At 71.5% G+C, this 42,145-nt stretch carries 37 protein-coding genes and 6 pseudogenes; 22 read left to right on the plus strand and 21 right to left on the minus strand.

Going from position 1 to position 42,145, the window contains the following annotated elements:
- Nucleotides 1-375: 375 nt before the first annotated feature.
- Nucleotides 376-807: pseudogene (locus AB0P07_RS34850) on the plus strand (pyridoxamine 5'-phosphate oxidase family protein); the annotation flags it as partial.
- A gap of 280 nt (nt 808-1,087) precedes the next feature.
- On the opposite strand, the gene hypE reads toward AB0P07_RS34850, so the two are convergent.
- The 10 genes from hypE to AB0P07_RS34900 form a co-directional block, all read right to left on the minus strand.
- Complete coding sequence (hypE, locus tag AB0P07_RS34855) at nt 1,088-2,149, minus strand: hydrogenase expression/formation protein HypE (RefSeq protein ID WP_365557977.1); 1,062 nt, start codon at nt 2,147-2,149, stop codon at nt 1,088-1,090.
- Nucleotides 2,142-3,263: a hydrogenase formation protein HypD gene (gene hypD / locus AB0P07_RS34860; RefSeq protein ID WP_365557980.1), complete on the minus strand. Its 1,122-nt coding sequence runs from the start codon at nt 3,261-3,263 to the stop codon at nt 2,142-2,144. The genes hypE and hypD overlap by 8 nt, the downstream gene beginning before the upstream one ends.
- The gene (locus tag AB0P07_RS34865; protein ID WP_365557983.1) at nt 3,260-3,559 is read right to left on the minus strand and encodes a HypC/HybG/HupF family hydrogenase formation chaperone; all 300 of its coding nucleotides are present in this window, start codon (nt 3,557-3,559) and stop codon (nt 3,260-3,262) included. The genes hypD and AB0P07_RS34865 overlap by 4 nt, the downstream gene beginning before the upstream one ends.
- 19 nt (nt 3,560-3,578) lie before the next feature.
- Nucleotides 3,579-5,855 (minus strand): carbamoyltransferase HypF, encoded by a 2,277-nt coding sequence (gene hypF / locus AB0P07_RS34870; RefSeq protein ID WP_365557986.1) that lies wholly within the window; start codon nt 5,853-5,855, stop codon nt 3,579-3,581.
- A gap of 286 nt (nt 5,856-6,141) precedes the next feature.
- Entirely contained in the window at nt 6,142-6,645 is a 504-nt protein-coding gene (locus AB0P07_RS34875) for a hydrogenase maturation protease (RefSeq protein WP_365557987.1), read from the minus strand.
- The gene (locus AB0P07_RS34880; protein WP_365557990.1) at nt 6,642-8,003 is read right to left on the minus strand and encodes a nickel-dependent hydrogenase large subunit; all 1,362 of its coding nucleotides are present in this window, start codon (nt 8,001-8,003) and stop codon (nt 6,642-6,644) included. The genes AB0P07_RS34875 and AB0P07_RS34880 overlap by 4 nt, the downstream gene beginning before the upstream one ends.
- Nucleotides 7,993-8,880, minus strand: coding sequence for an oxidoreductase (locus AB0P07_RS34885; protein WP_365557992.1), 888 nt, complete (start codon nt 8,878-8,880; stop codon nt 7,993-7,995). The genes AB0P07_RS34880 and AB0P07_RS34885 overlap by 11 nt, the downstream gene beginning before the upstream one ends.
- Nucleotide 8,881: 1 nt before the next feature.
- The gene (locus AB0P07_RS34890) at nt 8,882-9,691 is read right to left on the minus strand and encodes an FAD/NAD(P)-binding protein (RefSeq protein WP_365557995.1); all 810 of its coding nucleotides are present in this window, start codon (nt 9,689-9,691) and stop codon (nt 8,882-8,884) included.
- Nucleotides 9,688-10,143, minus strand: a complete 456-nt coding sequence (locus AB0P07_RS34895; RefSeq protein ID WP_365557997.1) for a cyclic nucleotide-binding domain-containing protein — start codon at nt 10,141-10,143, stop codon at nt 9,688-9,690. The genes AB0P07_RS34890 and AB0P07_RS34895 overlap by 4 nt, the downstream gene beginning before the upstream one ends.
- Nucleotides 10,140-11,294 (minus strand): 4Fe-4S dicluster domain-containing protein, encoded by a 1,155-nt coding sequence (locus AB0P07_RS34900; protein ID WP_365557999.1) that lies wholly within the window; start codon nt 11,292-11,294, stop codon nt 10,140-10,142. The genes AB0P07_RS34895 and AB0P07_RS34900 overlap by 4 nt, the downstream gene beginning before the upstream one ends.
- 462 nt (nt 11,295-11,756) lie before the next feature.
- Here AB0P07_RS34900 and AB0P07_RS34905 point away from each other — a divergent pair, with 462 nt between their 5' ends.
- On the plus strand, nt 11,757-12,446 hold the full coding sequence (locus AB0P07_RS34905; protein ID WP_365558002.1) for a hypothetical protein: 690 nt from the start codon (nt 11,757-11,759) through the stop codon (nt 12,444-12,446).
- Here AB0P07_RS34905 and AB0P07_RS34910 read toward each other — a convergent pair.
- Nucleotides 12,400-12,759, minus strand: a complete 360-nt coding sequence (locus tag AB0P07_RS34910; protein WP_365558005.1) for an MFS transporter — start codon at nt 12,757-12,759, stop codon at nt 12,400-12,402. The two genes, AB0P07_RS34905 and AB0P07_RS34910, sit on opposite strands and share 47 nt — an antisense overlap.
- A 39-nt stretch (nt 12,760-12,798) precedes the next feature.
- Between AB0P07_RS34910 and AB0P07_RS34915 the strand changes: the two are divergent.
- The 5 genes and pseudogenes from AB0P07_RS34915 to AB0P07_RS34935 form a co-directional block, all read left to right on the plus strand.
- Nucleotides 12,799-13,080, plus strand: a pseudogene (locus AB0P07_RS34915) (transposase); the annotation flags it as partial.
- A 32-nt stretch (nt 13,081-13,112) separates the two neighbouring features.
- The gene (locus AB0P07_RS34920) at nt 13,113-14,498 is read left to right on the plus strand and encodes an alpha/beta fold hydrolase (RefSeq protein ID WP_365558007.1); all 1,386 of its coding nucleotides are present in this window, start codon (nt 13,113-13,115) and stop codon (nt 14,496-14,498) included.
- 43 nt (nt 14,499-14,541) lie between these two features.
- Nucleotides 14,542-15,177: an MBL fold metallo-hydrolase gene (locus AB0P07_RS34925; protein WP_365558010.1), complete on the plus strand. Its 636-nt coding sequence runs from the start codon at nt 14,542-14,544 to the stop codon at nt 15,175-15,177.
- A gap of 54 nt (nt 15,178-15,231) precedes the next feature.
- Entirely contained in the window at nt 15,232-16,011 is a 780-nt protein-coding gene (locus AB0P07_RS34930) for an exodeoxyribonuclease III (protein ID WP_365558012.1), read from the plus strand.
- Nucleotides 16,012-16,084: 73 nt separating this feature from the next.
- Nucleotides 16,085-16,492: a DUF6278 family protein gene (locus AB0P07_RS34935; protein ID WP_365558015.1), complete on the plus strand. Its 408-nt coding sequence runs from the start codon at nt 16,085-16,087 to the stop codon at nt 16,490-16,492.
- 273 nt (nt 16,493-16,765) lie between these two features.
- Here AB0P07_RS34935 and AB0P07_RS34940 read toward each other — a convergent pair whose 3' ends face one another.
- The gene (locus AB0P07_RS34940; RefSeq protein WP_365558018.1) at nt 16,766-18,373 is read right to left on the minus strand and encodes an amidase family protein; all 1,608 of its coding nucleotides are present in this window, start codon (nt 18,371-18,373) and stop codon (nt 16,766-16,768) included.
- Nucleotides 18,374-18,592: 219 nt separating this feature from the next.
- Between AB0P07_RS34940 and AB0P07_RS34945 the strand changes: the two genes are divergently transcribed.
- The 5 genes and pseudogenes from AB0P07_RS34945 to AB0P07_RS34965 all read left to right on the plus strand — a co-directional run bounded on the left by AB0P07_RS34945 (nt 18,593) and on the right by AB0P07_RS34965 (nt 22,495).
- Nucleotides 18,593-19,315, plus strand: a complete 723-nt coding sequence (locus tag AB0P07_RS34945; RefSeq protein ID WP_365558021.1) for a lytic polysaccharide monooxygenase — start codon at nt 18,593-18,595, stop codon at nt 19,313-19,315.
- A gap of 78 nt (nt 19,316-19,393) precedes the next feature.
- A pseudogene (locus AB0P07_RS34950) lies at nt 19,394-19,653 on the plus strand (transposase family protein); the annotation flags it as partial.
- A gap of 708 nt (nt 19,654-20,361) precedes the next feature.
- Nucleotides 20,362-20,817, plus strand: coding sequence for a hypothetical protein (locus AB0P07_RS34955; RefSeq protein WP_365558023.1), 456 nt, complete (start codon nt 20,362-20,364; stop codon nt 20,815-20,817).
- 269 nt (nt 20,818-21,086) lie between these two features.
- Nucleotides 21,087-21,374: a cytochrome P450 gene (locus tag AB0P07_RS34960; RefSeq protein WP_365558026.1), complete on the plus strand. Its 288-nt coding sequence runs from the start codon at nt 21,087-21,089 to the stop codon at nt 21,372-21,374.
- Between the two features lie 176 nt (nt 21,375-21,550).
- Nucleotides 21,551-22,495: a helix-turn-helix transcriptional regulator gene (locus AB0P07_RS34965; protein ID WP_365558028.1), complete on the plus strand. Its 945-nt coding sequence runs from the start codon at nt 21,551-21,553 to the stop codon at nt 22,493-22,495.
- A 60-nt stretch (nt 22,496-22,555) separates the two neighbouring features.
- Here AB0P07_RS34965 and AB0P07_RS34970 read toward each other — a convergent pair.
- A pseudogene (locus AB0P07_RS34970) lies at nt 22,556-22,942 on the minus strand (DDE-type integrase/transposase/recombinase); the annotation flags it as partial.
- Complete coding sequence (locus AB0P07_RS34975) at nt 22,942-23,391, minus strand: IS3 family transposase (RefSeq protein ID WP_365558031.1); 450 nt, start codon at nt 23,389-23,391, stop codon at nt 22,942-22,944. The pseudogene AB0P07_RS34970 and the gene AB0P07_RS34975, both read right to left, overlap by 1 nt.
- Nucleotides 23,392-23,452: 61 nt before the next feature.
- Between AB0P07_RS34975 and AB0P07_RS34980 the strand changes: the two genes are divergently transcribed.
- Entirely contained in the window at nt 23,453-23,710 is a 258-nt protein-coding gene (locus AB0P07_RS34980; RefSeq protein ID WP_365558068.1) for a hypothetical protein, read from the plus strand.
- 52 nt (nt 23,711-23,762) lie between these two features.
- Here the strand turns inward: AB0P07_RS34980 and AB0P07_RS34985 are convergent.
- Nucleotides 23,763-24,107 (minus strand): annotated as a pseudogene (locus AB0P07_RS34985) (hypothetical protein); the annotation flags it as partial.
- A gap of 141 nt (nt 24,108-24,248) precedes the next feature.
- On the opposite strand from AB0P07_RS34985, the gene ggt reads away from it, so the two are divergent.
- On the plus strand, nt 24,249-26,057 hold the full coding sequence (gene ggt, locus AB0P07_RS34990) for a gamma-glutamyltransferase (RefSeq protein WP_365558033.1): 1,809 nt from the start codon (nt 24,249-24,251) through the stop codon (nt 26,055-26,057).
- Here the strand turns inward: ggt and AB0P07_RS34995 are convergent, their stop codons facing one another.
- Nucleotides 26,058-28,586: an ATP-dependent Clp protease ATP-binding subunit gene (locus AB0P07_RS34995; RefSeq protein WP_365558036.1), complete on the minus strand. Its 2,529-nt coding sequence runs from the start codon at nt 28,584-28,586 to the stop codon at nt 26,058-26,060.
- Nucleotides 28,587-28,805: 219 nt separating this feature from the next.
- Entirely contained in the window at nt 28,806-29,582 is a 777-nt protein-coding gene (map, locus tag AB0P07_RS35000) for a type I methionyl aminopeptidase (RefSeq protein WP_365558038.1), read from the minus strand.
- Nucleotides 29,583-29,645: 63 nt separating this feature from the next.
- Here map and AB0P07_RS35005 point away from each other — a divergent pair, with 63 nt between their 5' ends.
- The 8 genes from AB0P07_RS35005 (at nt 29,646) to AB0P07_RS35040 (ending at nt 38,925) form a co-directional block, all read left to right on the plus strand.
- A complete protein-coding gene (locus AB0P07_RS35005) occupies nt 29,646-29,897 on the plus strand; it encodes a helix-turn-helix transcriptional regulator (protein ID WP_365558041.1) in 252 nt (83 codons plus the stop codon).
- 156 nt (nt 29,898-30,053) lie between these two features.
- Nucleotides 30,054-30,896, plus strand: a complete 843-nt coding sequence (locus tag AB0P07_RS35010; protein ID WP_365558043.1) for a nitrilase-related carbon-nitrogen hydrolase — start codon at nt 30,054-30,056, stop codon at nt 30,894-30,896.
- Nucleotides 30,893-32,176 carry an aspartate aminotransferase family protein gene (locus AB0P07_RS35015; RefSeq protein ID WP_365558044.1) on the plus strand — a complete coding sequence of 428 codons (1,284 nt, stop codon included), beginning with the start codon at nt 30,893-30,895 and terminating at the stop codon, nt 32,174-32,176. The genes AB0P07_RS35010 and AB0P07_RS35015 overlap by 4 nt, the downstream gene beginning before the upstream one ends.
- Nucleotides 32,177-32,209: 33 nt before the next feature.
- The gene (locus AB0P07_RS35020) at nt 32,210-33,835 is read left to right on the plus strand and encodes a PucR family transcriptional regulator (protein ID WP_365558047.1); all 1,626 of its coding nucleotides are present in this window, start codon (nt 32,210-32,212) and stop codon (nt 33,833-33,835) included.
- A gap of 102 nt (nt 33,836-33,937) precedes the next feature.
- Nucleotides 33,938-34,780, plus strand: coding sequence for a nitrilase-related carbon-nitrogen hydrolase (locus AB0P07_RS35025; RefSeq protein ID WP_365558050.1), 843 nt, complete (start codon nt 33,938-33,940; stop codon nt 34,778-34,780).
- Between the two features lie 34 nt (nt 34,781-34,814).
- A complete protein-coding gene (gene hydA, locus AB0P07_RS35030; RefSeq protein WP_365558052.1) occupies nt 34,815-36,218 on the plus strand; it encodes a dihydropyrimidinase in 1,404 nt (467 codons plus the stop codon).
- Nucleotides 36,219-36,229: 11 nt separating this feature from the next.
- Nucleotides 36,230-37,252, plus strand: coding sequence for a TIGR03842 family LLM class F420-dependent oxidoreductase (locus AB0P07_RS35035; protein ID WP_365558055.1), 1,023 nt, complete (start codon nt 36,230-36,232; stop codon nt 37,250-37,252).
- Nucleotides 37,253-37,362: 110 nt separating this feature from the next.
- Complete coding sequence (locus AB0P07_RS35040; RefSeq protein ID WP_365558058.1) at nt 37,363-38,925, plus strand: NCS1 family nucleobase:cation symporter-1; 1,563 nt, start codon at nt 37,363-37,365, stop codon at nt 38,923-38,925.
- Here the strand turns inward: AB0P07_RS35040 and AB0P07_RS35045 are convergent.
- From AB0P07_RS35045 to AB0P07_RS35060, 4 genes and pseudogenes are all read right to left on the minus strand, one after another.
- Nucleotides 38,922-39,581: a hypothetical protein gene (locus AB0P07_RS35045; RefSeq protein ID WP_365558060.1), complete on the minus strand. Its 660-nt coding sequence runs from the start codon at nt 39,579-39,581 to the stop codon at nt 38,922-38,924. The two genes, AB0P07_RS35040 and AB0P07_RS35045, sit on opposite strands and share 4 nt — an antisense overlap.
- A gap of 157 nt (nt 39,582-39,738) precedes the next feature.
- Nucleotides 39,739-39,866 (minus strand): annotated as a pseudogene (locus AB0P07_RS35050) (DNA-binding protein); the annotation flags it as partial.
- Between the two features lie 14 nt (nt 39,867-39,880).
- Nucleotides 39,881-40,945, minus strand: coding sequence for a biotin/lipoate A/B protein ligase family protein (locus tag AB0P07_RS35055; RefSeq protein ID WP_365558063.1), 1,065 nt, complete (start codon nt 40,943-40,945; stop codon nt 39,881-39,883).
- An 87-nt stretch (nt 40,946-41,032) separates the two neighbouring features.
- Entirely contained in the window at nt 41,033-42,001 is a 969-nt protein-coding gene (locus AB0P07_RS35060) for a HAMP domain-containing sensor histidine kinase (protein WP_365558066.1), read from the minus strand.
- Nucleotides 42,002-42,145 lie beyond the last annotated feature (144 nt).

A 42,145-nucleotide genomic window follows, 5' to 3' on the forward strand; every position in this document is an offset into this window, starting at 1 on the left:
CACCGTCCGCCGGTCGAGTTGGAGCTGAACCATGGTGCCCTCCCAGTGACCCCACCGGCGGTCCGGCTCCTGAGCCGGATGCCCGGGTGCCGAGGTTGTCTGCCGTGGGCCTGCGTTCTGTGCTCGCGGCGCCGCAGGACTGTGTCGCGGTCGTCTCGGCGCGACTCCGTCCGCCACCTCCAGTGTCCATCGAGCGCGCCGTTCGCGGGGAAGGCCGTACAGGCCGCTTATCGGTCCGTTCGGCCCAGACCCGCGGGACCTTCGACAGCCCCGAGCCGAGCCCGGAACGGACCCGGCCGGACGCTGTGCGGTGGGCTTGCGCGGTTCACCGCGCTGGCGGACGGACGGTGCGTCCGCTCCCCTGGAGGAAGACGGATGGAATGGAGTGGACAGTCGTGCACGGCGATCCAGCACGGTCGGGTCACGGGGCTGAGCCCTCTGCCGAGGCCGGCCGTATGGCCGACCGGATGGCGGTGCGGCGCCGGCGGCCGGGCATCGGGAGCCGGGCGAGCGCCCCGGGACCGAAGTCGCCGGCCCGGCTCTCGACTTCCCGCGAGCGACGCACCGCCGGGTCGGGGAGGGCGGGGCGCGCATCCGGTCCCGGTGCGGCTGTCCGAGCAGGAGTGCCGGCAGCGGCTGGGAACGCACGGCGTCGGCCGCATCTCCTACACGGTCGGCCCGGGCAGGGAGGCTCCGATGGTGGTGCCGGTCAACTTCCTCGTGGAAGGGCGGAGCGTCGTCCACCGGACGGATCCGGTCGGCGCGGCGGATGTCCGTGTCGGAGAGGCGGTCGCCTTCGAGGCCGACCACGTCGACGAGCAGACCGGCCCGGGCTGGAGCGTCCTGCCGGTGGGCACCGCCGAACCCGGCCGATCACGAGGCGCTGGAGGCCCTGGCTCGAAGGCGTGGGACCGGCCCCTGGGCGGGGGGAAAGCGCGACTTGTGGGTCCGAGTCCTGCCGGACCGGGGCAGCGGCCGCGTCATCCAGCCACTGCGGGCGACGTAGGCGTCGCGCGGGTTCGCCGCCCCACCACCGGCCCGCCACGTCCGACGCGGGTTTCCGGGCCTCGCGCACCGACAGCCCGGTTCAGCAGATGCGCGGCAGTTGTTCACCGAGCGGCAGGTCGACGATCCGGCTTGCGCCCAACGCGGTCCTGGCCACGACCACGGACGGATGCTCCGCCACGCACGCGCCGACGACGACGGCGTCGCGGCCCAGGACGTGCGCGCGCATCGCCTCCAGTACCGCGTCCGCGTCCTCTCGGGCGACGAATGCCACGAGCCGCCCCTCGTTGGCCACGTACAGGGGATCCAGGCCGAGGAAGGCACAGGCGGCGGCCACCGGCTCGGGTACCGGCACCGCTCTCTCGTCCAGCACCACTCCGGTGCCGGACGCCCGTGCGACCTCGTTGAGTGAGGCTGCCAGACCGCCTCTGGTCGGATCGCGCAGGACGTGGATGTCGCGCGTGACGCGGAGCATCTCCCGCACCAGGCCGTGCAGCGGCGCGGTGTCGCTGACGATCTCCGTACCGAACGAGAGGCCCTCACGCACACTGAGCACTGCGATGCCGTGCTGGCCGACGGGACCGCTGAGGATCACCACGTCTCCCGGCCGGGCCCGCCCGGGCCGGATGTCGACCCCGTCGGGGATGAGCCCGATGCCGGAGGTGTTCACGTACACGCCGTCGCCGTGCCCCGAGTCGACGACCTTCGTGTCACCGGTGACCACCTGGACCTCCGCCGCCCGCGCCGCCGCGCCGATCTGGTCCGCGACCCGGCCGACCGTACTCATGGGCGTGCCCTCCTCCAGGAGGAAGGCACAGGACAGGTACGCCGGTACCGCCCCGCTCATGGCCAGGTCGTTGACCGTGCCGTTGACCGCCAGATCCCCGATGCCGCCACCGGGAAAGGCGAGCGGCCGGACGACGTACGTGTCGGTGGCGAAGGCGAGCCGTGCGGTGCCCAGGGTCACGGCGGCCGAGTCGGCGAGACCGGCCAGGACCTCACCGCCGTAGGCCGGGAGGAAGAGGTGCTCGGTCAGCTCCGCCGAGAGGGCTCCTCCGCCGCCATGGCCCATCACCACGACCGGATGGTCGCGCAGCGGGGCCGGGCAGGACCAGTCGGCGAGGTCCGTGGTGCCGTCAGTCATGGGCGACCGTCTCCTTGGCATCGGGCGTGGTGACTCGTCGGTACAGGTAGTAGGCGGCGCAGGCGCCCTCACTGGAGACCATGGTCGCGCCGAGGGGAGTCCGAGGGGTGCAGGTGGTACCGAAGGCCCGGCACTCGTGCGGCTTCAGCCGTCCCTGCAGCACCTCTCCGCTGCGGCACTGCGGTGACTCCTCGACGGTCAGGTCCTCGACGTCGAACCTGTGCTCCGCGTCGAGGTCACGGTAGGCCTCCCGCAGACGCCAACCACTGCGGGGAATCACGCCGATGCCGCGCCAGGAGCGGTCCGTCGTGCAGAACACTTCGCGCAGCGTTCGAAGCGCCGCCGGGTTGCCCTGCGCGGGCACGGCCCGCGGGTAGGCGTTCTCCACCCGGTGCTCGCCGCGTTCCAGTTGACGTACCGTTCGGCGGATACCCTCCAGGATGTCCAGCGGTTCGAAGCCGGTGACCACGATCGGTACCCCGTACGCGTCGGCGAGGGCCGGGTATTCAGCCGTCCCCATCACGCTGCACACGTGTCCGGCCGCGAGGAACGCCTGCACCCGGCACCCCGGTGACCGCATGACCGCCTCGATGGCCGGGGGCACCCTGACGTGCGAGACCAGAAGGCTGAAGTTGCTCAGGCCCAGCCTCCGGGCCTGGCGGGCCGCCATGGCGATGGCCGGGGCGGTCGTCTCGAACCCGACCGCGAAGAACACCACCTGTCGGTTCGGCTCCCGCCGTGCGACATCCAGCGCGTCCAGCGGTGAGTAGACGACGCGGACGTCCGCGCCCTCGCTCTTCACGCGGAACAGGTCGCGATGGCTGCCGGGGACCCGCAACATGTCACCGAATGAGCAGAAGACCACGTCGGAGCGGGCGGCGATGTCCAGGGCCTTGTCGATCACGTTGAGCGGTGTGACGCAGACGGGGCAGCCCGGACCGTGAATCAGCTCGATCCCGTCCGGCAGCATCTGGTCGATGCCGTGTCGGATGATCGAGTGGGTCTGGCCGCCGCAGACCTCCATCAGGGACCAGGGCCGGGTGAGGGACCGGGTGATGTCGTCGAGGAGCCGCCGGGCCAGCCCGGAGTCCCGGAACTCGTCGATGTATCTCACTGGTCGGGCTCCTCAGGTGCTTGACCCGCCTCCGCCGCTGCTCGGGCCCACGGATCTCCGAACTCCTCGTCCAGCGCGTCGATCTCCCTGAAGAGACCGAGGGTCGCGAGAGCCGATTCCTCGTCGAGCCGCTGGATCGCGAAGCCCACATGGACGATGGCGTACTCCCCGGTCGTGATGTCCGGCAGGTAGTCGAGGCACACCTCCTTGACGACCCCGCCGAAGTCGACGCTGGCCATGCGGATTCCGTCCTCTTGCCGGATGTCCACCACCTGCCCCGGCACCGCGAGACACATGTGCTTCTCCTTCGTTCGCTCAGTCGCTGCCGACTCGGGCTGCGATCACTGTCTGTCCCAGAGCGAGGCCGCCGTCGCCCGGTGGCACGACGCTGTGTCTCAGCACCGTGAAGCCCGCAGCGTGCAGAGCCGTGGCACACAGTTGGTCCAGCAACCCGTTGGCGAAGACCCCACCGGTGAGGACCACTGTGCCGATCCCCGTGTGCCGGCGGGCCGTGCGGCAGGCCGAGCACACGGCGTCCGCCACCGCCACGTGGAAGCGAGCGGCGATCAGCTGGGGCGGCGTGCCCGACCGCAGGTCCGCGACGACCGCGGTCAACAGACGTCCGGGCCGGTCGAGAGTGAACGGATAGCCCTCGCCGACCTCGCCTGCCGTGAGCGCAGCCGCCTCCAGCTCCACGGCGGCCTGGGCCTCGTGGTCCACCCGGTGACAGAGGCCGGCCAGGGACGAGACGGCGTCGAAGAGCCTGCCCATGCTGGAGGTCGGGACGCACTGCACACCGCGTTCCAACTGCTGCCGCAGCAGGGCGAGTTCACCATCGTCCGCGGCGGCTGCACACGGCAGGTCACCGGTCCACGCGATGCCCGCCGAGCGCAGGTGCGACAGTGCCATGCGGTACGGGTTGCGCACGGCCGCGTCGCCACCCGGGAGAGGCACGTACGCCAGATGGGCCAGCCGGCGGAAACCGGCGAGGTCGGCTTGGAGGATCTCGCCGCCCCAGACCGCTCCGTCATCGCCGTAGCCGGTGCCGTCGAAGGCAACGCCCAGCACCGGCTCCCGCACGCCGTGCTCGGCCATGGCGGAGACGACATGGGCGTGATGATGCTGGACCAGGCGGACGGGCGGCCCGTACCGGCGGGCCCACGCCGCGGACCGGTAGCCGGGATGCCGATCGGCCGCGACCAGGACGGGAGCCACGCCGGTAAGGGCGCGAAGGTGGCGCTCGGCACGCTCGAAGGCTTGTGTACCGGCCGGTGATCCCATGTCTCCGACATGGCCGGAGAGCCATGCGGACTCGCCTTCCGCGAGGCACAGGGTGTTCTTCAGGTCGCCGCCCGCTGCCAGGACGGGGCGCACGGGGACCGGAAGTCGGATGCGGGCCGGTACGTAGCCGCGTGAGCGGCGCAGGGGCAGCACGGAGCCGTCCGGCCGCACTCGGACGACCGAGTCGTCACACGCCACCGAGATGGGACGGTCGTGCCAGAGCCAGGCGTCGGCCAGGCCGTGCAGACGGCTCAGCGCCTCCCGGTCGTCGGTGACCAAGGGCTCCCCCGAGACATTGCCGCTCGTCACCACCAGCATCACGGGCCCCGCAGGATCACCGGGCAGACCGAGAAGAAGGCGGTGTACGGGGGTGTAGGGCAGCATGACCCCGACGTCCGGACACCGTGGACACACCTGGGGAGCCAGGGGCGAGGAGCGACGGCGGCGAAGCAGGACGACGGGACGCTCCGGCCCGGACAGGACGGCGCACTCTCCCGGTCCGACATGCCCCAGCAACGAGGCGGCCCCCGTGTCCGGCACCATGACGGCGAACGGTTTGCCCCCGCGTCCCTTGCGCCTTCTCAGTCCCGCGACGGTGCTCGGCGCGGTGGCGTCGCAGACCAGGTGGTACCCGCCCAGGCCCTTGACCGCCACGACGGCGCCGGCGGCCAGCAGACGTCGCGCTTCGACCAGTGCCGTGCGGCCCTCGCCCCGTGCGGATCCGCTCAGCCGCAGTCGCGGCCCACAGGCCCAGCACGCGATGGGCTGGGCGTGGAAACGCCGGTCGGCGGGGGACCGGTACTCGGCCGTGCAGTCCGTGCACAGGGGGAAGTCCGCCATGGTGGTGGCCGACCGGTCGTAGGGCGTGGAGGTGGTCATGGTGAACCTGGGGCCACAGCCGGTGCAGGTGATGAAAGGGTGCCGGTGCCGACGGTCGTGGGGGTCGGCCAGCTCGGTCAGACAGGCCTCGCAGGTGGCGGTGTCCGGCGGGACCAGGGTGCTGCCTGCCCCGGACGAGGTCGGGGCGATGGCGAAAGTGGTGCCGCCCACCAGCGGAAGATCGCTCGTGTCGACCGTTGAGATGTCGGCGAGCGGGGGCGCATCGGTCACGAGCCGTCGGCAGAAACGGGTCACCGTTCGCCGGGGCCCCTCGATCTCGATACGAGCCCCCGTGGGCCCGTTCGCGACCAGCCCGGCCAGGCCGAGCTCGGTGGCCAGGGTGTGGACGAATGGACGAAAACCCACTCCCTGCACCACTCCGCCCACCAGGACCAGCCGCCTGACCGGCTGCTCGGACGGCGCCACAGTCATCTCCGCACCGCCGCGGCGATGGACGAGAGCGGTACCGGCTGGTTCATGGAGGTCGCACTTTCTCGGCAGGGTGACACGCTCGTCGTGGTCGGGGAACGGCCGCGGTGGACGGGCGGTGCCTCACCGTAGAGCGAGGGTCGGCCGGTGCCGAGTCACCCCGCGCGTGTCACCCGAGGCACCCCCCGGACGGCTCAGGCTCCGCGATCGCGTCGGGGCGGTGCGATCACCGAGTGCCCATCCGGGTCCGGCCCGGCCGTCCGGCAGACGACGGGTCCCGCAACGCCTGTCAGCGCGGTGACCCGGGGGAGCCTGCGGCACCGGCCGGGCTCTCGTAGGCCCGTCCGACGCTCTCGAGCACCATGCCAATCAGCCCGGGGAGCGCGGCGGCCACCGGAGCGCTCAGTCCGCGGCCGAGTCCGAAGTCGGCCCCCTCCACGGCGTGCACCGTGACCTCCCTCGGCATCCGGTCCAGAGCCGAGGCCAGCGCGAAGGTCTCACCGAGGCCCAGCGCGTGGCTGCTGGCGGGTCGTTCGGCGAACTCCGTCGTGCGCTGAGCGGAGAGTGTGTGCAGCCGCCCCGGGCAGCCCGGGTGTGCGTGCACCGCGTCGGCCACCACCACGAAGTCGCCACGGTCCCACAGCTCGAGCATGCGCCCGGGCTCGCCGTCGCTCTCGGCCAGCAACGCGTGCCGCGGTGGATCTGCACGCAGGGCCCGGATCACGGCGAGCCCGGCGCCGTCGTCCCGGCGGAAGGGATTGCCGACACCGATGACCACCACGCGTCCGGTCACCGCTGGTCCACCGTCAGGTCGAGGAAGTGAGCGGAGCAGGAGATGCAGGGGTCGTGGTTGCGGACGGCCCGCTCGCACAGCGTCGTCAGCTCTCCGTCAGAGGGTGGTGCACCCGGCACGTCGAGGCGGCGCTGAACCTGGCAGCGCAGATCGTGTTCGATGGCCGCCTGGTTCTGCGCGGTGGGAGGTACGAGGCGGACCGTGCGCAGAGAGCCGTCGGTGTCGATGTCGTAGCGGTGGTAGAGCAGCCCGCGCGGTGCCTCGGTGGCCGCGCAACCGGTGGCCCGGCGGGGTGGTACATCGGTGTACGGCCGGGCAGGCGGATCGTAGGACTCGATGAGACGGAGTGCCTCGGCCACGGCGTGCGTCACCTCGACGGCACGGACGACGATGCTGCGGAACGGATTGCGGCACACGGCGCCGTCCGTCGGGTCGCCCAACCCGGCCTCACGCGCTGCCGCGAGGGCCGAAGGGTGCAGCCACCGGCCGCTGAGGGCGAAGCGGGCCAGCGATCCGGTGAGGTGGTGACGGCCGTCGAGTTCGGACACGAGCGCCGTGGAGTGCCGGACCTGCCGCTCGACCACGTGCTGCTCGAAGTCCTCTACGGAGAAGGAGTGCACGGAGGTGCCCCGCTCGGCCGGCGCGTCCTCGGCCGTGTCCATGACGGTGGGGCAGCCGGAGTCGATCGCGTATCTGCCGGGATCGCTCAGGGCGAGCAGTTGACCGTCGTAGCGGGCGTCGGGGAAGTCGAATCCGGACACCCAGCGCACGGTCTCCAGCGCGTCGTCGTGCGCCCGCCTCAAGCGCTCGACCAGTGGATCCAGTTCGGCCCGGGCGGGAACGCGGTGAAAGCCTCCCAGGCGAATGTTCACCGGGTGGATCGCACGGCCCCCGATCTGCTCCATGACGGCGTTTCCCGCCTGCTTGACACGTAGTCCCCGCTCGACCGCGGGCCGCTGTTCGCGGGCCAGTTCCACCGCGCTGGGGTAACCCAGGAAGTCGGGTGCGTGGAGCAGGTGGATGTGGAGGGCCTGGCTCTCGATCCACTCGCCGAGGTAGAGCAGCCGCCGCAGGTCGGCGATCGCACCGTCGACCGTCACCCCGCAGGCACGCTCGATGGCTTGGCAGGAGGTCATCTGGTAGGCAACCGGACAGATGCCGCAGATCCGTGCCGTGATGTCGGGCGGCTCGTGGTGACCGCGTCCGACCAGGAACGCCTCGAAGAAGCGGGGCGGCTCGTAGATGCCCAGCTTGGTCTCCACCACGGCCCGGTCGCGGATCGTCAGGTGGAGGGCGGCCTCGCCCTCGACCCGGGCCAGCGCCCCCAGACGCAGGGTTCTCGAGCCTCTATGACTCATCGTGGTCTCCCCGCAGGCCGGGACCGGCGCCTGCGCCGGTGGCGCCGCGGGCCGGTCGCTCCGCGAGGTCCGCCACCGGCCCGTACTCGGGGGAGGAGGCGTTGAACGTGCGGAAGACCCGCACGACGTCCCGCTCCGACATTCCGTCGTGCTTCAACTGGGCCACCATGGCCGGCATGTTCGGGTCGGCCACCGGTCCGAAGCAGCCGTAGCAGCCCCGGCCGTAGGCGGGGCACAGGGCGCCGCAGCCGGCGTGGGTGACCGGTCCCAGACAGGGCGTGCCGTGGGCGACCGTGATGCAGGTGGTGCCACGCCGCTTGCACTCGAAGCAGACACTGTGGTTGGGGATGTTCGGCTTGCGACCGGCCAGGTAGGCCGTGATGACCTCCAGGAGCTGGCCACGGTCGATGGGACAGCCCCGCAGCTCGAAGTCGACAGGCACGTGCGCCGCGATGGGCGTGGAGGTGGCCAGGGTCTCGATGTACTCGGGCCGCGCGTAGACGGCGGCGCGGAACTCCTCCACGTCGGCGAAGTCACGCAGAGCCTGCACGCCTCCCGCCGTGGCACACGCCCCGATGGTCACCAGGCGGCGTGAGATCCGCCGGACGTGCCGGATGCGCCGCGCGTCGGCGGCTGTCGTGACGGAACCCTCGACGAGGGAGAGGTCGTAGGGACCGGCCCCTTCCAGGGTCGCCGGTTCGTCGCCCCCTTCGGCACGGGACATTTCCAGGAAGTGCGCCACCTTCACCCGACCCGCCAGCGGCAGCAACTCGTCCTCGCAGTCCAGGAGAGTGAGCTGGCAGCCGTCGCACGAGGCGAACTTCCAGACCGCCAGGGTGGGCGTGGCGGGCGTGCCCTTCGGTGTGTGGGGGGCCATGTCACCGTTCTCTCGTGGCCAGAGGGATCCGCGCGCGGTCGTAGCCCACCACCGGACCGTCGCGGCACAGGAGCAAGGGGCCGAGCTGGCAGTGCCCGCAGTGCCCCACACCGCAGCGCATGTTCCGCTCGAGAGACGTCTGGATCCTGGGCGCGGGCAGCCCTCGGTCGAGCAGGGCCCGAGCGGTGTGCCGGATCATCACCTCCGGTCCACAGACCATCGCGGTGGCCCGCGCCGGGTCGGCTTCGCACCGGTCCAGCAGATCGGTGACCACACCTACGTTTCCCCGCCAGCCGGGGCCGGGCCGGTCGACGGTCACCTCCACCCGCGCGCCCGCCCGTCGCCAGCGTGCCAGCTCCTCGGCGTAAAGGAGGTCCTGCGGGGCTCGTGCACCGACCAGGACCTCCAGACGGCCGAAGGCGCCGGGACGATCGAGGACCTGATGCACCACGGGCCGCAGCGGTGCGATGCCGATGCCCCCGGCGATCACCAGGACGTCCGGTCGGTCACCGGCCGTGAGGTCCCAGCCGGTGCCGTACGGTCCGCGCAGGCCCACCCAGTCCCCGACACGCAGCCGGCACAGCGCTCGGGTGACCGCGCCGACCGCACGCACCGTATGCACCAGACGGTGGCCGTGAATCGCGCTGACCGAAATCGGCACCTCACCCACTCCGAAGGCGTACACCATGGCGAAACGCCCCGGTGAGAATCTCGGCAGTGCTCTGTCGGCCGGTGTCACTTCCACCGAGACGCAGCCGGCGGTCTCGGTGCCGACGGCGGTCACCCGGTAGGGAACGGGCACCGTGATCACGACGGCACACTTCCGTCCGACGCGTACAGATCGAGCAGTCGCAGCCGAGTGGCCTGGAGACGGTCGGCGATCACCGCGGCACTGCGCCGCATGAGCTCGTATCCGAGTCCGGTGTCGGTGGCGCACAGTGCGCGCACCTCTGCCGCGTCGAACTCCCAGGCCCGTACGGTCCCGACAGCCGTGGCCCCCAGGTGCCAGCGGTACGGGGGGAAGATCCACGACCAGCCGACCTGCTGGTGGGGCCCGAGGGTCTCCACCACCTGGGCCCGGCGTCCGGGGACGTACACGTCCAGGGCGACTGCCCCCGAGCGGATCAGCCAGAACCGGTCGGCTGTCTCCCCTTCCTCGAAGAGCCGGGCTTCCGCGGGAAAGCCCCGCGGTCGGGCGAGCGCGAACAGGCGCTGCCGTCGTTCGGGCGGCAGACTCCTCAGCAGTGGCGACCAGCCCGTCACGCCGCACCGTCCGGGACGTGCCGGGTCCAGTCGTACAGGGCCGCCGCTTCCTCCGTGATGTCGATGGCGACCGGGCACCAGACGACGCAGCGGCCGCAGCCGACGCACCCTGAGGTACCGAACTGGTCGTGCCAGGTTCCCAGCTTGTGAGTGAGCCACTGCCGGTATCGACTGCGCGGTGACGCGCGCACCGGTCCGCCGGGCAGATGGGAGAAGTCCAGGTCGAAGCAGCTGTCCCAGACCCGCCAGCGTTCGGCGTGATCCCCGGTGAGGTCCGTGACGTCCTCGGTCGTCGTGCAGAAGCAGGTGGGACACACCATCGTGCAATTGCCGCACGTCAGACACCGTGAGGCGACGTCGTCCCAGCGTGGTGCCTCCAACGTCTGCGACATGAGCCGACGCAGGTCCGTCTCCGGCATCGCACGGCCCATCAGTTCGACAGCGCCTTGGACCGCGCTCCGAGCGCGTTCCCGAAGGCCGGCGGCAACGGGCTCGCGGGGCAGGTCGCCCAGAATCTCCGCACCCTCCGCGCTGCCGCTGCGAACCCAGAACCGGTGACCGTGGTCATCCACGAGTTCGGTCAGGACGAGGTCGTAACCCGGGCCGGCGGCAGGACCCGTCCCCATCGAGGCGCAGAAACAGGTGCCGCCGGGTTCGGTGCATTCCACTGCCACGAGCAACGCCCCCGAGCGCCTGTTCCGGTAGACGGGATCGGCTTGCGGGCCCGCGTTCAGCACTCGGTCCTGAATCTGGATGGCTCGCAGGTCGCAAGGGCGGACGCCGAGGAAGGCGAAACGCACAGGTGTCTCGCTCTCGGTCTCGACGCTCACCCGTCCGTCCACTCGATCGGCTGTCCACTGCCGCACGCGGGCCGGGTGCAGGTAGGTCTTCCACGACTGCGGGCCGGCGGCATTGGCGAAGGCGGCCCCGTCAGGCCGCGGACGCAACCGGTATGTTCCGGCGTCCAGGTACGTCCCCCATCCGTACGGCAGCTCAGCGGCGGACTCGATCTCATCCAGTACGATCGCGCCGTCGCGGACGGTGGGGCCGATGACCGTGAGACCCCGTTGCCGAAGCACCTCGACCAGTTCGGGCAGCTGTTCACGGCTCAGCACGGTCTCCGCGACTGCGGCAGGTACCTGCGTGCTCACCGCCGTGCTCCGTGATCGGCGTTCGCCTGGTCGCGCACCGCACCGCGAACATGCGCAGCGGCGCGGAGAAGGGGCCGACTCTGATTTCGGCAGGACCGCGAACGGAGCGTTCTGTCATGTCTACGCAACACCAGGCGGCCGCCAAGCGACAGTCGTGTGCCGCACGCGGTTCCGCTCCGGTCCCGCTTTGCCACCCCGCAGCAATCCGCGCTTGGCGCCAGCGACCGTAGATCCGGTCTGACCATCGGTGACTCCCTACTGTGCCTCCCGCTCCGCCCTCATGCGGACGGCATGGGCTTTGAACTCCCGTTGCTGATGGTGTCGCGTTGTCCGTGCATACGCAGCACGAACACGGCCGTTTGCGCTGACGGTCTGGGGAGGCCGACGAGGCACCATGCTGTGCCCGGGACTGCACATGGCGCTCCTTTGACGGAACCTGCAGTTGGCAGGGCACCCTGAGCCGTGCGGGGTAGTTCGCACGGCTCCGTCGAGGCGACCCGCTCCGTGGTCCTCGGGTCGGGTGTGGAACAGCTCGGCTTCTGGTCCAACCTCCTGACCGGTCCCGGCGCCGACCACGACACCCTCGTGGCGCTGCGCCGGCAAGACCTGCCCAGCCTGAGGGACTGGACGCAGCGCCACAGCCTGTGCGCGGCGGCGGAACGGCTGACGCTCCCGGCCGGGGCAACCGGTGGCCGGCCGTACCTGCTGGACACGGCGCTGCAGCTGAGTGACCTCCGACCGGACAGGAACCGGGTGCTTGCGGACCTGACGTCGTGGCGGGAGCGGAGCAGCGGCGCCGAACAGTTCGTCGACGCCGTGGGGCTGCTGGAGAACGACACCCTCAAGGCCGCTTACGACGGGGTCAGTGAGCAGCTCGGTACCGACGCGCACGAGGACGCCTACCTCGTCACCGCGGCCGAGATGGCCGGTCTCTCGTCCAGGGAGGCGCGTGGGGCCGCCGTCGTCTGCCTGGACGCCCTCCAGGTGTTCGACCGGGACGGGAGTTCCTTGGCGTCGGCGATCTTCTGGCATGCCTGCGGGTTCCACGTGTTCATGGCTGGGTCTCCTTCACGGTGCGGGGCCTGGGGGCGGTGTGCGTCTGGGATCAGACTGCGACGGCCAGGCCGCCGCCGAGCCGGCGGGAGGCGTTGAAGACTCCGCTTGCGGTGCCGGTGTGGTGCGGCGGCACGCTGTCGACCAGCAGGGCCGTCGTCGGCGGCATGGCCGGCGGACCGCCCATCCCCACCGGGAGCATCGGCAACGCCGGCGCCCGGGTCGGTGTGGCCGCGGGCACCATGGCCAGGGCGATCAGTCCGGCGGGCAGGTTGATGAAGAAGATCATCCGCCGGCTGACCAGGCTGGCCGCGCCGCCTGCGACCGGATCGGCCGCCGAGGCGATGGCGCCGCCCACTGCCCACAGTGCGACCGCCCCGTGCCCGCTTGACGGGGTCGGCGCACGCGGCACGCTTCAAAGCTGCCGAGTGAGCCGTGTCGGCTGAACATCGAGGCGTCCTTTGCTGCCCTTTGCGGAGTCAGCCCCATCGAGTACTCCTCCGGCCGTCGGAACACGCGCCGGCTCAACCACGGCGGTGATCGCCAGGCCAATGCGGCCCTGCACCGCATCGTCTTCACCCGCCTGCGCCACGACCCGCGCACCCAGGCGTACTTCGAACGCCGCACCCAGGAGAGCAAGACCCTACGGGAGATCATCCGATGCCTCGAACGGTATGCCGCTCGCGAGGTCTTCAACCTGGTCAGATCGGTTTCCCGCACCCCTACGTTATAGGGGCGTCCGTGGGACGTGAGAGGGTCTGGGGCGTGAGCGAGACACCACCGAACACCCTGCAATACCGCTTTGACGGGCCAGAAGACGCTCCGGTTCTGATCCTGGGGCCCTCACTGGGCACCACATGGCACATGTGGGACCGGCAGGTGCCCGAACTGTCCCAGCAGTGGCGGGTCTTCCGTTTCGACCTGCCCGGACACGGAGGTGCCCCGGCCCATCCCGCCGGGTCCGTCGCCGAACTCACCACGCGCCTGCTGGCCACCCTCGACGGGCTCGGTGTGCAGCGCTTCGGCTACGCGGGCTGCGCGTTCGGCGGTGCCATCGGGATCGAACTGGCGCTGCGCCACCCCGAGCGGCTCGCCTCCCTTGCGCTGATCGCCGCCTCGCCCCGGTTCGGCACGGCCGACGAGTTCCGCCAGCGCGGCGTGATCGTGCGGACCAACGGGCTCGACCCCATCGCTCGCAGCTCTCCCGAGCGCTGGTTCACCGGCGGGTACGCGGCCGCGCAGCCCGCGATCACCGAGTGGGCGGTGCAGATGGTGCGGACCACCGACCCGGGCTGCTACGTCTCCGCCTGCGAGGCCCTCGCCGCGTTCGACGTGAGTGGGGAACTGACCAGGGTCGGCGTCCCGACCCTGGTCCTCGTCGGCTCCGACGACCAGGTCACCGGCCCCGCCGAGGCCCGCACCCTGGTCGCCGGCATCCCCGACGCCCGCCTCGCCGTCGTCCCGGGCGCCTCCCACCTCGTCCCGGTCGAGCAGCCCGCGGCCGTCACCGACCTGCTGGTGCGGCACTTCAGCACCGCCTGGCAGGCCGTCCACGAGGGCACCTCCACCGGTCAGGTCCCCGTACCGGCGCCGGTCCACCCCACCGCACACCCGGACCCGGTCGCACCGGTCCCGGTCGCACCGGTTCCGACCGCACCGGTCGCGGGGCCGGCCGCCGCGCCCCTCCAGCCGGTGCCTCCGCCGCCGCAGGCCGCGCCCCTCGCCGAGATCGCCCCGGCCCCCGCCGTGCCCCCGCAGGCACAGGGGAGGCCCGACCCGTACGACGCCGGTCTCAAGGTCCGCCGCGAAGTCCTCGGCGACGGACACGTCGACCAGGAGATCGCGCGGGCGGACGAGTTCTCGGGGGACTTCCAGGAGTTCCTCACCCGGTACGCGTGGGGCGAGATCTGGGACCGGCCGGGCCTGGACCGCCGTTCGCGCAGCTGTGTCACCCTCACCGCCCTCGTCGCCGGCGGCCATCTGGACGAGCTGGCGCCCCACCTCAGGGCCGCCCTGCGCAACGGCCTCACCCCGGGCGAGATCAAGGAAGTACTGCTGCAGGCGGCCGTCTACTGCGGCCTACCGGCCGCGAACGGGGCGTTCCGGGTGGCCCAGCAGGTCATCCGTGAGGAGACGACACCACCGGAGTGATCCCTGCGGGCCGGGGGCGGGCGCGCGGAGGCAGGATGGGGACATGAAGCTCACCAAGAAGTCGCACGCCTGTGTCCGCCTGGAAAAGGACGGGCAGACGCTCGTCCTGGACCCGGGCGGGTTCAGCGAGGAGGACGCCGCCCTCGGCGCGGACGCGATCCTCGTCACCCACGAGCACCCGGACCACTTCGACGAGCTGCGGCTGCGCGCCGCGATGGAGGACAATCCGGCGGCCGGGATCTGGACGCTGAAGTCGGTCGCGGAGAAGATCTCCACGGCGTTCCCGGGCCGTGTCCACACCGTCGGCCACGGCGACACCTTCACCGCTGCCGGTTTCGACGTGCAGGTCCACGGCGAGTTGCACGCGGTGATCCACCCGGACATCCCGCGCGTCACCAACGTCGGCTTCCTCGTGGACGGCGGCAAGGTCTTCCACCCCGGCGACGCCCTCACCGTGCCCGACCACCCGGTCGAGACGCTGATGCTGCCGGTCGCCGCCCCCTGGAACAAGATCTCCGAGGTCATCGACTACGTCCGCGAGGTCGGGCCGCGGCGGGCCTACGACATCCACGACGCGATCCTCACCGACCTGGCCCGGCCGATCTACGACCGCCAGATCGGCGAGCTGGGCGGCGCCGAGCACCTGCGGCTGGCCCCGGGCGGCTCGGCGCGGCTCTGAGGCCCCGACCGGGGCGGGACCGTGTTGTCAGTCCCGCCCGGTAGGTTGTGGGACATGCGCATCGCGACCTGGAACGTGAACTCGATCACCGCCCGCCTGCCGAGGCTGCTGGCCTGGCTGGAGAGCAGCGGCACCGACGTGCTCTGCCTCCAGGAGGCCAAGATCGCCGAGGCACAGTTCCCCTTCGACGAGCTGCGCGAGGCGGGTTACGAGGCGGCGGTCCACGCCACCGGCCGGTGGAACGGGGTGGCGGTGCTCTCCCGCGTGGGCCTGGAGGACGTCGTCAAGGGCCTGCCGGGCGACCCTGGCTACGAGGGGGTCCAGGAGCCGCGCGCCGTCTCCGCGACCTGCGGTCCGGTCCGCGTCTGGTCGGTGTACGTGCCCAACGGCCGCGAGGTGGAGCACCCGCACTACGCCTACAAACTCCAGTGGTTCGAGGCCCTGCGCGCCGCCGTCGAGAGCGACGCCTGCGGCGACCGCCCCTTCGCCGTGATGGGCGACTACAACGTCGCACCGACCGACGACGACGTCTACGACCGCGCCGCCTTCGAGGGCGCCACCCACGTCACCCCCGCCGAGCGCGCCGCCCTCGCCTCCCTGCGCGGCGCCGGCCTCTCCGACGTGGTCCCGCGCCCGCTCAAGTACGACCACCCCTTCACGTACTGGGACTACCGCCAGCTCTGCTTCCCCAAGAACCGCGGCATGCGCATCGACCTGGTGTACGGAAACGAGCCCTTCGCCAAGGCGGTCACCGACTCCTACGTCGACCGCGAGGAGCGCAAGGGCAAGGGAGCCTCGGACCACGCGCCGGTCGTGGTGGACCTGGAGCTGTAGGCCGTCCACCCCGCGCCCACGGCTTCCGCGTGCCCTGTGGTGCACATGGCGGTACGAATGACAGTCTGGAGGTATGAACTTCCCCTTTCTGGGCAGGCGGCGCGAGCATCCCCGGGTGCACGACGCGGAGGGCATCGGTGAGCTGCTCGCCGACTGCGATCTGCTGCGCTCGCAGGCGCTGCGGGAGGGGGTACGGCTCGACGACTCCGCGCTCTCCTTGGAACAGCTGGACCAGGTGCTGCCGCGCTGGCGCGCCGACGAGGAGATCCTGACCTGGCTCGGCAACGACGCCGGTCTCTACCTCGGTACCGTGATCGTGCGCACCGTGCCCGGCGCCGTCTGGGCCATCCGGTCCGACGGACAGCCGGTCGTCCGGCTCGCGTCCGGCCGTGAGTTCGACGTGGTGGCGAACGGGCACGCGTGGGCGGAGGGCGGCGTTCCCGAACTCTCGCAGTTGTACGGCGAAGTCGCCGAGGCGTGAGTCGCGCCCCCGTCCGACGCATCCCCGCCCGCCGTTCCCCTGTCCCTCGCGCGCCCGCCCGCTAATAGGGGTAATGCCCGGATGGTGCGTGTCGGCGTTATTCGTGGCGTTCGTCTGGATACGTTGCGGTGGTCGGAGCGGACACGAACGCACGGGGGGCGTACGCAGGGTGCAGCCGGAGATCACTGCTCGCGGGCGAGGAGAAGGTCAGCTGCAGACCGGCGGGCGGCCCCGTCGAGGTACCGCTCGACGTCGCGCCGCCCGCCGGTCGGCTCAGCGGGAGGTGACGGACGGTGCCGTGGGCAGGTACCCGGGCGCTCGCCAGGCGTCCAGCCGGTCCTCCACCGCCGCCCCCAGGGACAGCAGTTCGGCGTCCTGCCGGTCACCGGCCATGAGGAGCAGCCCGACCGGCAGTTCGCCGACGAACCCGGCGGGTACGGACAGCGAGGGATACCCGGCGACGGCGGCGGGGGTGGACGACGGGATCACGTCGTCGTCGCCCCGTGCGCAGTCGGTGGTCCACGCGGGCGGGTTCGCCGGGGAGGCGATGGCGTCCAGGTCGTGCTCGGCCATGACCTCGTCGATGGAGCGCCGGGACAGATCGGTCAGCTCCGCGCGCATCGCCCGGTACCCCGGATCGGAGGTGGGCGGTGCGGCCAGTGCCTGCTCGAACAGTTCCTGGCCGGCGAAGCAGGCCTGCTCCCGCGGGTGCGTGCGGTTGAACTCGACCAGCTCGGCCAGGTTCTGCGGCCCGTCACGGGTGGCGAGGTAGGCGTCGATGTCCCGGTGGAACTCGCTCAGCAGCGCCGGGAACTCGAGCTCGGCAAGCCGCTCCTGGTACGGCAGGCTCACCTCGACGACCTCGGCCCCCGCGGCCCTCAGTTGCTCGGCCGTACGGGTCATGAGGGCGTCCACCTCGGTGCCCAGTGACGGCAGGCGCCACAGGCCGATCCGTTTGCCGCGCAGCGTGCCGGGACGGCCGGCCGTCTGCGCGAGGCTCGGCGCGTCGCCGTCCCGCACGGTGTCGCGGCCGCTCAGCACCGAGAGGGTGAGCGCGGTGTCGATCACGTTGCGGGCCATGGGGCCGGCCGTGTCCTGCTCGGCGGAGATCGGCACGACGCCCGACTGGCTGACCACTTTGAGGCTGGGCTTGAGGCCGACCACGCCGTTCATTCCGGCGGGGCAGACGATGGAGCCGTCCGTCTCGGTCCCGATCGCCACCTGCGCCAGCGACGCGGCGAGAGCGGCGGCCGAACCGGAGGACGATCCGCAGGGGTTGCGGTCCAGGACGTACGGGTTGTTCGTCTGACCGCCCACCGCCGACCACCCCGACGTCGGCTTGGCCGCGCGGAAGTTGGCCCACTCGGACAGGTTGGCCTTGCCGAGGATCACCGCACCGGCCGCCCGCAGCTTCTTCACCAGGTCGGCGTCGGTGGCCGGCGGGCTTCCGGCCAGGGCCAGGGACCCGGCGGTCGTCGGCATGTCGCGGGTGTTCACGTTGTCCTTGAGCAGGACGGGGATGCCGTCCAGCGGGCCGCGGGACTTGCCGAGACGGTGCCTGAGGTCGCTGGCGACCGCCTGGCCCAGGGCCGTCGGGCTGGTGCGCAGCACCGCGTTGATCCTGGGGCCGACGGCCTTGATCCGCCGCAGATAGGCGAGGGTCAGCCGGAACGAGGACAAGGTCCCGCGGTCCATGCGTTCCTGCAGTTCGGGGATGGTGACCGTGTCGAGGTTCACTCCGTGGACGAGCGCCGACTCGACGGATCGCGTCGTGTCGCCGGGTCCGGGTTCGGCGGCTCGGGCGCGTTGACCGGGGGCCGCCGCCACGAGGGGGGCCACGACCAGGATCGCGGTCAGGGCCGCCATGCTTCTCTTCTTCATGCCGGACAGCCCACTACACCGGACCGTGGGACACAAGGGCCGCTCTTTGCACCGCAGTTGGGCGCCCCCCCCGCCCTCTTGACGGTCTCCGCTCCTCCGCTAAGGTCTAGACCTGCATGTCGTAGGTCTAGACCTACGACGCGGTGTTGCCTCGTCGGCAACGTCGTACATACGCCGGGGCAGGCTGGTTCGACGTGGACCGAAGGGAAACGTGATGTCATGCGCATGAAAAGACGAGTGGTCACCGTCGTGGGGGCGTTGGTCGCCCCCGTGGTGGCCCTGAGTCTGCCGGCACCCGCGGCGAGCGCCCACGGCTGGGTGGTCTCGCCGGGCAGCCGACAGGACCAGTGCGCCAACCGCGTGGTGCAGTGCGGTCAGATCAAGTGGGAACCGGCGAGTGTCGAGGGCCCGAAGGGGCTGCGCAACTGCAGTGGCGGGGACGCCCGGTGGGCCGACCTGGACGACGACTCCAAGGGCTGGCGGGTCACTCCGATCGGCACCACCCACACCTTCACCTGGACCATCGAGGCGCGGCACGCCACCAGTAACTGGCAGTACTTCATCGGCGACCGGAAGATCGCCCAGTTCGACGGCCACGGCGCCCTGCCTCCGGCTTCGGTCAGCCACCAGCTGGACGTCAGCGGGTTCACCGGGCGGCAGAAAGTGCTCGCGGTCTGGAACATCGCCGACACCGCCAACGCCTTCTACGCCTGCATCGACGTCAACATCGGCGGTGGCGACGGCGGTGGTGGAGACGGCGACGGCGGCGGTGATCAGCCGGGCGACTGCGCCGCGGGAGCCTGGAGCGCCGGGAACGTCTACACCGGCGGAGAGACCGTCTCCCACGCCGGACACACCTGGCGCGCCAAGTGGTGGGTGACCGGCGAGGAGCCCGGCACCACCGGCGAGTGGGGCGTCTGGGAGGACCTCGGCGCCTGCTGAACCGTCGAGCCACCCGAGCCCAACCGGTCGGCGCACGCCGCGCGAGGGGCGTGCGCCGACCTGGTGGCAGCGGCCATCCGGCAGATCCTCGTGCTGGCAGACCGCGCCTCCCAGGGTGCCGGCGCCACGTTCCGCACCCTGTACTACCACCACAGCGAACAGCCCCAGCACTAACAGCAGTTCAACCGCGTCCACGCCCGGCTCCGAGCCCCCGGCGAACGTGCCTTCGCCCGGCTCAAGTCCTGGCGCATCATGCGCAGAGCACGCTCCTTCACTCGCCTGTCAGCCGCACCGTCCAAGCCATCCACGTACTGCTGACCTGCGACTCTTCAGGATGAAGGAGGTTCAGTGACTACCTTCGAGCGCAGTACCGAACTGAGCGTCCAGCGGTGCGTGTTGGTTCCTGCGTCCCTGCGTGCTGCATCATGAGCGTCGAACGTGGTCGTGTCATCGATGTTGAGGCCAGGGATTGACGTATGCGTGCATTATCTGGACGTGGTGAGAACTGGGCCGGTAGTCGGGGGGCGTCGGATCGTTCTCGCGGCGGCCCTCCATCTGGTCGGACCCCGGTGCCGTCGAACGTGGCCGCAGTCTTGGCACTGCAGAACCTCGCCGGAAACACCGCGATGGCGGAGGCCGTCACGGTGCAGCGCGCGTCCGGGCGTGGGCGCCAAAATCGGCGGCACGATGACTCGCACCTTGCCTACGGCTCCTCCTCAGGCGGCTCAGGGTCTTCCTCCGGGCGAAGGGAGCGGAGAAACGACAGCTCGGACTCGGATCTGGCGTATGGATCCGACCACGGATCACCACCGCCGGTCGATACCCCGTTCCGTGGCTCGGTGGGCGGAGTAAGTTTCGCGAGTGAGAGCAATGGCGCGGCGATGCGGGAGGTGTTCGACTTCGTAGCGGCTGCGGCTCCTCATTTCGGGCAGGAGCTTGCAGCTGCCGGATCGATTACGGTGCAGTTCGGGCGTACGCAGGGTGGAACTCCTGGCGAGTGGCGGGCCAACAGCCGTTCCATCATTCTGGATCCTCGGAGGGCGGGCATGGCTCATCTTGCCGGGACCGCCGTGTTCGAGATTCTCAATGCCGCGTCGACACGTCGCGTGGCCGCCCTGGAGGGCGAGGCGCGCAGCGGCAGGCTGGCTGTTCGGGCCGAGCAGGCACAGTGGCCGGCCGATCAGTTCTTCGCGATGGAAGTGGAACGTATCGAATGGGAGAACGGCGTCAGGCATCGGCAGATTGTGACCAGTGTGGGGATGGCGGGGTCGGGTTCCGACCTCTTCGCCGTCGAGGGCGAATTCAACGCCTACTACGAGCGACAGGTGCGTTCTGGCCACACCCACAGTTACGAATTCCGCTACAACCTGCTGCGTGAAGAAGCGGCCTCCGAGGAGCGCCGCCGTCAGGCGGAAGAAGGGGGTCCGTCGCGTGGCGGCCGCGGGCACGGCTCCTCCTCGGACAGCTCTCGTAAGCGTCATCACAGGTCTCACCGGAAGTGAGCCCTTTCCGAGTGGCCGCTGTTCGGGTGACGGGCTGAGGTTCCGCAACGCACGAGGCTCCTGCGCCGTTGGGAGAGGTGTTCGACATCCCGCAGGGTGAGTACCGCGCGCCTCGCGATCGAGCGGGCGCTGAGCCAGCCCTGACAGCACGACACGCCGGCCACTGGTCGCGGAGTTGTCGTCGAACGCCACGCCACAGGAGTGCGGCGAGGGGTGGGGCTGGGACTTCCCGGGCGGAGACGCGAAAGGTTGAAAGAGCAAGCTCAACCTTGCGCCGTATATCGCTGTTCGCCGAGGCCGCCAACAGGGACCCGGAGCGCTTCGCCGAGCCGGACCGCTTCGACATCACCCGTGCCGCCACGTCGCACCTGGCGTTCGGGCACGGTCTGCACCACTGCCTGGGCGCACCGCTGGCCGGACTGGAGGGCGCCATCGCCGTCGGCAGCCTGCTGCGCCGGTTCCCCCGGCTGCGACTGGCCGACCCGGAAACCGAACCGGGACGGCACCCCAGTCTTCTCATGAACGGCATTGTCGCCCTGCCGGTGACCATCTCGTGAACAGGACCGGGATCAGGCCCGCCGGCCCACGGGGCGGCCCCGCACAAGACTCCGCCCGCCTCGACTCTCCTCCACCTGAAGGATCTCCGTGGAACGCCGCACCGGGCCTCAAACTGGAGAGCGATATCTCACGGACCTGCCGGCTCGATCTCGATTCGCGGACCCTCCGTGCCCGGGTGATCGCACGGCTGGGACAGGACATCGCCCACGACGCGTACTGCTTCGCCACCATCGACCCGTGGACGCTGCTGGTCACCGACGACCTGTCCGACGGCATCCCGCCGGGCAACGCGGTTCTGGCGGCGCACAACGAGTACCTCGTCGCCGATGTGGACAAGTTCGCCGACCTGGCGCGCACCGGCCGCATCGTCGGGATCCTCGGCCGCAGTGCCGCCTCGCACGGAAGCGAACGCCTCCGGGCTGTCCTGCCGGCCATCGACGCCCAGCACGAGTTGCGCGCCGTCTTCCTCGCGGACGGAGAGTGCTGGGGCGCGCTGTCGCTGTTCCGGCGCGGCGGGCGGGCGGACTTCACACCACGCGAGGCGGGGCTGCTGAGGTCGCTGTCGCGTCCGGTCGCGGCGGTCCTGCGTCGAACCTGCGTCAATGCCGCACCGGGGGCGCCGTCGGTGCCGTCCGGGCCCGGTGTCCTGGTGCGTGACGAAAAGGGCCGCACCCTCGTCGCCAACGAGACGGCGCGCTGCTGGCTGGACGAGATCGGCACACTGCCCCCGCACGAGGTGGCGGCGGCGGCCCGAGCCGGACGCGGAGAAGAGGCGTACCTGCGGGTACGGTCCCGTGCCGGACGGTGGCTGTCGCTGTGGGGGTCGCCGCTCGACGGCGATCCGGGCCGTGGCGCCTCGATCGTCATCCAGCCGTCTCCGACCTCCCACATCACCGAGATGCTCGCGCTGGCCCACGGGCTGACGGCGCGAGAACAGGAGATCCTGCGGCAGGTGATCTCCGGCCTGCCATCCACGGGAATCGCTGCCGCGCTGGCCGTATCGCCCTACACCGTGCAGGACCACCTGAAATCCGTCTTCGCCAAGTTCGGCGTCCGCAGCCGCGGGGAGTTGGTGGCACGCGCCCTGGGCATCCCGTCCACCGACGTCGCGCACCGATGAGCCCGACAGCGAAGTCCCACCCTCCGTAAGCCACTCAAACATCCGCTGTCTGCGGACGCGGCAGCGGATGCTGAAATGGGCGCTGAAATGAGCGAACACCGCCGAGGTGTATTGCGAGCCCCTGTCCGCGTGGAAGATCACTCCGTCCACGTGGCCGCCGAGGGGAGCCACCGCCGTCGAGAGCACGCGGGCGACCAGTTTGGTGCGCATGTGCGTGGCCGTCGACCAGCCGAGCACCCGGCGCGAGCAGATGTCCAAGACGCAGGCCAGATACAGCCACGTGCCGCCGACCTGCACGTGTGTGATGTCGCCGCACCACTTCTCGTCCGGGCGGTCGGCGGCGAAGTCGCGTCGGACCAGGTCCGGGGCGGGCGGCGCGAGACGGTCGGGGATCGTGGCGCGTTCGCGCCGGCGCGGGTGTCGGCCCTCGGTCCCGTCGCGGCGCATCAGCCGCTCGATCCGCGTGCGGTCGACCGTTGCCCGAAGCCCCGCAACTCGGCGTGCGTGCGCCGCACTCCGTAGGTGCCGTGGTGGTCGTCGTGGAGCTGGTGGATCTCCGCGACCAGCGCGTCGTCGTCAGCCCGGTGCTCGGCCGGGGCGACCGCGCCGGCCGTCCACCGGCAGTAGCTCGAGCGCGAGACCCCGAGCCGGCATGGTCCCCTTCGGATGGGACGTCGCCGAACGCGGAAAGAAGAGCGCCTCACACTACGGCGTCCACAAGGAGGAGGCGGCGACCCTGAGCCGAGCGAGGGAGGTCTTCCCGGAGAGGCGCAGCTGACGGAGACGGCGCTGATCCTCAACAGCGAGCAGCGCCTGACCCGGTCCGGAAACGGCTGGACCGCCAAGAACGTCCGCTGCCGCCTCCTGGGGGATGCGGCCCTGCAAAACCGCGTCACATGGCGAGGCCACGATGCTCAGCGAGACCAGGACGGCAACCCGATCTATGGAGAGACCGTCGTGATCAACCTTCCGTCAATCTTCACGGACGAGGAGGACCAGGAGCTGAAGTCCGCCATGGCGAGCCGTCGGCCGCCGACCAAGACCCGGCCCCGCATCTGCCTCCTGACCAGCCCCTGCGGCAAGACCTACGAGGGCCACCAGCACCGGCCCACAGCGGTCGTCTACCGATGCCAGGGCCGGCACGAGTCGTACGCCGGAGCGGGCGACCGCTGCACCAAGACGTTATGGCAACACTCGGCGACGCCGACCGCATGAAGGCCATGGCCCAAGACTGTCCGAGCGCTTGGCGGCGGTGGCTGCCGTGAGGAACGCGACCGTTCGAACCGGGCCCGCCCACACAGAACTCCGTGCGCTCGCCGAAGCCCTGGCCGGCCATGTCCTGGGTGACCACCTGGGCGTGCGCGCCGCAGTCCTTGATCAACGCGGACAGCTCGAGGAGCGCGAAGACGTCGAAGCGGTGGATCGCCGGCTCGGAGGCGGCCGGGTCCCGGTTGACGACGAGCAGCGACTCGGAACTGTCCGGCAGCCCGAAGAACGCCTGCTTCCGCCGGAGCCTGCGCTTCCACAGATAGGTGCGGGCGAGCCAGCCCAGCGTGGCGCTGATGCCCGCCGCGACCACGCCCAGGACGATGTTGCGTACGTCGTCAGGCATGGGCGCGCATGCTAGCGGGCGTCGGCGTACCTGTGTTCGACGGGGCGCGGCACCCCGGGCGCACCCGGCCGCGTCCGGTGCTCCTGACGCGGCCATGACGATCAACTAAGCTGCCCGAACGGCCTTTCCCTGGAGGTGCGGATGCGTCGCCCTGTCGCACGGAATCTGACGGTCCTGGCGGTCTCGGCCGCCGTGGTGGTGTCGGTGGGAGCGGCCGCGCCGCCCACGGCCCGGCACCGGCCCGCTCCGAAGACCCCGGTCGCCGTCGGGTACGGCGGCGCGGTCTCCAGCGTCGACCGGGACGCCTCCGCCGCCGGCATCGAGGTGCTCCGCAAGGGCGGCAACGCCGTCGACGCGGCCGTGGCCACCGCCGCGGCGCTGGGCGTCACCGAGCCCTACTCCGCCGGAGTCGGGGGCGGCGGATACTTCGTCTACTACGACGCCGAGTCCCGTACCGTGCGCACCATCGACGGCCGCGAGACCGCGCCGCTCACCGCCGACGAGAAGCTTTTCACGGAGGACGGCAAGCCGCTCGCCTTCGCCGACGCCGTCACCAGCGGCCTGTCCGTGGGCACGCCGGGCACCCCGGCCACCTGGCAGACCGCCCTCGACCGGTGGGGCAGTCAAAAGCTCTCGTCCGTGCTGAAGCCCGCCGAGCGACTGGCCCGGCACGGCTTCACCGTCGACGAGACCTTCCGCTCCCAGACCGCCTCCAACGAGCAGCGGTTCCGCTACTTCCCGGACACCGCCGAGCTGTTCCTGCCGGGCGGCGAACTCCCGGTCGTGGGCTCGACGTTCAAGAACCCCGACCTGGCCCGCACCTACCAGGAGCTGGGCCGCGAGGGCGTCGGCGCGATCTACCACGGCGAACTCGGCGAGGACATCGTCGACACCGTCAACAAGCCGCCCGTCGACCCGGACTCCGGCTGGAACGCCCGCCCCGGCGACCTGTCCACCAAGGACCTCGCCGCCTACGAGGCGAAGCTCCAGGCGCCCACGAAGACCTCGTACCGCGGCCTGGACGTCTACTCCATCGCCCCCTCCTCCTCCGGCGGCACCACCGTCGGCGAGACCCTCAACATCCTGGAGCGCACCGACCTCTCCGCCGCGGACGAGGCCGGCTACCTGCACCGCTCCATCGAGGCCAGCCGCATCGCATTCGCCGACCGCGGGCGCTGGGTCGGTGACCCCACCTTCGAGGACGTACCGGCGAGGGAGCTGCTGTCGCAGCGGTACGCCGACTCGCGCGCGTGCCTGATCAAGGACGACGCGGTGCTCACCAGTCCCCTCGCGCCCGGCGACCCGAGGCACCCGGCCGACTGCGCGGGTGGCGGCACGGCGGCGCCGACGACGTACGAGGGCGAGAACACCACGCACCTCACGGTGGCCGACAAGTGGGGCAACGTCGTCGCCTACACACTCACCATCGAGCAGACCGGCGGCAGCGGCATCACCGTGCCCGGCCGGGGCTTCCTGCTCAACAACGAGCTGACGGACTTCTCCTTCGCCCCGGCCGGCCCGGCCGTCCACGACCCGAACCTGCCCGGACCCGGCAAGCGCCCGCGCTCCTCGATCGCGCCGACGATCGTCCTGGACCGCCATCATCAGCCGGTCGTGGCCCTCGGCTCGCCCGGTGGCGCCACCATCATCACCACCGTGCTGCAGACCCTCACCGGCTTCCTCGACCGCGGGCTCCCGCTCGTCGACGCGATCGCGGCCCCGCGCGCCAGCCAGCGCAACGCCGCCCAGACCGAACTCGAACCCGCCCTCTACGACAGCGGCGTACGGGCCGAGCTGGAGGCCCTCGGGCACTCCTTCAAACTCAGCCCCGAGATCGGCGCCGCGACCGCCGTGCAGCGGCTGCCGCACGGCAAGTGGCTGGCCGCCGCGGAGAAGGTACGGCGCGGCGGCGGCTCGGCGATGGTGGTCGAACCGGTGCGGCGGAGGTAGTCACAGTTCGGGGACGGGCCGCTCGGGCGTGCGGAACGCCAGCCGCCCGTCCTCGACGTCGACCGTCACCCGGCCGCCCTCGGCGACCCGGCCGTCGAGCAGCAGCCGGGACAGCTCGTTGTCGACCTCGCGCTGGATGGTGCGGCGCAGCGGACGCGCGCCGTACTCGGGCTGGTAGCCGCGCTCGGCGAGCCAGTCCACGGCCGCGTCGGTGAAGTCGACGGTGATGCCCTGCGCGCGCACCAGGCGGCGGGTCTCGTCGAGGAGCAGGCTGGTGATCTGCCGCAGCTGCTCGCCGCTGAGCTGGCGGAAGACCACGATCTCGTCGACGCGGTTGAGGAACTCGGGCCGGAAGTGCTCGCGCAGCGGGCGCAGCACCTGCTCGCGCCGGGCCTCCTCGTCCGCCTCCGCGCCGCCCGAGCCGAAGCCGATCCCGGCACCGCGCCGGGTGATCACGTCGGAGCCCAGATTGCTGGTCATCACGACGACCGCGTTGGAGAAGTCCACCGTCCGGCCCTGCGAGTCGGTCAGCCGCCCGTCGTCCAGCACCTGGAGCAGGATGTTGAAGACGTCCGGGTGCGCCTTCTCCACCTCGTCGAGCAGCAGCAGCGAGTACGGGTGGCGGCGCACCACCTCGGTCAGCTGGCCGGCCTCCTCGTGGCCGACGTAGCCGGGAGGGGCGCCGACCAGGCGGCTGACGGTGTGGCGCTCCTGGTACTCGCTCATGTCCAGGCGCACCATCCGGTCCTCGCTGCCGAACAGCGCCTCGGCCAGTGCCCGGGCCAGCTCGGTCTTGCCGACGCCGGTCGGGCCGAGGAACAGGAAGCTGCCGATGGGCCGGTTCGGACTGGACAGCCCGGCGCGCGAGCGCAGCACGGCGTCGGAGACGACCCGTACGGCCTCGTCCTGGCCGACCACCCGCTCGTGCAGGTGGGACTCCAGGCCCAGCAGGCGGTCCTTCTCCTCCTGGGTGAGGCTGCTGACCGGGATGCCGGTCTGCCGGGAGACCACCTCGGCGATGGACTCGGTGCCGACGACCAGGTTCAGCCCCTCGTCGGCCTCGCCGTCCCCCGTGGCCTCGGTGATCCGCTGCTTCAGCTCCACGATCCGGTCCCGCAGCTGCGTCGCCCGCTCGTACTGCTCGTCCGCGACCGCCTGGTCCTTGTCCCGGACCAGCTGGTCGACCTCGCGTTCCAGGGCCCGCACGTCGGTGCCCTTCGTGCGGGACTGGAGCCGTACCCGGGCGCCCGCCTGGTCGATCAGGTCGATGGCCTTGTCGGGCAGCCGCCGGTCGGTGAGATAGCGGTCGGACATCTCCACGGCCGCGACCAGCGCCTCGTCGGTGTAGCGGACCTGGTGGTGGGCCTCGTAGCGGTCGCGCAGGCCGCGCAGGATCTCGATGGCGTCGGCCGTGCTGGGCTCGGGGACCAGGATGGGCTGGAAGCGGCGGGCGAGGGCCGCGTCCTTCTCGATCCTGCGGTACTCCTCCAGCGTGGTGGCCCCCACGATGTGCAGCTCGCCGCGGGCCAGGGCCGGCTTGAGGATGTTCCCGGCGTCCATCGACCCGCCCTCGCCGCCCCCGCCGGCGCCGACGACCGTGTGCAGCTCGTCGATGAAGATGATCAGCTGGTCGGAGTGGGCGCGGATCTCGCCCACGATGTTGTTCATCCGCTCCTCGAAGTCGCCCCGGTAGCGGGTGCCGGCGACCACGCCGGTCAGGTCCAGGGCGACCACGCGGCGTCCGAGCAGCACGTCGGGCACGTCGCCGTCGGTGATGCGCTGCGCCAGCCCCTCCACTACGGCGGTCTTGCCGACGCCGGCGTCACCGATCAGCACCGGGTTGTTCTTGCCGCGCCGGGAGAGCACCTCGACGGTCTGTTCGATCTCGTCCTCGCGGCCGATCACCGGGTCGATCCGGCCCTGCTGGGCCAGATCGGTGAGGTCGCGGCCGTACTTGTCGAGGGTCGGCGTGTTCGTAGCCCGGGCGCTCTCGGTACGGGCCTTCGCGGCCTCCGGGGATTCCGTGGGCACGTTGGAGGGCGCGAACCGGGCCGCGTTCAGGATGTGCCCGGCGGCCGAGTCCGGGTTGGCGGCCAGGGCGCTGAGCACGTGCTCCGGGCCGATGTAGCCGGTGCCGGTGGAGCGGGCCATCTCGTGCGCGTCCAGCAGGGCGCGCTTGACGGCCGGGGTGAGCGAGAGCGACGTGGGGGGCGGGACCTCGCCCGGCGGGTGCTGCACCGGGCCGGTCCGCTCGTCGATCTGCGAGGCCAGCGAGTCGGGGTCGGCGCCGGCCCGGCTGAGCAGCCCCCGGGTCGGCTCGGTGGCGAGCGCGGCCCGCAGCAGGTGCTCGGTGTCCAGGTCCCGGCTGCCGTGCTCGGCGGCGTACTGGGCGGCGCCGCGCACCAGCTCCCGGGCGGGCTGGCTGAGCAGCCGGCCGATGTCGATCTGCCTCGGCCTGGGCCCGCCGAAGAAGCGTGCCAGGAACTCCGCGAACGGGTCGCCCTCCGGGCCCATGTAGCCGCTGGTCATCGTGTACGGACCTCCGCTGCATCGCTGATCGACGTGCCGGGGCCGGGTAACCCGGACGAGGCGCGGTCATGCCCAACATGACACGTTCTGTTCCGGTGGGCATGCCGGGAACCCGGGAGCGCGCAGGGCCGCACGAAAAGGTTCGCCCAGCGGCTCAGGGCCCCGTACGGCGACGTCGGGGCCCGTCCTCCTGCGACGCCGTGGCCCGTCCCGGACGTCTCACAGCCCGTCCCGCGACGTCAGGACGCGCGGACCGCTCTCGGTGATCGCCACGGTGTGCTCCACGTGCGCCGCCCGGGAGCCGTCGTTGGTGCGCAGGGTCCAGCCGTCGGGGGCCGCGTGGTAGTCGTCCCGGCCGCCCGCGATCAGCATGGGCTCGATGGCGATGACCATGCCGTGCCGCAGCGGGAGCCCGCGCCCCGGGCGGCCCTCGTTGGGCACCCCCGGGTCCTCGTGCATGTGGCGGCCGATGCCGTGGCCGCCGAAGTCGTCCATGATCCCGTAGCCGCCCGTCCGGCACACGGTGCCGATGGCGTGCGCGATGTCGCCGATGCGGTTGCCGACGACGGCCGCCCCGATGCCCGCCTCCAGGGCCCGCTCCGCGGTCTCGATCAGCCTCACGTCGGCCGGACGCGGCGTGCCCACCACGAAGCTGAGCGCCGAGTCCCCCGCCCAGCCGTCCAGGAGGGCGCCGCAGTCGACGGAGACGAGGTCCCCGTCGCCCAGCCGGTAGCCGTCCGGGATGCCGTGCACGATCGCGTCGTTCACCGACGCGCAGATGACGCCGGGGAAGGGCGTCGGCGCGAAGGAGGGCCGGTACCCGAGGAACGGCGAGCCCGCGCCCGCCTCCCGCAGCACCTCGTGCGCCACCGCGTCCAGCTCCAGCAGTGACACGCCCACGTCCGCCGCCTCCCGTACGGCGGTCAGGGCCCGCGCGACGACCTGTCCGGCCGCGTGCATGGCGTCGATCGATGAGTCCGTCTTCAGTTCCACCATGCCAATTACTATACCGGTATTTGAATTGGGTCCCGGCGGCGGGGGCGGTATTAGAATGACGCCATGGTGCGCACACCCCTGACCCCCGAAGAGCGTGAGCGCGGCGAGCAGCTCGGCCGGCTGCTCCGCGCGGCCCGCGGCGACCGGAGCATGACGGCGGTCGCCGCCGAGGCCGGCGTCTCCGCCGAGACCCTGCGCAAGATCGAGACCGGCCGGGCCCCCACCCCGGCGTTCTTCACGGTGGCCGCGCTGGCCGGCGCGCTGGGGCTGTCCATGGACGAGCTGGTGGGCAGGTGCGTCCCCTTGCCCGCCTGAGGCGCCCGCACTCACCCACAGGAGTGCGAAACGTGATCGACACCGTGCCTTGACGACGATGGTCTTGGCAAGCCCGTCCGGCCAGGCTTACGTTCGTCCCTCTACGGCCTGCTCTACGGGCGTAGAGGCTCTGACGTCGTGTCGAAGGAGCAGCTCATGGCCAACGTCGTACGTGCCGCTCTCGTCCAGGCCACCTGGACCGGCGACACCGAGTCCATGGTGGCGAAGCACGAGGAGCACGCCCGCGAGGCCGCCCGGCAGGGCGCGCGGGTCATCGGGTTCCAGGAGGTCTTCAACGCTCCCTATTTCTGCCAGGTCCAGGACCCGGAGCACTACCGCTGGGCCGAGCCCGTGCCCGACGGTCCCACCGTCCGCCGCATGCAGGCCCTGGCCCGCGAGACCGGCATGGTGATCGTCGTCCCCGTCTTCGAGGTCGAGCAGTCCGGCTTCTACTACAACACCGCGGCCGTGATCGACGCCGACGGCACCGTCCTCGGCACCTACCGCAAGCACCACATTCCGCAGGTCAAAGGCTTCTGGGAGAAGTTCTACTTCCGCCCCGGGAACCTGGGCTGGCCGGTCTTCGACACCGCCGTCGGCAAGGTCGGCGTCTACATCTGCTACGACCGCCACTTCCCCGAGGGCTGGCGCCAACTCGGCCTCGGCGGCGCCCAGCTCGTCTACAACCCGTCCGCCACCCACCGCGGTCTCTCCGCCCACCTGTGGCAGCTGGAACAGCCCGCCGCGGCCGTCGCCAACGAGTACTTCGTGGCCGCCATCAACCGCGTCGGCGTCGAGGAGTACGGGGACAACGACTTCTACGGCACGTCGTACTTCGTGGACCCGCGCGGACAGTTCGTCGGGGAGACGGCCAGCGACACCAAGGAGGAACTCGTCGTCCGCGACCTGGACTTCGACCTGATCGAGGAGGTCCGGCAGCAGTGGGCCTTCTACCGCGACCGCCGTCCCGACGCCTACGAGGGGCTGGTGCGGCCGTGACCCGCGACCTCTACGCCCGCCACCGCGCCGTCCTGCCCGACTGGCTCGCCCTCTACTACGAGGACCCGCTGGAGATCAGCCACGGGGAGGGCCGGTACGTGTGGGACACGGCCGGCAACAAGTACCTCGACTTCTTCGGCGGCATCCTCACCACGATGACCGCGCACGCCCTGCCCGAGGTCACCCAGGCCGTCGCCGAACAGACGGGGCGTATCGTCCACTCCTCGACCCTGTACCTCAACCGCCCGATGGTGGAGCTCGCCGAACGCGTCGCCCGGCTGTCCGGCATCCCCGACGCCCGGGTCTTCTTCACCACCTCCGGCACCGAGGCCAACGACACCGCCCTGCTGCTCGCCACCACCTACCGGCGCAGCAACGCGATCCTGGCGATGCGCAACAGCTACCACGGCCGCTCCTTCAGCGCCGTCGGCATCACCGGCAACCTCGGCTGGTCCCCGACCTCCCTCTCCCCGCTCCAGACCCTCTACGTCCACGGCGGCGTCCGCACCCGCGGCCCCTACGCGGACCTGGACGACCGGGACTTCATCGACGCCTGCGTCGCCGACCTCGAGGACCTGCTCGGCCACACCCGCGCCCCCGCCGCGCTGATCGCCGAACCCGTCCAGGGCGTCGGCGGCTTCACCTCCCCGCCGGACGGCCTGTACGCCGCCTTCCGCGAGGTGCTGCACGAGCGGGGCATCCTGTGGATCTCCGACGAGGTGCAGACCGGCTGGGGCCGCACCGGCGAGCACTTCTGGGGCTGGCAGGCGCACGCAAGGAGCGGTCCGCCCGACATCGTCACCTTCGCCAAGGGCATCGGCAACGGCATGTCGATCGGCGGTGTCGTCGCCCGCGCCGAGATCATGAACTGCCTGGACACCAACAGCATCTCCACCTTCGGCGGCACCCAGGTCACCATGGCCGCGGGCCTCGCCAACCTCTCCTACCTCCTGGAACACGACCTCCAGGGCAACGCCCGGCGCGTCGGCGGCCTGCTCATCGAACGGCTGCGGTCCGTCGCCGCCCGGGTGCCGCACGTACGGGAGGTGCGCGGACGCGGCCTGATGATCGGCGTCGAGCTGACCCGCCCCGGCACCGACGAGGCCGCCCCCGACGCCGCGTCCACCGTCCTCGAGGAGGCCCGCGCCGGCGGACTGCTCGTCGGCAAGGGCGGCGGCCACAGCACCAGCGTCCTGCGCATCGCCCCGCCGATGTCCCTCACCGTCGCGGAGGCCGAGGAGGGCGCCGCGATCCTCGAACGCGCCCTGCGGAGCATCTGACCGCCGCGTGGCCGAGCCCCAGGAGGCGCCGCCATGACCACCACCTCGCGGGTCCCGGCCCGGCAGCCCCGGGAGCCCTGGGAGCCGGCCCTGTCGGTTCGCCAGGTCCTCGACCTGGAACGGGTGCAGGCCGGACAGCCCGAGGTGGTGGCCGGCGCCCACCGGCTCGACCGGCCGGTGCGCTGGGTGCACGTCGCCGAGGCCGCCGACGTCGGCGTGATGCTCACCGGCGGCGAGATGGTCCTCACCACCGGGGTACTGCTCGCCGGGGACGAGGACAGGCAGGGCGAGTACATCCGCTCGCTGGACCGCGCCGAGGCGGCGGCCGTCGTGCTCGGCCTCGGCCGGGCCTTCCCCGCGCCGCCCGACGTGATGCGCAGGGCGGCCGAACGCTGCGGACTGCCCCTGGTCGTCCTGCACCGGCCCTTCCCGTTCGCCGAACTGACCGAGGAGGTGCAGTCCCGGCTGCTGCGGCGCAAGTTCGCCGCCGTCAGCCTCTCCGAGGCCGTACGCACCGAACTGACCGGCCTGATCACCGCCGGCGCCCCGGTGCAGCGCCTGCTCGACGAGGTGGCCCGGCACGCCGGCTGCCCGGTCGTCGTCACCAACCTCGCCCACCGCGTGCTCGCCACGGCGGGGGAGCGGGCGGCCGTCGACGACGTCCTGCGGGACTGGGAGCGCATCGCCCGCCAGGCCGGTGCCGCCTCCGCCGACGGCTGGGTCCGCGCCGAACTGAGCTGCCGCGGGGAGCGCTGGGGCCGCCTGGTGCTGTGCGGCTACCGGGGCGAGCGGGCTGCCGGACGCCTGCTCGCCGACCGCGCGGCCGAGGCCCTCGTCCTGCACCGCATGCTCGCCGGTGACGGCACCCACGGGGGCGGTTGCGCGGGCCCCCGGGACGCGTGGGACTCCTGGGAGGAGCAGTCCACGCGGAGCCTGCTCACCGACCTGGTCACCGGCGCCGTACCGGCGCGGCAACTGCTGCCCCGGGCGCGCGCGGCCGGCCTGCCCGTCAACCGGCGCGTCTTCGTCCCCCTCGTCGTCCGCGAGCGGGAGCCCGCCCGGCCCGCCCGGGTGCTGCGGCGGCTCGGCCTGCCCGGCATCGCCGCCCGGCTCGCCGACGACCACGTCGCCGTCCTGCTCAGCCTCGCTCCCGACCAGGACGCCCGGGCGCTCACCGCCCACTTCGCGACCAGGCTGCGTGCGGAACCGGACACCTCCCACACCGTGGTCGCGGCGGCCGACGCCCGCGCCGACTGGACCGACGTCCCGGCGGGCCTGCGCGAGGCCCAGCACGTCGCCGACGCCGTCGCCGACGCCGCGACCACCCTGGACCCGCCGCCCGTCGTGCGGCTGCGCGACATCCATCTGCGCGGCCTGGTACGGCTGCTGCGCGACGACCCGCACGTGCAGTCCTTCGCCGAACGCGAGCTGGACGGACTGCTGAGCGGCCCCGACCAGGACCTGCTGTCCGTCCTGCGCACCTACCTCGCCACCGGCCGCAACAAGTCCCGCACCGCCCAGCTCCACCACGTCTCCCGGCCCGCGCTCTACCGCCGCCTCGAGGCCATACAGGGCCTCCTCGGCGTCGACCTCGACGACTTCGAGCAGGCCGCCTCCGTCCACATCGCGCTCCTCGCCCACGACGCCCAACAGGGGTGACACCGTGCAATGCCCGACCCCCGCAGACGTGACACCGTGCCACTCAATCCGGCCGGCCGCCGTCCCTAGTCTCGCCGTACACCGAGCGAGTGGAGGCCGAAGATGAGCCGAGTGATCCGAGCCGCGCTCTTCCAGACCGCCTGGACGGGCGACAAGGAATCGATGATCCAGGTCCACGAGCAGGCGGTGCGCGACGCCGCCGCCCAGGGCGCACAGGTCATGTGCTTCCAGGAGCTGTTCTACGGACCGTACTTCTGCCAGGTCCAGGACCCGGAGTTCTACGCCTACGCCGAGAGCGTCCCGGACGGGCCGATCGTCGAGCGCTTCCAGCGGCTCGCCCGCGAACACGGCATCGTCCTGGTGCTCCCCATGTACGAGGAGGAGCAGCCCGGCGTCCTCTACAACACCGCCGCCGTCATCGACGCCGACGGCTCCTACCTCGGCAAGTACCGCAAGACGCACATCCCCCAGGTGCGCGGCTTCTGGGAGAAGTTCTACTTCCGCCCCGGCAACTCCGGCTGGCCGGTCTTCGACACCGCCGTCGGCAAGGTCGGCGTCTACATCTGCTACGACCGGCACTTCCCCGAGGGCTGGCGGGCGCTGGGCCTCGAAGGCGCCGAGATCGTCTTCAACCCGTCGGCCACCTCGCGCGGCCTGTCCGGCTACCTGTGGCAGCTGGAGCAGCCGGCGGCCGCCGTCGCCAACGAGTACTTCGTCGGCGCCATCAACCGCGTCGGCGTCGAGGAGTTGGGCGACAACGACTTCTACGGCACCTCGTACTTCGTCGACCCCGAGGCCCAGTTCGTCGGCGAGGTCGCGAGCGACAAGGAGACCGAACTCGTCGTCCGCGACCTCGACCTGGCCAAGCTGCGCGAGGTCCGCGACCGCTGGCAGTTCTACCGCGACCGCGCGCCGGGCGCCTACTCCCCGCTGACCGCGCCCTGACCCGCCGGCGCCCCCGACAGGAGGGAACAGCAGTATGAGCAGCCGTACCGTCATCCGCGGCGGCCTCGTCGTCACCGCGTCCGACGAGATCCACGCCGACGTCCTGATCGAGGACGGCCGCGTCGCCGCCCTCGCCGCGACCGGTACCCCGGCGGCCGAGGCGTTCACCGCCGAGCGGGTGATAGACGCGAGCGGCAAGTACGTCGTCCCGGGCGGCGTCGACGGGCACACCCACATGGAGATGCCCTTCGGCGGCACCTACGCCGCCGACACCTTCGAGACCGGCACCCGCGCCGCCGCCTGGGGCGGTACGACCACGATCGTCGACTTCGCCATCCAGAGCGTCGGACACTCCCTGCGCTCGGGCCTGGACGCCTGGCACGCCAAGGCCGAGGGCAACTGCGCGATCGACTACGCCTTCCACATGATCGTCTCCGACGTGAACCAGGAGACGCTCAAGGAGATGGACCTGCTGGTGGAGGAGGGCGTGACCTCCTTCAAGCAGTTCATGGCCTACCCCGGCGTCTTCTACTCCGACGACGGTCAGATCCTGCGCGCCATGCAGCGCGCCGCCGAGAACGGCGGCCTGATCATGATGCACGCCGAGAACGGCATCGCCATCGACGTCCTGGTCGAACAGGCTCTCGCCCGCGGGGAGACCGACCCCCGCTTCCACGGCGAGGTCCGCAAGGCCCTCCTCGAGGCGGAGGCCACCCACCGCGCCATCCGGCTGGCCCAGGTCGCCGGCGCGCCGCTGTACGTCGTGCACGTCTCCGCGACGGAGGCGGTCGCCGAACTGACCCGGGCCCGCGACGAGGGCCTGCCCGTCTTCGGCGAGACCTGCCCCCAGTACCTGTTCCTGTCCACCGACAACCTCGCCGAGCCCGGCTTCGAGGGCGCCAAGTACGTGTGCAGCACCCCGCTCAGGCCCAAGGAGCACCAGGCGGCCCTCTGGCGCGGCCTGCGCACCAACGACCTCCAGGTGGTCTCCACCGACCACTGCCCCTTCTGCTTCAGCGGGCAGAAGGAGCTGGGCCGCGGCGACTTCTCCAAGATCCCCAACGGGATGCCGGGCGTGGAGAACCGCATGGACCTGCTCCACCAGGCCGTCGTCGACGGGCACATCAGCCGCCGCCGCTGGATCGAGATCGCCTGCGCCACCCCGGCCCGGATGTTCGGCCTGTACCCGAAGAAGGGCACCATCGCGCCCGGCGCGGACGCCGACATCGTCGTCTACGACCCGGACGCCGAGCAGGTGATCTCCGCCGAGACCCACCACATGAACGTCGACTACTCGGCCTACGAGGGCAGGCGGATCACCGGCCGCGTGGAGACCGTGCTCTCGCGCGGCGAACCGGTCGTCACCGAGCGGGAGTACACCGGGCGCAAGGGCCACGGCGTCTACACCCCGCGCGCCACCTGTCAGTACCTGAACTAGGAGCGGTGCCCATGGACTTCGGACTCGTCCTGCAGACCGACCCGCCGGCCTCCCGCGTCGTGGAGCTGATGCAACGCGCCGAGCGCAACGGCTTCAGCCACGGCTGGACCTTCGACTCCGCCGTGCTCTGGCAGGAACCGTTCGTGATCTACAGCCAGATCCTGTCCCACACCAGCACGCTGAAGATCGGCCCGATGGTCACCAACCCGGGCACCCGCACCTGGGAGGTGACCGCCTCCACCTTCGCCACCCTCAACGACATGTTCGGCAACCGCACCGTCTGCGGCATCGGCCGCGGCGACTCCGCGATGCGCGTGGCCGGACGCAAGCCCAACACCCTCGCCCGCATGAGCGAAGCCATCAAGGTCATCCGCGCGCTCGGCAGGGGAGAGGAGGCCGACCTCGGCGGCGGCACCGTCGTCCGGTTCCCCTGGATCAAGCCCGGCGCCGAAGTCCCCGTGTGGATGGCCGCGTACGGCCCGAAGGCCCTGAAGACGACCGGCGAGGAGGCCGACGGCTTCATTCTCCAGCTCGCCGACCTCTACCTCACGGAGTACATGGTCAGGGCGGTCCGGGACGCCGCCGAGGCCGCCGGACGCGACCCGTCCGAGGTGACGGTCTGCGTCGCCGCCCCCGCCTACGTCACCGGCGACGACTCGCCCGAGGCGCTCGCCCACGCACGCGAGCAGTGCCGCTGGTTCGGCGGCATGGTCGGCAACCACGTGGCCGACCTGGTCGCCAAGTACGGCGCCCACACCGGCGCCGTCCCCGACGAACTCACCGACTACATCAAGGCCCGCGAGGGCTACGACTACGCCCACCACGGGCGCAGCGGCAACCCGGACACGCAGTTCGTGCCGGACGAGATCGTCGACCGGTTCTGCCTGATCGGCCCGGTCGAGAAGCACATCGAGAAGCTGACCGCCCTGCGCGCCCTCGGCGTCGACCAGTTCGCGCTGTACGACATGCACGACGCACAGGAAGCCGTGATCGACACCTACGGCACGAAGGTCATCCCGGCCGTCAACGCGTGACCCGCCCCCGCCCGCCCCGCACGACGGGGCGGGCACCAGGGCGCACCCGCGCACCCCCCTCGGCACCGTCCGCACGGCCTCTCCCGTCCCACCGCATGATTGGCCTGCCCATGACCGACACCGCGCCCACGGCCATACCGCCGTCCGCCCAAGTCACCCTCCCCGACGGACGCGTGGAGCTCGCCCCGGGCTCCCCGCCGCCGAGCGGTCCCTACGCCAACGAGGACCTGCTGCCCGTCCCCGTCGAGGGGCGCACCTGGACCACGTACAACTTCTCCGCCCTGTGGGTCGGCATGGCCCACAACACGGCCTCCTGGACCCTCGCCTCCGGGCTCATCGCGGTCGGCATGGACTGGAAACAGGCGGTGTTCACCATCGCCCTGGCCAACCTGATCGTGCTCGCGCCGATGCTGCTCACCGGGCACGCCGGACCCAAGTACGGCATCCCCTTCCCGGTGTTCGCCCGCGCCTCCTTCGGCATCCGGGGCGCCAACCTGCCCGCCGTCGTACGGGCGTTGGTGGCGTGCGGCTGGTTCGGCATCCAGACCTGGATCGGCGGCGAGGCGATCTACTTCCTGGCCGGCAAGCTGATCGGCGACGGCTGGACCGGCGCCGCGACGGTCGGCGGCCACGCCTGGACCATGTGGCTGTCCTTCGCGATCTTCTGGGCGCTCCAGGTCGCCATCATCTACCGGGGCATGGAGACCATCCGCCGCTTCGAGAACTGGGCGGCGCCCTTCGTCCTCGTCGGCGCCTTCGTGATGCTGTGGTGGATGGCCGACAAGGCGGGCGGCTTCGGACCGCTCTTCGACCAGCCCTCCAGGCTGGGCTGGGGCGGCGGCTTCTGGAAACTGTTCTGGCCCTCCCTGATGGGCATGATCGGCTTCTGGTCCACGCTGTCCCTCAACATCCCCGACTTCACCCGCTACGGGAAGAGCCAGAAGGCCCAGACCCGCGGCCAGGCCCTCGGCCTGCCGACGACGATGACCCTGTTCGCGTTCCTGTCCGTCATGGTCACCTCCGGCAGCCAGGCCGTGTACGGCGAACCGATCTGGGACCCGGTACGACTCGCCGCGAAGACGGACAACGTGGTGGGCCTGCTCTTCGCCCTCGTCACCGTCCTGGTGGCGACCCTGTCCGTGAACATCGCCGCCAACCTGGTCTCCCCGGCCTTCGACTTCTCCAACGTCGCACCGCGCAAGGTCAGTTTCCGGGCCGGCGCCCTCATCACGTCCGTGCTCGCGGTGCTGATCTTCCCCTGGAAGCTGTACTCCGACCCGCAGGGCTACATCTTCACCTGGCTCGGCCTGGTCGGCGGGCTGCTCGGCACCGTGGCCGGCATCCTCATCGCCGACTACTGGATCCTGCGCCGCGCCCGCCTCCACCTCGTCGACCTGTACCGCAGGGGCGGCCGCTACTGGTACGGCGGAGGCTGGAACTGGCGTGCGGTCGTCGCCTTCCTCGTCGGCGGCGTCCTGGCCATCGGCGGCGCGGACTTCCACCCCCTGGTCGACGGCCGCCCCGTGCCCTTCCTCGAGCCGCTGGCCGACTACGGCTGGGCAGTGGGCCTGGGCACGTCCCTCGTCCTCTACCTGGCGCTGATGCTGCTGCCCGCGACCCGGCCCGGTGCGGCCGCCGCGGCGGAACCGGCCCCCTCCCGGAGCCCGTCCTAGCCGCCCTGCAAGGCGGCCACGGCCTCCTTGGCCGCCTTGATGGCACCCTTGTTGATCTCGGTGGTGCCGGGCGCCTTCTTCGACTCGAAGTCGCTGCCGTTGTACGTGATCACCACCAGGGCGTTGGCCGCGCGGACCAGCACGGTGCCCTCACGGGTCTGCTGCTTGTCCTCGGTGGTGAGGTTCACGACGGAGTAGGCGCTGTCGCCGAGCCCCGGCACGTCACCGCCGCCGCTGCGGTCGGCGACCCGCTCCTTGTACGACTTCTGCGCGGCCTCTTCCGTCTCCATCACCTCGAAGGAGACGTCGAGCCAGCGGTAGTCGTACCCCTTGAGCGCGTTCCACGAACAGGTGCGGCGCACCTTGGTGTCCGTGGACGGGATCTCCTTGCCGGCCGCCTTGGCTCCCGGCACCAGCGAGGTGACCGTCTTGCCGGCCAGGCTCTCGCACGGTGCCGGCGCGGTGGCGTACTTCTTCGTCGCCGACGGGCTCGCCGGCGCGGACGCCGATCTTTCGGTGGTGCCGGGCGACGGCGTTCTCTCCTTGGCGGCCGGTGACGTGTCCGGCCCGGACGACATCGCCCAGCCCGCGGTGGCGAGCACGGCGACCGGCGCCAGACGGGCGGTCAGGGCGAGCGGCAGAGGAAGAGAACGCAAGGCGCACTTCTCGTGGGGGACGGTGCGGAGGGTGCCCGCACGGCGGACGGGACGCCAGTGTCACACGACTCCCCGTGGGGCGGAAGGGCGAACTCGGTGCGTGGCCGCGCGGTGACGCAGACGCACGGCCACGCGCGTCCGTGCGCAGCCGGTCACGGGGCCTGCCGAGCGGTGGGGCCGTCAGGGAGGTCTCGATGCGGTCCACGACGGCGAACGCGCCGTACGCGACGAGGTGCACCAGGCAGTGTCGGTGCGCTCGGGCCGGCGCCACGCCGCGACGTCCGCGGTGAACCCGGCCGTCAGGGCACCCGGGCGGTCCACTCGGTGGAGGAGAACTTCGTGTGTGCCAACTCCCGTGCGCGGGCCAGCTCTTCGTCCGTCACCTTGCCCCGGGTCAGTCCGTACCGGTCTCCGAAGGAGGAGACCATCCGGTCGATCACCGTCTCTCGCGCCAGACCGGTCTGCCGGCGCAGCGGATCGACGCGCTTCTTGGCGCTCCTGGTGCCCTTGTCGGACATCTTCTCCTTGCCGATGCGCAGGACGTCGAGCATCTTCTCCGCGTCGATGTCGTACGACATGGTCACGTGGTGCAGTACGGCGCCGGGGCCGCCGCCGGGGCCCACCACGCGCTTCTGGGCGGCGCCCGCGATCTTGCCCTGGTCGGTGGCGATGTCGTTCAGCGGCTGGTACCAGGCGCGGATGCCCATCTCACCGAGCGCGCCGAGCACCCAGTCGTCGAGGTAGGCGTAGCTGTCCTGGAAGGAGAGGCCCTGCACCAGTGCCTGAGGCACCGACAGGGAGTAGGTGATCGTGTTGCCGGGCTCCACGAACATGGCACCGCCACCGGAGATGCGGCGGACCACCTCGATGCCGTGGCGGGCGGCACCCTCGGGGTCCACCTCGTTGCGCAGCGACTGGAAACTGCCGATGATCACCGCCGGGGCGCCCCACTCCCACACCCGCAGCGTCGGCGGACGCCGGCCCGCGGCGACCTCGGCGGTCAGCACCTCGTCCAGGGCCATGTGCAGCGCGGGGGACTCGGGCCCCTCGTGGATCAGCTGCCAGTCGTAGTCCGTCCAGTCCGTGGCGTGGGCCAGGGCGCGGCGCACGGCGATGCCGACGCCCTCCGAGGTCAGCCCGTACATCACGGTGCCCTCGGGCAGGGCGGCGTCGATCCGCGCGGCGAGTCCCGCCGCGTCGGTGTCCGCCGGGGCGCCCTCCAGCGCGCGGTTCACGGCGTCCAGCGCCTCGTCCGGTTCCAGGAAGAAGTCGCCCGCCACGCGCACGTGCCGCAGCACGCCGTCCTCGGCCTCCACGTCCACGACGACCAGCTTGCCGCCGGGGATCTTGTATTCACCGTGCACCGTTCCGCCTCCGTTTCGCAGTAGAGGACAACGGTGCGCCCGGCCGGTGTGTTCCCGCCCCGCGCCCCCGGGCCGGTCGGCCGACGGTCAGCCGACGCGGTCGGCCACCCGGTCGCCCACGGGCACCGTCAGCCGCACCTCCGTGCCGCCCCCGCGCGCCGGGCCGACGGAGAGGTCCGCGCCGATCAGCAGGGCGCGTTCCCGCATGCCGCGGATCCCGGCTCCCTCGGCGGCGTCCCCGGAGCCGTCGAAGCCCCGGCCGTCGTCGCGGACCCGGAGCTCGACGGCGTCACCGGCCCGTTCCAGGGTGAGCGTCACCAGGCGTGCCCCGGAGTGCCGGGCCGCGTTGGTGAGGCCTTCCTGGGCGACCCGGTACAGGACCAGGTCGGCGTTGTCCCCGAGCGCCGGCAGGCCGGAGGCGAGGTCGTGGCGCACGGTCAGCGAGGGGCCGGTGAACTCGTCCGACAGCGACCTCAGCGCGCTGCACAGACCCAGCTCCTCCAGAACCCCCGGGAGCAGCCGGCGGGCGATGCGGCGGATCTCGTCGAGGCCGGCCCGGGTGGTCTCCTGCACCTGCGACAGCTGCTCACGCACCTCGTCGGGCGCCTGGTCGGCCACCCGCCTGAGGTCCAGCAGCACGGCGGCGAGGGTCTGCCCCACCTCGTCGTACAGCTCCTGGGCCACGCGGTGGCGTTCCGACTCCTGCGCGGTCAGGGTGCGGGCGGCGCTCAGCGCCCGCTCGGCCTCCAGCCGGTCGAGCATCGTGTTGAAGGTGGTGATCAGCTCGGCGATCTCGCCGTCGCCGTCGACCTTCGGACGCACCCGCGGCCGCAGCAGATCGGTGGTGGTCATGGCGCGGGTCAGCTGCCGCAGCGGCCCGAGACCGATGCGCAGCAGTACGACGTTGGCGACCAGGACCACCACCAGCCCCGCCGTGAGGATGGCGGCCTCGGTGAGCAGGACGGGCGTCGACACGGTGACCGGTCCCAGCAGCAACGCGGTCGCGACGATCAGCACCACCGAGTTGAACAGCGAGATTCTCCAGAACAGGGGCACCGCAGCAGCGTCGGCGACGCACGGCGCACCAGTCCATCGGTTCCGGCACCCATTTCGCCCCCCGCCGGACACCACGCCCTCTCCCCCGGTACTGGCGCCCGCCGGGGGGGGCCCGCGCCCCGCCGGGCCGAGTCACGCTGGTGG

Origin of the sequence: Streptomyces sp. NPDC085944, from assembly GCF_040686295.1 — a bacterium.
Lineage (GTDB): Bacteria > Actinomycetota > Actinomycetes > Streptomycetales > Streptomycetaceae > Streptomyces > Streptomyces salinarius.

Bases quoted from the DNA above. Each gene is read 5' to 3' on its own strand.
- hydA (WP_365558052.1), top strand. From the start codon at position 34,815: ATGAGCAGCCGTACCGTCATCCGCGGCGGCCTCGTCGTCACCGCGTCC.
- AB0P07_RS35020 (WP_365558047.1), top strand. From the start codon at position 32,210: ATGACCACCACCTCGCGGGTCCCGGCCCGGCAGCCCCGGGAGCCCTGG.
- AB0P07_RS34945 (WP_365558021.1), top strand. From the start codon at position 18,593: ATGCGCATGAAAAGACGAGTGGTCACCGTCGTGGGGGCGTTGGTCGCC.
- AB0P07_RS34880 (WP_365557990.1), bottom strand. From the start codon at position 8,003: ATGAGTCATAGAGGCTCGAGAACCCTGCGTCTGGGGGCGCTGGCCCGG.
- AB0P07_RS35010 (WP_365558043.1), top strand. From the start codon at position 30,054: ATGGCCAACGTCGTACGTGCCGCTCTCGTCCAGGCCACCTGGACCGGC.
- AB0P07_RS34885 (WP_365557992.1), bottom strand. From the start codon at position 8,880: ATGGCCCCCCACACACCGAAGGGCACGCCCGCCACGCCCACCCTGGCG.
- AB0P07_RS34925 (WP_365558010.1), top strand. From the start codon at position 14,542: ATGAAGCTCACCAAGAAGTCGCACGCCTGTGTCCGCCTGGAAAAGGAC.
- AB0P07_RS35040 (WP_365558058.1), top strand. From the start codon at position 37,363: ATGACCGACACCGCGCCCACGGCCATACCGCCGTCCGCCCAAGTCACC.
- hypF (WP_365557986.1), bottom strand. From the start codon at position 5,855: ATGACTGTGGCGCCGTCCGAGCAGCCGGTCAGGCGGCTGGTCCTGGTG.
- AB0P07_RS34955 (WP_365558023.1), top strand. From the start codon at position 20,362: ATGGCTCATCTTGCCGGGACCGCCGTGTTCGAGATTCTCAATGCCGCG.
- AB0P07_RS35025 (WP_365558050.1), top strand. From the start codon at position 33,938: ATGAGCCGAGTGATCCGAGCCGCGCTCTTCCAGACCGCCTGGACGGGC.
- AB0P07_RS34865 (WP_365557983.1), bottom strand. From the start codon at position 3,559: ATGTGTCTCGCGGTGCCGGGGCAGGTGGTGGACATCCGGCAAGAGGAC.
- AB0P07_RS34995 (WP_365558036.1), bottom strand. From the start codon at position 28,586: ATGACCAGCGGCTACATGGGCCCGGAGGGCGACCCGTTCGCGGAGTTC.
- AB0P07_RS34930 (WP_365558012.1), top strand. From the start codon at position 15,232: ATGCGCATCGCGACCTGGAACGTGAACTCGATCACCGCCCGCCTGCCG.
- ggt (WP_365558033.1), top strand. From the start codon at position 24,249: ATGCGTCGCCCTGTCGCACGGAATCTGACGGTCCTGGCGGTCTCGGCC.
- hypE (WP_365557977.1), bottom strand. From the start codon at position 2,149: ATGACTGACGGCACCACGGACCTCGCCGACTGGTCCTGCCCGGCCCCG.
- map (WP_365558038.1), bottom strand. From the start codon at position 29,582: ATGGTGGAACTGAAGACGGACTCATCGATCGACGCCATGCACGCGGCC.
- AB0P07_RS34935 (WP_365558015.1), top strand. From the start codon at position 16,085: ATGAACTTCCCCTTTCTGGGCAGGCGGCGCGAGCATCCCCGGGTGCAC.
- AB0P07_RS34940 (WP_365558018.1), bottom strand. From the start codon at position 18,373: ATGAAGAAGAGAAGCATGGCGGCCCTGACCGCGATCCTGGTCGTGGCC.
- AB0P07_RS35005 (WP_365558041.1), top strand. From the start codon at position 29,646: ATGGTGCGCACACCCCTGACCCCCGAAGAGCGTGAGCGCGGCGAGCAG.
- AB0P07_RS35035 (WP_365558055.1), top strand. From the start codon at position 36,230: ATGGACTTCGGACTCGTCCTGCAGACCGACCCGCCGGCCTCCCGCGTC.